This window comes from Micromonospora sp. NPDC005237, assembly GCF_040607775.1.
Taxonomy (GTDB): Bacteria; Actinomycetota; Actinomycetes; order Mycobacteriales; family Micromonosporaceae; genus Micromonospora.
Genome location: NZ_JBEXHJ010000002.1, coordinates 776,382 through 832,252 on the forward strand (window position 1 = coordinate 776,382; position 55,871 = coordinate 832,252).

Annotated in this window: 54 protein-coding genes (1 of these 54 only partly in view); 24 read left to right on the top strand and 30 right to left on the bottom strand. The window is 71.5% G+C overall.

Going from position 1 to position 55,871, the window contains the following annotated elements; translation table 11 throughout:
* The 8 genes from ABZT87_RS08590 to ABZT87_RS08625 all read right to left on the bottom strand — a co-directional run.
* Positions 1–75, bottom strand: partial view of a YbaB/EbfC family nucleoid-associated protein gene (locus ABZT87_RS08590; protein WP_354855557.1) — the 5' end (the start) only. 372 nt of this gene lie to the left of the window's left edge; the window shows 75 of its 447 coding nt (coding positions 1–75); it begins with the start codon at positions 73–75; its stop codon lies off the left edge, out of view.
* Between the two features lie 88 nt (positions 76–163).
* The gene (locus tag ABZT87_RS08595) at positions 164–1,285 is read right to left on the bottom strand and encodes a CaiB/BaiF CoA-transferase family protein (protein WP_355134487.1); all 1,122 of its coding nucleotides are present in this window, start codon (positions 1,283–1,285) and stop codon (positions 164–166) included.
* Positions 1,282–3,423 (bottom strand): 3-hydroxyacyl-CoA dehydrogenase NAD-binding domain-containing protein, encoded by a 2,142-nt coding sequence (locus tag ABZT87_RS08600; protein ID WP_355134489.1) that lies wholly within the window; start codon positions 3,421–3,423, stop codon positions 1,282–1,284. The genes ABZT87_RS08595 and ABZT87_RS08600 overlap by 4 nt, the downstream gene beginning before the upstream one ends.
* Before the next feature lie 17 nt (positions 3,424–3,440).
* Positions 3,441–4,655 carry an acetyl-CoA C-acetyltransferase gene (locus tag ABZT87_RS08605; RefSeq protein ID WP_355066645.1) on the bottom strand — a complete coding sequence of 405 codons (1,215 nt, stop codon included), beginning with the start codon at positions 4,653–4,655 and terminating at the stop codon, positions 3,441–3,443.
* On the bottom strand, positions 4,645–5,805 hold the full coding sequence (locus ABZT87_RS08610) for an acyl-CoA dehydrogenase family protein (RefSeq protein WP_355134491.1): 1,161 nt from the start codon (positions 5,803–5,805) through the stop codon (positions 4,645–4,647). The genes ABZT87_RS08605 and ABZT87_RS08610 overlap by 11 nt, the downstream gene beginning before the upstream one ends.
* Before the next feature lie 32 nt (positions 5,806–5,837).
* Complete coding sequence (locus ABZT87_RS08615; protein ID WP_355134493.1) at positions 5,838–6,710, bottom strand: alpha/beta fold hydrolase; 873 nt, start codon at positions 6,708–6,710, stop codon at positions 5,838–5,840.
* A gap of 169 nt (positions 6,711–6,879) precedes the next feature.
* Positions 6,880–7,098, bottom strand: a complete 219-nt coding sequence (locus ABZT87_RS08620; RefSeq protein ID WP_266248397.1) for a hypothetical protein — start codon at positions 7,096–7,098, stop codon at positions 6,880–6,882.
* Positions 7,099–7,133: 35 nt separating this feature from the next.
* Entirely contained in the window at positions 7,134–7,349 is a 216-nt protein-coding gene (locus ABZT87_RS08625) for a hypothetical protein (protein ID WP_344361525.1), read from the bottom strand.
* A gap of 156 nt (positions 7,350–7,505) precedes the next feature.
* Here ABZT87_RS08625 and ABZT87_RS08630 point away from each other — a divergent pair, with 156 nt between their 5' ends.
* Positions 7,506–7,763 carry a hypothetical protein gene (locus tag ABZT87_RS08630; RefSeq protein ID WP_355134496.1) on the top strand — a complete coding sequence of 86 codons (258 nt, stop codon included), beginning with the start codon at positions 7,506–7,508 and terminating at the stop codon, positions 7,761–7,763.
* A gap of 78 nt (positions 7,764–7,841) precedes the next feature.
* On the opposite strand, the gene ABZT87_RS08635 is transcribed toward ABZT87_RS08630, so the two are convergent.
* Positions 7,842–8,798, bottom strand: coding sequence for a YafY family protein (locus ABZT87_RS08635; RefSeq protein ID WP_355134498.1), 957 nt, complete (start codon positions 8,796–8,798; stop codon positions 7,842–7,844).
* Between the two features lie 120 nt (positions 8,799–8,918).
* Here ABZT87_RS08635 and ABZT87_RS08640 point away from each other — a divergent pair, with 120 nt between their 5' ends.
* Both ABZT87_RS08640 and ABZT87_RS08645 read left to right on the top strand, forming a co-directional pair.
* Entirely contained in the window at positions 8,919–9,317 is a 399-nt protein-coding gene (locus ABZT87_RS08640; protein ID WP_355066640.1) for a VOC family protein, read from the top strand.
* Between the two features lie 95 nt (positions 9,318–9,412).
* A complete protein-coding gene (locus ABZT87_RS08645) occupies positions 9,413–10,045 on the top strand; it encodes a TetR/AcrR family transcriptional regulator (protein WP_355134500.1) in 633 nt (210 codons plus the stop codon).
* Positions 10,046–10,065: 20 nt separating this feature from the next.
* Here ABZT87_RS08645 and ABZT87_RS08650 read toward each other — a convergent pair whose 3' ends face one another.
* On the bottom strand, positions 10,066–10,575 hold the full coding sequence (locus tag ABZT87_RS08650) for a pyridoxamine 5'-phosphate oxidase family protein (protein WP_355134502.1): 510 nt from the start codon (positions 10,573–10,575) through the stop codon (positions 10,066–10,068).
* A gap of 137 nt (positions 10,576–10,712) precedes the next feature.
* Here ABZT87_RS08650 and ABZT87_RS08655 point away from each other — a divergent pair, with 137 nt between their 5' ends.
* Complete coding sequence (locus ABZT87_RS08655) at positions 10,713–12,191, top strand: NAD(P)/FAD-dependent oxidoreductase (RefSeq protein ID WP_355134504.1); 1,479 nt, start codon at positions 10,713–10,715, stop codon at positions 12,189–12,191.
* A 7-nt stretch (positions 12,192–12,198) separates the two neighbouring features.
* Here the strand turns inward: ABZT87_RS08655 and ABZT87_RS08660 are convergent, their stop codons facing one another.
* Positions 12,199–13,023: a zf-HC2 domain-containing protein gene (locus tag ABZT87_RS08660; protein WP_355134626.1), complete on the bottom strand. Its 825-nt coding sequence runs from the start codon at positions 13,021–13,023 to the stop codon at positions 12,199–12,201.
* Between the two features lie 72 nt (positions 13,024–13,095).
* Here ABZT87_RS08660 and ABZT87_RS08665 point away from each other — a divergent pair, with 72 nt between their 5' ends.
* From ABZT87_RS08665 to ABZT87_RS08700, 8 genes are all read left to right on the top strand, one after another.
* Positions 13,096–14,136, top strand: coding sequence for an SAM-dependent methyltransferase (locus ABZT87_RS08665; protein WP_355134506.1), 1,041 nt, complete (start codon positions 13,096–13,098; stop codon positions 14,134–14,136).
* A gap of 383 nt (positions 14,137–14,519) precedes the next feature.
* On the top strand, positions 14,520–14,609 hold the full coding sequence (gene kdpF / locus ABZT87_RS08670) for a K(+)-transporting ATPase subunit F (RefSeq protein WP_036390805.1): 90 nt from the start codon (positions 14,520–14,522) through the stop codon (positions 14,607–14,609).
* A complete protein-coding gene (gene kdpA, locus ABZT87_RS08675) occupies positions 14,609–16,264 on the top strand; it encodes a potassium-transporting ATPase subunit KdpA (protein ID WP_355134508.1) in 1,656 nt (551 codons plus the stop codon). Before kdpF ends, kdpA begins: the two co-directional genes overlap by 1 nt.
* Positions 16,265–16,284: 20 nt before the next feature.
* Positions 16,285–18,480 carry a potassium-transporting ATPase subunit KdpB gene (gene kdpB, locus ABZT87_RS08680; protein WP_355134510.1) on the top strand — a complete coding sequence of 732 codons (2,196 nt, stop codon included), beginning with the start codon at positions 16,285–16,287 and terminating at the stop codon, positions 18,478–18,480.
* On the top strand, positions 18,480–19,361 hold the full coding sequence (locus tag ABZT87_RS08685) for a potassium-transporting ATPase subunit C (protein WP_355134512.1): 882 nt from the start codon (positions 18,480–18,482) through the stop codon (positions 19,359–19,361). Before kdpB ends, ABZT87_RS08685 begins: the two co-directional genes overlap by 1 nt.
* Before the next feature lie 73 nt (positions 19,362–19,434).
* Positions 19,435–21,987: a DUF4118 domain-containing protein gene (locus ABZT87_RS08690; protein WP_355134514.1), complete on the top strand. Its 2,553-nt coding sequence runs from the start codon at positions 19,435–19,437 to the stop codon at positions 21,985–21,987.
* A complete protein-coding gene (locus ABZT87_RS08695; protein WP_354855575.1) occupies positions 21,984–22,664 on the top strand; it encodes a response regulator in 681 nt (226 codons plus the stop codon). Before ABZT87_RS08690 ends, ABZT87_RS08695 begins: the two co-directional genes overlap by 4 nt.
* A 259-nt stretch (positions 22,665–22,923) precedes the next feature.
* The gene (locus ABZT87_RS08700) at positions 22,924–24,069 is read left to right on the top strand and encodes an XRE family transcriptional regulator (RefSeq protein ID WP_355134516.1); all 1,146 of its coding nucleotides are present in this window, start codon (positions 22,924–22,926) and stop codon (positions 24,067–24,069) included.
* Between the two features lie 427 nt (positions 24,070–24,496).
* On the opposite strand, the gene ABZT87_RS08705 is transcribed toward ABZT87_RS08700, so the two are convergent.
* From ABZT87_RS08705 to ABZT87_RS08715, 3 genes are read right to left on the bottom strand one after another with little or no spacing between them, the layout of a single operon-like run.
* On the bottom strand, positions 24,497–24,949 hold the full coding sequence (locus ABZT87_RS08705; protein WP_355134518.1) for an SAV_915 family protein: 453 nt from the start codon (positions 24,947–24,949) through the stop codon (positions 24,497–24,499).
* A complete protein-coding gene (locus ABZT87_RS08710) occupies positions 24,931–25,509 on the bottom strand; it encodes a universal stress protein (RefSeq protein ID WP_355134520.1) in 579 nt (192 codons plus the stop codon). Before ABZT87_RS08710 ends, ABZT87_RS08705 begins: the two co-directional genes overlap by 19 nt.
* The gene (locus ABZT87_RS08715; RefSeq protein WP_355134522.1) at positions 25,506–25,916 is read right to left on the bottom strand and encodes a hypothetical protein; all 411 of its coding nucleotides are present in this window, start codon (positions 25,914–25,916) and stop codon (positions 25,506–25,508) included. Before ABZT87_RS08715 ends, ABZT87_RS08710 begins: the two co-directional genes overlap by 4 nt.
* Before the next feature lie 163 nt (positions 25,917–26,079).
* On the opposite strand from ABZT87_RS08715, the gene ABZT87_RS08720 reads away from it, so the two are divergent.
* Positions 26,080–26,835, top strand: coding sequence for a dienelactone hydrolase family protein (locus tag ABZT87_RS08720; RefSeq protein WP_355134524.1), 756 nt, complete (start codon positions 26,080–26,082; stop codon positions 26,833–26,835).
* A gap of 31 nt (positions 26,836–26,866) precedes the next feature.
* On the opposite strand, the gene ABZT87_RS08725 is transcribed toward ABZT87_RS08720, so the two are convergent.
* A complete protein-coding gene (locus tag ABZT87_RS08725; protein WP_355134526.1) occupies positions 26,867–27,973 on the bottom strand; it encodes an L-dopachrome tautomerase-related protein in 1,107 nt (368 codons plus the stop codon).
* 100 nt (positions 27,974–28,073) lie between these two features.
* Positions 28,074–28,955 (bottom strand): SMP-30/gluconolactonase/LRE family protein, encoded by an 882-nt coding sequence (locus tag ABZT87_RS08730; RefSeq protein ID WP_355134528.1) that lies wholly within the window; start codon positions 28,953–28,955, stop codon positions 28,074–28,076.
* A 141-nt stretch (positions 28,956–29,096) separates the two neighbouring features.
* Between ABZT87_RS08730 and ABZT87_RS08735 the strand changes: the two genes are divergently transcribed.
* Positions 29,097–29,627 (top strand): GNAT family N-acetyltransferase, encoded by a 531-nt coding sequence (locus ABZT87_RS08735; RefSeq protein ID WP_355134530.1) that lies wholly within the window; start codon positions 29,097–29,099, stop codon positions 29,625–29,627.
* 57 nt (positions 29,628–29,684) lie between these two features.
* Here ABZT87_RS08735 and ABZT87_RS08740 read toward each other — a convergent pair whose 3' ends face one another.
* The 3 genes from ABZT87_RS08740 to ABZT87_RS08750 form a co-directional block, all read right to left on the bottom strand.
* The gene (locus ABZT87_RS08740; RefSeq protein WP_355134532.1) at positions 29,685–30,164 is read right to left on the bottom strand and encodes a helix-turn-helix domain-containing protein; all 480 of its coding nucleotides are present in this window, start codon (positions 30,162–30,164) and stop codon (positions 29,685–29,687) included.
* Between the two features lie 150 nt (positions 30,165–30,314).
* A complete protein-coding gene (locus tag ABZT87_RS08745) occupies positions 30,315–30,722 on the bottom strand; it encodes a RidA family protein (protein ID WP_354855585.1) in 408 nt (135 codons plus the stop codon).
* The gene (locus tag ABZT87_RS08750; RefSeq protein WP_355134534.1) at positions 30,719–31,681 is read right to left on the bottom strand and encodes an NAD(P)-dependent oxidoreductase; all 963 of its coding nucleotides are present in this window, start codon (positions 31,679–31,681) and stop codon (positions 30,719–30,721) included. The genes ABZT87_RS08745 and ABZT87_RS08750 overlap by 4 nt, the downstream gene beginning before the upstream one ends.
* Here ABZT87_RS08750 and ABZT87_RS08755 point away from each other — a divergent pair.
* Positions 31,629–32,540, top strand: coding sequence for a LysR substrate-binding domain-containing protein (locus ABZT87_RS08755; RefSeq protein WP_355134536.1), 912 nt, complete (start codon positions 31,629–31,631; stop codon positions 32,538–32,540). The genes ABZT87_RS08750 and ABZT87_RS08755 overlap by 53 nt on opposite strands.
* 33 nt (positions 32,541–32,573) lie before the next feature.
* Here the strand turns inward: ABZT87_RS08755 and ABZT87_RS08760 are convergent, their stop codons facing one another.
* Positions 32,574–33,287, bottom strand: coding sequence for an oxidoreductase (locus tag ABZT87_RS08760; RefSeq protein ID WP_355134538.1), 714 nt, complete (start codon positions 33,285–33,287; stop codon positions 32,574–32,576).
* Positions 33,288–33,370: 83 nt separating this feature from the next.
* Here ABZT87_RS08760 and ABZT87_RS08765 point away from each other — a divergent pair, with 83 nt between their 5' ends.
* The 3 genes from ABZT87_RS08765 (at position 33,371) to ABZT87_RS08775 (ending at position 35,494) form a co-directional block, all read left to right on the top strand.
* Positions 33,371–33,913 (top strand): TetR/AcrR family transcriptional regulator, encoded by a 543-nt coding sequence (locus tag ABZT87_RS08765; protein WP_355134540.1) that lies wholly within the window; start codon positions 33,371–33,373, stop codon positions 33,911–33,913.
* 92 nt (positions 33,914–34,005) lie between these two features.
* Entirely contained in the window at positions 34,006–35,037 is a 1,032-nt protein-coding gene (locus tag ABZT87_RS08770) for a medium chain dehydrogenase/reductase family protein (RefSeq protein WP_354855590.1), read from the top strand.
* Between the two features lie 283 nt (positions 35,038–35,320).
* Complete coding sequence (locus tag ABZT87_RS08775; protein ID WP_354855591.1) at positions 35,321–35,494, top strand: hypothetical protein; 174 nt, start codon at positions 35,321–35,323, stop codon at positions 35,492–35,494.
* Between the two features lie 73 nt (positions 35,495–35,567).
* On the opposite strand, the gene ABZT87_RS08780 is transcribed toward ABZT87_RS08775, so the two are convergent.
* Both ABZT87_RS08780 and ABZT87_RS08785 read right to left on the bottom strand, forming a co-directional pair.
* Entirely contained in the window at positions 35,568–36,368 is an 801-nt protein-coding gene (locus ABZT87_RS08780; RefSeq protein ID WP_354855592.1) for an RNA polymerase sigma factor SigF, read from the bottom strand.
* A 247-nt stretch (positions 36,369–36,615) separates the two neighbouring features.
* Entirely contained in the window at positions 36,616–37,686 is a 1,071-nt protein-coding gene (locus ABZT87_RS08785) for an ice-binding family protein (protein WP_355134542.1), read from the bottom strand.
* Positions 37,687–37,960: 274 nt separating this feature from the next.
* Here ABZT87_RS08785 and ABZT87_RS08790 point away from each other — a divergent pair, with 274 nt between their 5' ends.
* Together ABZT87_RS08790 and ABZT87_RS08795 are read left to right on the top strand one after the other, a co-directional pair.
* Complete coding sequence (locus tag ABZT87_RS08790; protein WP_355134544.1) at positions 37,961–39,175, top strand: PP2C family protein-serine/threonine phosphatase; 1,215 nt, start codon at positions 37,961–37,963, stop codon at positions 39,173–39,175.
* Positions 39,176–39,242: 67 nt separating this feature from the next.
* The gene (locus ABZT87_RS08795) at positions 39,243–40,310 is read left to right on the top strand and encodes a DUF2855 family protein (RefSeq protein ID WP_355134546.1); all 1,068 of its coding nucleotides are present in this window, start codon (positions 39,243–39,245) and stop codon (positions 40,308–40,310) included.
* Between the two features lie 8 nt (positions 40,311–40,318).
* On the opposite strand, the gene ABZT87_RS08800 is transcribed toward ABZT87_RS08795, so the two are convergent.
* The gene (locus tag ABZT87_RS08800; RefSeq protein WP_355134548.1) at positions 40,319–41,119 is read right to left on the bottom strand and encodes an SDR family oxidoreductase; all 801 of its coding nucleotides are present in this window, start codon (positions 41,117–41,119) and stop codon (positions 40,319–40,321) included.
* A 308-nt stretch (positions 41,120–41,427) separates the two neighbouring features.
* Between ABZT87_RS08800 and ABZT87_RS08805 the strand changes: the two genes are divergently transcribed.
* The 3 genes from ABZT87_RS08805 (at position 41,428) to ABZT87_RS08815 (ending at position 44,150) form a co-directional block, all read left to right on the top strand.
* Positions 41,428–41,613, top strand: a complete 186-nt coding sequence (locus tag ABZT87_RS08805; RefSeq protein ID WP_355134628.1) for a hypothetical protein — start codon at positions 41,428–41,430, stop codon at positions 41,611–41,613.
* Positions 41,614–41,694: 81 nt separating this feature from the next.
* Positions 41,695–43,530 (top strand): sigma-70 family RNA polymerase sigma factor, encoded by a 1,836-nt coding sequence (locus ABZT87_RS08810; RefSeq protein WP_355134550.1) that lies wholly within the window; start codon positions 41,695–41,697, stop codon positions 43,528–43,530.
* Positions 43,527–44,150 carry a DUF305 domain-containing protein gene (locus ABZT87_RS08815; RefSeq protein ID WP_354855598.1) on the top strand — a complete coding sequence of 208 codons (624 nt, stop codon included), beginning with the start codon at positions 43,527–43,529 and terminating at the stop codon, positions 44,148–44,150. Before ABZT87_RS08810 ends, ABZT87_RS08815 begins: the two co-directional genes overlap by 4 nt.
* Before the next feature lie 4 nt (positions 44,151–44,154).
* On the opposite strand, the gene ABZT87_RS08820 is transcribed toward ABZT87_RS08815, so the two are convergent.
* Genes ABZT87_RS08820 through ABZT87_RS08830 form a run of 3 tightly spaced genes read right to left on the bottom strand, consistent with a single transcriptional unit; the run spans position 44,155 to position 49,798 of the window.
* Positions 44,155–47,022, bottom strand: a complete 2,868-nt coding sequence (locus tag ABZT87_RS08820) for an FAD-binding and (Fe-S)-binding domain-containing protein (RefSeq protein ID WP_355134552.1) — start codon at positions 47,020–47,022, stop codon at positions 44,155–44,157.
* 26 nt (positions 47,023–47,048) lie between these two features.
* Positions 47,049–48,221 (bottom strand): anhydro-N-acetylmuramic acid kinase, encoded by a 1,173-nt coding sequence (locus tag ABZT87_RS08825; protein ID WP_355134554.1) that lies wholly within the window; start codon positions 48,219–48,221, stop codon positions 47,049–47,051.
* Between the two features lie 11 nt (positions 48,222–48,232).
* Complete coding sequence (locus ABZT87_RS08830) at positions 48,233–49,798, bottom strand: sodium:solute symporter (RefSeq protein WP_354855601.1); 1,566 nt, start codon at positions 49,796–49,798, stop codon at positions 48,233–48,235.
* Between the two features lie 188 nt (positions 49,799–49,986).
* Here ABZT87_RS08830 and murQ point away from each other — a divergent pair, with 188 nt between their 5' ends.
* The gene (murQ, locus tag ABZT87_RS08835; protein WP_355134556.1) at positions 49,987–50,880 is read left to right on the top strand and encodes an N-acetylmuramic acid 6-phosphate etherase; all 894 of its coding nucleotides are present in this window, start codon (positions 49,987–49,989) and stop codon (positions 50,878–50,880) included.
* 40 nt (positions 50,881–50,920) lie between these two features.
* Here the strand turns inward: murQ and ABZT87_RS08840 are convergent, their stop codons facing one another.
* From ABZT87_RS08840 to ABZT87_RS08855, 4 genes are all read right to left on the bottom strand, one after another.
* Positions 50,921–52,171, bottom strand: coding sequence for a GAF domain-containing protein (locus tag ABZT87_RS08840; protein WP_354855603.1), 1,251 nt, complete (start codon positions 52,169–52,171; stop codon positions 50,921–50,923).
* A gap of 182 nt (positions 52,172–52,353) precedes the next feature.
* Positions 52,354–52,560, bottom strand: coding sequence for a hypothetical protein (locus ABZT87_RS08845; RefSeq protein WP_355066612.1), 207 nt, complete (start codon positions 52,558–52,560; stop codon positions 52,354–52,356).
* Positions 52,518–52,919 (bottom strand): YbaB/EbfC family nucleoid-associated protein, encoded by a 402-nt coding sequence (locus tag ABZT87_RS08850; protein ID WP_355134558.1) that lies wholly within the window; start codon positions 52,917–52,919, stop codon positions 52,518–52,520. The genes ABZT87_RS08845 and ABZT87_RS08850 overlap by 43 nt, the downstream gene beginning before the upstream one ends.
* Positions 52,920–53,109: 190 nt before the next feature.
* Positions 53,110–55,566: a ricin-type beta-trefoil lectin domain protein gene (locus tag ABZT87_RS08855; RefSeq protein ID WP_355066610.1), complete on the bottom strand. Its 2,457-nt coding sequence runs from the start codon at positions 55,564–55,566 to the stop codon at positions 53,110–53,112.
* Between the last annotated feature and the right edge of the window lie 305 nt (positions 55,567–55,871).

The following is a 55,871-nucleotide window of genomic DNA, read 5'->3' on the forward strand; positions in this document are numbered from 1 at the left end:
CGTTGCCTGGCTCAGCAGGCGCATCGCCTCTTCGAGCGAGCTGCTCAGGCCGGACGGATCAATCCCGCTCGCCATGCACGTCCCCCCACGTCCGCAGTCCACCGTCGGTGCACGACCGTATCAATGCGGCACCCGCACGGCTGCCCCGGAAGTCGGCTGTGGATCACTCCCAGGTGGACAGAATGTCCTCGACCGGCGCGACGTCGCGCCCCGGATCGGGCGCCGGGGCGGGCGGGCCAGCCGGCGTACGGTCGAAGCGGGGTGCCGGCGCCGGTTGGATCTCGCCGTCGACTTCGACGAACGTCCCCCGGGCCGCGTTGTGCGGGTGCCGGTGCGCCTCATTCGGGGCCAGCACGGGGGCGACGCAGGCGTCCAGGTCGGCGAAGACCGCCGTCCACTCGTCCCGGGTCCGCTCGGCGAACCGTTCGGTGAACCGCCTCCGCAGCTCGTCCCAGCCGCTCGGGTCGTACTGGTCGGGCAGCTCCGCCTCGTCGGCCAGGCCGAGACCTGCCAGCAGTACGGCGTAGAAGGCCGGCTCCAGCGCGCCGACGGCCATGAAGCCGCCATCGGCGGTGGCGTACGTGTCGTAGAAGGGCGCTCCTCCGTCGAGGAGGTTCCGCCCGCGCGGGGCGGCCCACAGGCCGGTGCCGAGCAGCCCGTGCAGGAACGAGGTGAGCAGCGCCGATCCGTCCACCATGGCCGCGTCGACGACCTGGCCGACGCCGGAGCGTTCCCGCTCCAGCAGCGCGGCCAGCACACCCACGGCCAGCAACATGCCGCCGCCGGCGAAGTCACCGATCAGGTTCAGCGGCGCGTGTGGGCGTGCGTCGGCTCGACCCAGTGGCTCCAGCGCCCCGGCGACCGCGATGTAGTCGATGTCGTGGCCGGCCCGAGCTGCCAGCGGGCCGTCCTGGCCCCAGCCGGTCATCCGCGCGTACACCAGCCGGGGGTTGCGGGCCTGGCAGACGTCCGGGCCGAAGCCGAGCCGCTCGGCGACCCCCGGCCGGTACGCCTCGACGAGCACGTCCGCCCGTTCGACGAGGCGCAGCAGGTCGGCCACACCGGTCGGGGACTTCAGGTCCAGCGCGGTGATCCGCCGGCCGCGCTGCAACGGTCCACCGGTCGGCGCGGCGAGGCGCCCGGCTCCCGGGCCGCCCGGCCGGTCGACGCGCACCACGTCCGCCCCGAGGTCGGCGAGCACCATGCAGCCGAACGGGGCCGGCGCGAGGCTGGCCAGCTCGACCACCAGCACCCCGGCCAGCGGCCCGCCGCGCGCCGCCGTCACGCGACGCCAACCGGCTCAGCGAGCCGGTCCGCCAGGTCGGCGGGAGGCGTGAACCGGTCGCCGTACCGTTCGGCCAGCTCGGCGGCGCGGGCCGCGAACCCGGCCGGGCCGCCCGCGTACTGCCGGACGTAGCGGATCACGCCGCCCGTCCAGGCGGGAAAGCCGATGCCGAAGATCGAGCCGATGTTGGCGTCGGTCTCGGTACGCAGCACCCCCTCGTCGAGGCAGCGCAGCGCGTCCAGCGCCTCGGCGAAGAGCATCCGTTCCTGGAGGTCGGTGAACGGCACCGCCTGGCCGGCGTCGGTGACCAGGTCGGCGAGGCCTGTCCACAATCGACCCCGGACGCCGTCGTCGTAGGAGTAGAAGCCGCGTCCGGCGGCGCGGCCCGGCCGGTCGTACGCGTCGACCAGCTCGTCGACGAGCCGGTGCGCGGGCAGCGGCAGGTACTCCTCGCTGGCCGCCTCGAACTGGCGGCGGATCCGCTGGATCAGGGTGAGGCTCACCTCGTCGGCCAGCGCGAGGGGCCCGGTCGGGTAGCCGGCCTGCAACGCGGCCTGCTCCACCGACGCGGCGGGTACGCCGTCGGCGACCATGCCGACCGCCTCGTCGATGAACCGGCCGATGACGCGGCTGGTGAAGAAGCCCCGGCCGTCGTTGACCACGATCGGGGTCTTGCCGATCCGCCGGCCCAGGTCGAACGCGCGGGCCAGGGCCGCGTCACCGGTGCCCTCGCCCACCACGATTTCCAGCAGCGGCATCCGGTCCACCGGCGAGAAGAAGTGCATGCCGATGAAGTCGGCCGGCCGGTCCACGCCGGCGGCCAGCTGAGTGATCGGCAGGGTGGAGGTGTTGGAGGCGAGCAGCGCGCCCGGCGCGAGCACCGGCAGCACCTCGGCGAAGACGGCCTGCTTCAGGGCAGGGTCCTCGAAGACCGCCTCGATGACGGCGTCGCAGCCGGCGAGCGCGTCCACCTGGTCGGTGGTGGTGATCCGGTCCAGCACCGCGCGGGCGTCGGCTTCCGTGGCGCGGCCCTTGCGGACCCGGCGGGCCAGCAGTCGTTCGGCGTGCTCCCGGGCCCGCCCCGCGGCCTCCGGCGACACGTCCCGGACCACCACGTCGAGGCCGGCGCTGGCGCAGGCGTACGCGATGCCCGCGCCCATCATGCCGGCGCCGAGCACCGCCACCCGCCGCACCGGCGGAACGTCCACGGCCGGTCGGGCGGCACCGCCGTTGACGGCCTTCAGGTCGAAGAAGAACGCGCCGATCATGTTCTTGGCGACCTGCCCGGTGAGCAGGCCGATCAGGTGCCGGGTCTCCACGGTGAACGCGGTGTCCACGTCGACCTGCGCGCCCTCGACGGCGGTGGCCAGGATCGCCTCGGGCGCGGGCAGCCGGGCCCCCTTGAGCTGCTTGCGCAGGGTGGCCGGGAAGGCGGGCAGCTGCGCGGCCAGCGAACGGCTGGCCGGGGTGCCACCGGGCATCCGATAGTCCGGCCGGTCCCACGGCTGCTTCGGGTGCGGGTTGGCAGCGATCCAGGCCCGCGCGCGATCCAGCATCTCCGCCTCGGTGGCGACGACCTCGTCGACGATCCCGGCGGCCAGGGCGTCGGCCGGACGCATCCGCCGGCCGGTGAGCAGCACCGTGGTCAGCGCCCCGGCCAGGCCGAGCATCCGCACCGTCCGGGTGACGCCGCCGGCCCCGGGCAGCAGACCCAGGGTCACCTCGGGCAGCCCGAGCCGCGAGTCGGGCGCGTCCAGCGCGATGCGGTGGTGGCAGGCGAGGGCGATCTCCAGGCCGCCGCCGAGCGCGGAGCCGTTGACCGCCGCGACGACCGGTCGGCCCAGCGTCTCCAGTCGGCGCAGGTCCCGCTTGATGGTGCCGAGCAGGTCCGCCAGCGCGGGCGCGTCGGCGCGGGTGGCGCGGATCATCTCGGGCAGGTCGCCGCCGGCGAAGAACGTCGACTTCGCGCTGGTCACGATGACGCCAGCGAGATCGTCCTCGGCCTCCAGCCGGTCCAGCGCGGCGCTCATCGATGCCGCGTACGCCCGGTTCATGGTGTTGGCGGACTGGTCGGGGTCGTCCAGGGTGAGCGTGACGATGCCGTCGGCGCCGCGGTCGTACCGGATGGTGGTGGTCATTGGTCTTGTCCCCCGGGTCAGCAGCGCTCGAGAACGGTGGCGACGCCCATGCCGCCGCCGATGCAGAGGGTCACCACGGCGCGGCGCAGGTCGCGGCGCTCCAACTCGTCCAACGCCGTGCCGAGCAACATGGCTCCGGTGGCGCCCAGCGGGTGGCCGAGAGCGATCGCGCCGCCGTTGACGTTCACGCGGTCCGGGTCGAGGCCCAGGTCGCGGACGTACTTGAGGACCACGGCCGCGAACGCCTCGTTGATCTCGAACAGGTCGATGTCGTCGAGGGTCAGCCCGGCGACGGCGAGCGCCTTGTGGGTGGCCGGGATCGGGCCGGTCAGCATGAGCGTCGGGTCGGCGCCGGTGACGGCCGCGCCGACGATCCGGGCGCGCGGGGTGAGGCCGAGGTCCTGCCCGACCTGCTCCGAACCGATCAGCACCAGCGCCGCGCCGTCCACGATGCCGGACGAGTTGCCGGCGTGGTGGACGTGCTCGATGGCCTCCAGCCAGTGGAACTTCTGCAACGCGACCGCGTCGAAGCCCGCGGCCGCACCCATGGTGGCGAAGGACGGGGTGAGCCGAGCGAGGGCCTCCCGGGTCGTCTCCGGGCGGGGGTGCTCGTCGACCGTCAGGATGTCCAACCCGTTGCCGTCGCGGACCGGCACGACCGAGCGGGCGAAGTGCCCGCCGGCCCACGCCTTGGCGGCCCGCTCCTGTGACCGCAGCGCGTAGCCGTCCACGTCGTCGCGGGTGAAGCCCTCCAGGGTGGCGATCAGGTCGGCGCTGACGCCCTGCGGCACGAACGACGTGGCCAGCGCGGTCTGCGGGTCGGTGGCCCAGGCGGCGCCGTCGGAGCCCATCGGCACCCGGGACATCGACTCGACCCCGCCGGCGAGCAGCAGGTGCTCCCAGCCGGAGCGGATGCGCGCGGCGGCGGAGTTGACCGCCTCCAGCCCGGAGGCGCAGAACCGGTTGAGCTGCACCCCGCCCACCTCGTCGGGCAGCCCGGCCAGCAGCGCGGCGGCCCGAGCCAGGTCGCCGCCCTGCTCGCCGACGGGGGTGACGATGCCGAGCAGCAGGTCCTCCAACCGGCCCACGTCCAGGCCGGGGTTGCGCTCGCGCAGCGCGTCGATCAGGCCGACCACCAGCGAGATCGGCTTGACCCCGTGCAGCGCGCCGGTGTCCCGGCCGCGTCCGCGCGGGGTGCGGACCGCGTCATAGACGTACGCCTCAGAGGGCACGGGCGATCAACTCCTTCATGATCTCGTTGGTGCCGCCGTAGATCTTCTGGACGCGGGCGTCGGCGTACATCCGGGCGATCGGGTACTCCGTCGTGTAGCCGTAACCGCCGAACAGTTGCAGGCACCGGTCGATGACCTCGCACTGCCCGTCGGTGAGCCACGACTTCGCCATCGCGGCCGTGGCGACGTCCAGGTCGCCACGGGTGTGCCGGACGATGCAGTCGTCCAGGAAGACCCGGCTGACCCGGGTGCGGGTGGCGCACTCGGCGAGCACCATCCGGGTGTTCTGGTGCCCCATCAGGGTCTTGCCGAAGGCGGTGCGCTCCTTGGCGTACGCCACGGTCAGCTCGACCGCGCGTTCCATCGCGGCCACCGCGCCGACGCCGATGACCAGCCGTTCCTGCGGAAGCTGCTGCATGAGCTGGATGAAGCCCAGCCCCTCGGCACCGCCGAGCAGGTTGGCCGCCGGCACCCGGAACTCGTCGAAGAACAGCTCGGCGGTGTCGTTGGCGTGCAGCCCGATCTTGGACAGCAGCCGGCCCCGGCGGAAGCCCTCCGGGTCGCCGCCCACCTTGCACACCAGCAGCGAGACGCCGGCCGCCCGCTGCTCGGGGTCGGTCTTCACGGCCACCAGAATCAGGTCGGCCAGGCCGCCGTTGGTTATGAACGTCTTCGCGCCGGTGACCAGGTAGTCGTCGCCGTCGCGGACCGCCCGCGTGCGCATCGCCTGGAGGTCCGAGCCGCCGTCGGGCTCGGTCATCGCGATCGCGCCGACCAGCTCACCGCTGCACAGGCCGGGCAGCCACCGTCGCTTCTGCTCCTCGCTGCCGTACGCGACGAGATAGCCCGTGACGATGCCACTGTGGACGGCCAGCCCGAGACTGCTCTCCCCGGTGTACGCCTGCTCGTGCAGCAGCACCGCCTCGTGGGTGAAGCCGCCGCCTCCGCCGCCGTACTCCTCGGGGACCGACAGGCCGAGCAACCCCAGCTCACCGGCACGCCGGTAGTGCTCGCGGTCCGGGTGCCCCTGGGCCAGCAGGCGGTCCGTGTGCGGCAGCACCTCCTTGGTGAAGAAGGTGCGGGCCAGGTCGGCGAGGTCGTCGTGCTCAGGTTCGCGCCAGGGCGAGGGGGAGCCATCGAGCGTCGGCATGTGCACCACCCTCGCGCGCTGTTGGCGGCATGTCAATAAGTCTGGATCAGCAGCCGGGCACAGGCTTCCGGGTCGTCCGCGAAGGGCAGATGTCCGCAGCCCGCCAGCGGCACGTGCCGGGCCGCCGGCAGCGCCGCGCGGGCCCGCCGGGCCTGACTGGGGTACGGCAACACGAGATCGCGCGTACCCCAGGCGACCGTCACGGGGATTTCGTCGAGCGCGCCGGCCGTCCCTCGACCGAGCTGCCATCCGGCGAACGCGGCGCGGGCCACCGCGAAGCCGGGCGCGTCAGCCAGTGCCGCCGCCGAGTCGACGCACTCGTCGGGGTCGAGGTGACCCGGGTGGCCGTAGAACAGGCCGCAGAACGCCACCCGCCCGGCCCGGCTCGCCAGCAGCCGGGGCAGTGCCGGCCGCAGCCCGCCAGCCGCCGACCGGGCCCCGCCGACCGCCAATTGACACCAGCGTCGCCCGACCGGCCCCCAGAACCCGATGGGCGAGAACGCGGTCACCGAGTGGGCCAGCCCGCGTCGCCCCAACTCCAACGCGATGCCGCCCCCGAGCGAGTTGCCGGCAACGGCGGGCCGGTGCACACCCAGCGCGTCCAGGAACGCGACGACCCGATCGGCCAGGTGCTCCACCGACCCGGGGGCCGCCTGCGCCAGCGGCTCGGGTGGCGTCGGCGGCTTCGGCGGCTTTGATGGCTCCGACGGCTTCGGTGGCTCGGGCCACGGTGGTGAGGCGCCGAAGCCGGGCAGGTCCAGCGCGATCACGTCGCGGTGTCGGGCCACCTCGTCGAGCACCGGTTCCCACACCTGCCACCGACTACCGATGCCGTGGATGAGCACCAGCGGCGGTCCATCACCACGCCGCGAGTGAGCGAGCCAGTCCGGGTCCCCACGGTGCATCCACCCACCCTCACACGTCAGGTGGCCACCCCGACACCCTTGATCCACTCCAGCTCGCCGATATGGGGGTGTCCGCGCGCCAGGATGCCGCCGTTTCGGCGATCCGGACTGGATCATCGCCGGGACGCCACCTGGATGCTGCGCCTCGGGTGATCGAGGAGTGGTGGCGCTACTCGGCCTCGTCACCGTCGGTGGGGCGCGGCGGGCGGTGCTCGGCGATCCACGCCTCCACGTCGGCACGCAGCCAGACCGTGGTGCCGTGCAGCCGTTGAAACGGCGCGGGGAAGGTCGGATAGCGGATGAGCTGACGCATCCGCGTCCGGCTCACGCCGCCGAGCAACTCCTGTAGCTCGTGCGGGCCGACCAGCGGACCCGGGACCTCACCCATCACTCGACGGTAGGGCGACCGAACAAGTGGGGGAGCTACTCGGAGTCGTCCTCGCTGGGGCGCGGTGGGCGGTGCTCCGCGATCCACGCCTCCACGTCGGCGCGCAGCCAGACCTTCATGCCGCGTAGCTCCTGGTAGGGCTTGGGGAAACTCGGCCGCATAGCGATCTGCTGAAACCGGCTCCGGGAAACGTTCAGCCGTTGACCGATCTCGTACGGCCCCATCAGCTCGCCCGGCCCCTCGTCACCCACACCTGGACACTAGGCACGTTCGCGTATCCCCAATCGGGGGTCCCCGAAAAGGGGTCCCCATCTTGACAGGGGGTTGTTTCTCGCTGAGAGTGGTCAGAGCATTCCTCTCGCTGCCGAGTCGAGCAGTGGGGGCGTCGTTCAACGAAGGGCTGGCCAATGGATCAGGCGACAGAGTTGGCGTGGCTTCGGGAGCGGGTCGGGGGATTGGAGACGGCGCTGCACTGCGCACGGAGAGAGTTGTTCGATCTCCGTTGTCGGCTGACGTTGATCGGTCGGGTCGTCCAGGACATCGACCGGGTGCAGCGAGCCCCGGGCGTCGCAGTGGGTGCGATCAACGCGGCCCTGTACTCCGAGACGTCCAACCTGCGGCATCTCGGCCGGCACCTGATCGGGCGTCAGCGCGGAATTCAGTGATCACTTGATGCTCAGCAGCTCAGGAACGGCGCTGATAACTGGTGAGCATCAGTTGATCAAGGTGAGGGTGGCGGCTTGCTAGTTGCGGGCCGACTCACGTCGTGCCGAGGCCGCCAGCCGATCGGCGAGTGCGACGACGCGGTCGCGGAGCTCGTCCGGGCGTTCGATGACGAACGGCAGGTCGAGCGCGGCGAGCACGCCGGGCAACCAGTCGAGGCTCTCTGCCCGGATCTCCACGTCCTGCCAGCCTTCGTCCGCACCCTCTCGCACCTCGGCGATGCTGGCCGGTAGTCGTCTGCGGATCTGCTCGACTGTTCCTTGTATCCGCAGCGACACCGCATGCTGGTACGGCGCTTGTGCCATCGAGGTGAGAAGGCGCCCGGCCGGATCGTTTCCGGCGGGCGGCTCGAACGAGCCCGGCAGCGGTCTCGCGTCCGCGATGCGGTCGAGTCGAAGGGTGCGGTCCTCGCCGATCTCCGGATCGACCCCGGTGACATACCACCGGCCGGCATGGTTGACCAGCCCGAACGGATGCAGCACGCGGACGCTACGCCTGCCGTCGCCCGAGGTGTAGTGCAGCGAGATCGGCCGATGATGGCGGACCGCCTCAGCGACGGCGAGTAGTACCTCGGTCTGCGGTGCAGGGAAGTCACCGGGTTCGGCGGTGAAGGCGAGGGACTGGAGTGCGGCGTCCAGCCGGTCCGCGGTCCGCGACGGTAGGACGCGGCGGATCTTCGCGGCGGCTGTTTCGCCCGCCGCGCCTGTTGCCGTCGCCAACCCGGCACGGCGGCCGGCGATCAGGCCGAGTAGGACGGCCAAGGCTTCGTCGTCGCTGAGCATCAGCGGCGGCAGTCGATAGCCGGCGGCGAGCCGATACCCGCCGTAGCGACCGCGCACCGACTCCACCGGCAGGTCCAGGTCGACCAGATGACTCACGTAGCGCCGCACCGTGCGCGGTTCGACACCAAGGCGCTCGGCAAGCTCGGCCATCGTCCGGACGCCGCCGGACTGCAGGAGCTCCAGCAGTGCGAGCACCTGGGCTGTCGGTCGTGCCACGGTCCGAACTTTATCAAAATACTGGACCAAATCTGTCCAGTATTTGCCCTAGCGTGATCTCCACAGACCGGTACCGACCGTACTGAGCAGGGAGAAGACATGGACTTCGTCTCCATCCGCATCATCACCGACGAGATCAACCGCCTGGTCGGCTTCTACGAGAAGATCACCGGCGTGCAGGCGGCCTGGGGCAACGAGGACTTCGCCGAGTTGCGCACCGCCCACGGCACGCTGGCGATCGGCAGCACCCGCACCGTCCCACTGTTCGCGCCAGGCTCCGCCCGCCCGGCCGACAACCACAGCGTCATCATCGAGTTCCTCGTGGAAGACGTGGACGCGCTCTACGAGAGACTGAAAAGCGTGGTGGAGGACTTCGTGAACGAGCCCACGACCATGCCCTGGGGTAACCGAGCCCTGCTCTTCCGCGACCCCGACGGCAACCTGGTCAACTTCTTCACTCCGGTGACCCCCGAGGCGATCGAGAGGTTCCGCCGTTGATCGGTCGGCGCGGCCTCGAGGCCGGCGGCTCCGACAAGGCATGGGGGACGTCGATGCCGAAGCTGGCGGCGTGAGCTGCCGATAGGGTCGGGCAGATGAGTGTCGAGACGGCTCCGCGCCGCCGCAGGTTGGAGCCGGACGCCCGGCGCGGGCAGATCCTGGCCTGCGCGGTCCGGCTGTTCGGCGAGCGGCCGTACGTGGACGTGTCGACCACCGACGTCGCCCGGGAGGCGGGTGTCGCCCGGGGCCTGGTCAACCACTACTTCGGCACCAAGAAGGACCTTTACCTGGAGGTCGTCCGGGTCATGGTGACCATCCCCGAGGTTGCCCTGGAACGACTGCCCAAGGGTGACCTGCGGACCCGTGTGGATGCCAGCGTCGCGTGGTTCCTCGACGTGGTGTCGCGGCACAGCACCTCCTGGTTGGCCGCCGTCACCGCCCGGGGGATGGGTGGTGACGCCGACGTGGAGCGGGTGCTCGCCGAGGCGGAGGAGGTCGCCGCCGACCGGATGCTCGTCGCCGTCGGGCTGGCCGAGGAGGCGGAGCACCACGAGGAGTTGCGGGGGATGGTCCGGGCGTACTGCGGGCTGGCGACGTCCACCGCCCGGGAGTGGCTCCAGCGTGGGGCGTTGACCCGGCCGCAGGTCCACCTGCTGCTCACCACCACCCTGCTGACCATCGTCGAACAGGTCGTCCCACAGGTCATCGCGGCCAGCGACCCGTCCTGACCGCAGCCGGCGAAGGCTTTTCAGCGACGCCAGAACTGGCGGGGCGCGAACCCGTCCCGTCGCAGCCAGTGCTCGGTATAGACGATCCGTTCCGCCTCGATGACCACGAGGGTGTCCTCGGGCGGCTCGGACAGCGGTCGCCCCCGCTCGGCGTGCTCGTTCTCCCAGCGGAACGCCGACCAGTAGTGCGCACGGTCCGGATCCTCCGGGCCGAGCACCCTGGCCGTTCCGAACAGTTGAGCTCCGCGGCTGCTGGCCAGCCCGACGAGCGGCGCGAAGATGCCGACGGACACGCGCGGGTCGGCAGCGATGTTGCGCATCTTCGGCGAACGCGGCGCGGCGGTGAAGAGCACCGCGAAGTCGAGCGGGTAGTACCGCACCGGCGTGGCCAGCGGCCCGTCCGGACCCGTGGTCGCGAGCACGCACATGTTCTGCGACGACAGCAGGTTGCGGATGCGCTCTTCGAGCCGTTCGCGGTCGAGCCGCTTCGTCGGCGTGGGTCCAGCCAGCCACGGATTCGTCAACGGCATGAAACCCTCGCGACCATGGCGAGCACCCTACCCACGTGGCCCCGCCGGGCGGCTACAGGATCGGCGGGGTGCGCTCGCATCGTTGGCGAGCCGCCAACAAGCTGTTACGGTCGGCCGCACCGCCGAGGGAGCCCGCCATGACCGACAGCGCAGCGACCGCCCGACGTCCCGGTCGGGTGCGGGTGGCGATCATCGGCTCCGGGTTCGGCGGGGTGGCGGTGGCCGCCGCGCTGCGCCGCGCCGGCGACGCGGATGTGGTGCTGCTGGAGCGGGCCGACCGGATCGGCGGCGTCTGGCGCGACAACACCTACCCGGGCTGCGCCTGCGACATCCCGGCGCCGCTCTACTCGTACTCCTTCGCGCTGAACCCGGACTGGTCGCGGCGCTTCCCGCCGCACTCGGAGATCCTGGATTACCTGCACCGCTGCGTGGCCGAGCTGGGGCTGACCGACAGCGTGCGGTTGCGTACCGAGGTCACCGACGCGTCGTGGGACGAGGCCGGCGCGTGCTGGCGGCTGCGTACCGCCGGTGGCGCCGAACTGACGGCGGACGTACTGGTCCCGGCGGTCGGGCAGCTCTCGCGGCCGGTGGTGCCGACGCTCCCGGGCGCGCAGCGGTTCGCCGGGCCGGCGATGCACACGGCCCGGTGGGACCCGACGGTACGACTGGACGGCGCCCGGGTGGGGGTGATCGGCACCGGCGCCAGCGCGGTGCAGTTGGTGCCGGCCATCGCGGACCGGGCGGCCCGGGTCACCGTCTTCCAGCGCACTCCGCCCTGGACGCTGCCCAAGCCGGACCGCCGGCACGGGCGGCTGGGCCGGGCGCTCTACCGGCGGGTGCCGGCGCTGATGCGGGTGCCCCGGGCGGCGTTCTGGTCGGTCACCGTGCTCACCGGGCTGGCCGTGACCGGCAACCGGGTCGCCGCGGCGGTGCTGCGGGGTGTCTCGCGGGCGCAGCGGAGGTGGCAGGTACGCGACCCGGAGCTGCGCGCCCGCGTCACGCCGGTCGAGCCGATGGGCTGCAAGCGGGTGTTGTTCACCAACGACTGGCTGCCCGCCCTCGGTCGGGATGACGTCGAGCTGGTCACCGAGGCGATCGTCGAGGTGACCGAGGACGGTATCCGCACCGCCGACGGCCGGGTCCACCCCTGCGACGTGCTGGTCTACGGCACCGGCTTCGCGGCCACCGACTTCCTGGTGCCGATCCGGGTCACCGGACGCGCCGGCCGTCAGCTCGGCGAGGAGTGGCGCGACGGCGCGTACGCGTACCTCGGGATGGCCGTGCCCGGCTTTCCCAACCTCTTCCTCATGTACGGCCCGAACACGAACACCGGCAACACGTCGGTGATCTACTTCCACGAGGCGCAGGCCCGGCACATCGCGCAGGCGGTGCGCCTGCTCGCCGCCGGTGGCGAACCTCTGGAGGTACGCCCCGAAGTGGCCGCCGACTACGACGCGGAGCTGCAACGCCGGCTCTCCGCGAGCGTGTGGACCGCCTGCCGGAGCTGGTACCGCACGGCCACTGGCCGGATCGTCACCAACTGGCCGGGGATGGCCGCCGAGTACCGCCGCCGTACCGCCCGGCTGGATCCGGCCGACTACGGCCGCGTGACGTGATCGATGCTCAGGCGGCGCGGCGGCCGGTCTGCGCGGCCGGGGCGGCGTAGCGGTCGGCGGCCTGCGCGGGGTACGCCCCGGAGTGCACCACCCGCAGTGGCCGTTCGGTCTCGTCCGCGCCGAACCTCCAGCGCGACGGCGTCGGCTGCCGCTGCGGCGCGGGTCCGCCGGGGCGCAGCCCGGGCCGGGACAGCAGGGCGGTGATCAGGTAGCCGACCACCAGGAACCCGTGGCTGACCAGGCGTTCCCCCTCCACCGAGCCGGTGGCGAGGTCGTTGACCGAGAGCAGCAGGAGCGTGCCGACGAACGCGCTGAGCATCGGCAGGAGACCCGCCGGAGGGCTGCGGCGTACCGCCACGAAGAGGAAGCCGGCCCCGACCGCCACGTTCCAGGCGGCCGACTCGTGCCACAGGTGCTGGCCGGCGGCGTGCACGTGGTCCGCGCTCGCTCCCCGGCCCACCTGGGCCAGGCCGAGCACGAGCTGGACCGCGCCGAGCAGCCCGAGCGCCGCGCGCAGCCCGACGACCAACCCGGCCCGGCCGGGCCGGCGGGGCCGCCAGCGCGACCGGCCAGCCGGCGGCGTGCCACCGGCGTCGGCAACCGCGTCGCCAGCGGCGCTGCCACCGACGGCGGCCAGGATCGCGTCGGTCCGGTCGGGCACCTCGGTGACCAATCGGGTACGAACGCGGCGCGTCACCGCGACGGCCGCCGCGAACCAGGCCCGGCACTGGGCGCACTCGTCCAGGTGCCCCTGCGCCGCCGCCCCTTCGGCGGCGGTCTCCTCCCCGTCCAACTGCGCGGACAGGACCTCCCGCCACTGCTCACACCCCATGTGTGGGTAGTCGGTCCGCAGGCCGCTCCGGTTCCCGGCGACCGTCACGCGTTGTGGAATACTCGCCGGATCATGACGCGCTACGGCCTGCTGATCCTGCCCGCCACCAACCGGGTGTACGCCCGCTCCGCCATCGACCTCACCCGGGCCGAGCTGGAGATCTTCGGCCGGTCGGCGCTCGACGGCCGGATCGGCGAGCTGGACACGGAGGTCGTCGGCGGGGCGACCTACGTCACGTTCAGCGGTGACGGGCTAACCGAACGGGACCTGGCCGTCCTGGGCAACCTCTCCGCCGGGTACGCGCTGTTCGAGATCGTCGGCGACCTGCTGCGCCCGGTCGAGTGGAGCCGGCTGGACCGCTACGACGACGATCTGCTCACCATCCAGAAGTACCCCGGCAAGACCAACGAGCAGTTCACTAAGCTGCTGCTCAACGTCACCCTGCTCGCGTCGGACTGGGCCGGCGAGCTGACCAGCCGCCGGTTCCGGGTGCTCGACCCCCTCTGCGGTCGCGGCACCACCCTCAACCAGGCGCTGATGTACGGCTTCGACGCCGCCGGGATCGAGCGCGACCAGAAGGACGTCGAGGCGTACCGCGCGTTCGTCACGACCTGGCTGAAGCAGAAGCGGGTCAAGCACCGGGTGCTGGAGTCGGGGCCGGTGCGGCGGGAGCGCAAGGTGGTCGGCCGGCGGGTGCGCATCGAGTTGGCGCCGACCCGCGAGGAGCACAAGGCCGGCCAGACGCAGCTGCTCGACGTCGTCAACGCGGACACGACCCGCGCGGCGGAGTTCTTCCGGCCGGAGACCGTCGACCTGGTGGTCGCCGACGCGCCGTACGGCGTGCAGCACGGCAGCCGTACCGCCGATCAGGGTCTGACGCGTGACCCGCTGGCGCTGCTCGCGGACGCCGCGCCGGTCTGGGCCCGGCTGCTGCGCCCCGGCGGGGCGCTGGGCATCTCGTGGAACACCCACGTCGCCAGCCGCGACGACGCGGCGGCGGCACTGGCCGACGCCGGCCTGACCGTTGTCGACGCGGAGCCCTACCGCGCGCTGCGGCACCGGGTGGACCAGTCGATCATGCGCGACGTGCTGGTGGCCCGCCGCCCGGCCTGACCGGCCGCCCATCCCCTTCGGGCCCTTTGCTCTGCTTCAACCGGCGCAACAGTGTCGGTGCCTCGCTGTCGCCTCCGTTGAAGCAGAGCAAAGGGTGGACAGCCACCCCTCGTCTCCCCGGCTGACGCGCCTCTGTGCCGCATTTCACCTGTTCATGGGCAGGTGTGAAAACCGCGTCAAGAAAAGGTTCGCCGCCGTCATGGTCGCGTTATGACCCCTGCCGTCCGGCGGGTGGTGGGGCTTTGATTGCCCGGCGCGACCGGAAGGCGGTCGCGACGAACCTTTCCGGTTAGAGGAGTCAGCGTGTCTGACGTGGTGTTCGTGGTCCTCACGGTGGCGCTGTTCGCAGTGCTCGCCCTGGTGGTCCGGGCGGTGGAGAAGCTGTGAACGCGGTCAACGCCGTCGGTCTGGTGCTCGCGATCGTCCTGGGCGCGTTCCTGGTGTTCGCCCTGCTGTTTCCGGAGCGCTTCTGATGACCATGACAACAGCGGGCGTCATCTTCGTGCTGACGCTGGTGGCGGCCCTGGTCGCCGTCTACAAGCCGTTCGGTGACTACATGTTCCGGGCGGTCTCCGGGACGAAGCAGTCGCGAATCGAGCGGGGGATCTACCGCCTGGTCGGGGTCAACCCGGCCGCCGAGCAGACCTGGGGCGTGTACGCCCGCAGCGTGCTCGCGTTCTCCGCGGTCTCGATCCTGTTCCTGTACCTGTTCCAGCGGGTGCAGAACCACCTGTGGCTGTCGCTGGGCTTCGACCCGGTGGTGCCGCACAACGCGTGGAACACGGCCGTGTCGTTCGTGACCAACACCAACTGGCAGTCGTACTCGGGTGAGTCGACGATGGGCCACCTGGTGCAGATGGCCGGTCTCGCCGTGCAGAACTTCGTCTCGGCGGCGGTCGGCATCGCGGTGGCGGTCGCGCTGGTACGCGGCTTCGCCCGCAGTCGCACCGGGCAACTCGGCAACTTCTGGGTCGACCTGACGCGGATCGTGCTGCGCATCCTGGTGCCGATCGCGGTCCTCGGGGCCATCGTGTTGATGATCGGCGGGGTGGTGCAGAACCTCTCCGGCGGCACCGACGTGAGCACGCTGACCGGCGGCACCCAGACCATCACCGGCGGCCCGGTCGCGAGCCAGGAAGTGATCAAGGAGCTGGGCACCAACGGTGGCGGCTTCTACAACGTCAACAGCGCCCACCCGTTCGAGAACCCCACGACCTGGACGAACTGGTTGCAGATCTTCCTGATCCTGCTGATCCCGTTCAGCCTGCCCCGGGTGTTCGGCCGGATGGTCGGGCAGAACCGGCAGGGTTACGCCATCGCCGCGGTGATGGGCATCCTCGCGTTCCTCAGCGTCGCCATCACCAACATCTTCGAGCTGGCCGGCCACGGCACGGTCCCGCAGGCGGTCGGTGCGGCGATGGAGGGCAAGGAGGTGCGGTTCGACGTGTCGAACTCGGCCACCTTCGCCGCCGCCACCACGCTCACCTCGACCGGCGCGGTCAACTCGTTCCACGACTCGTTCACCTCGCTCGGCGGCATGATGACGATGGTCAACATGATGCTCGGCGAGGTCGCGCCCGGCGGCACCGGTTCGGGCCTCTACGGCCTGCTCATCCTCGCGGTGATCACCGTGTTCATCGCCGGCCTGATGGTCGGCCGCACCCCGGAGTACCTGGGCAAGAAGATCGGGTCGCGGGAGATCAAGTTCGCCTCGCTGTACTTCCTGATCACGCCGATCCTGGTGCTGGTCGGCACGGCGGCGGCGTTCGCCACCGGCAACAACTCGACGGCGCTCAACGTCGGCCCGCACGGCCTCTCCGAGGTGCTGTACGCGTTCACCTCGGCCAGCAACAACAACGGCTCCGCCTTCGCCGGCATCACGGTGAACACCACCTGGTGGGACACCGCGTTGGGGCTGTGCATGCTGCTGGGCCGGTTCCTGCCGCTCATCTTCGTGCTCGCGCTGGCCGGCTCGCTGGCCCGCCAGGCACCCACCCCCGCGTCCGAGGGCACCCTGCCGACCCATCGACCGCTGTTCATCGGCATGGTCGTCGGCGTCACGGTGGTCCTCGTCGCGCTGATCTTCCTGCCCGCGCTCGCGCTCGGCCCGCTGGCAGAAGGGCTCTGACCATCATGAGGAACGAGGACATGTCCGTCACGTCCGCCCCGACAGAGCAACTGCCAGGCACCCCGGCAACGCAGGGCAACCGGGTCGGCGGGGGCCTGCTCGACCCCCAGCAACTCATCCGGTCCCTGCCGGACGCCGTACGCAAGCTCAACCCGACCACCCTGTGGCGCAACCCGGTGATGCTGATCGTGGAGATCGGCGCCGCCTTCACCACCGTCCTGGCGGTGACCGACCCGTCGGTGTTCGCCTGGGCGATCACCATCTGGCTCTGGCTGACCGTGCTCTTCGCCAACCTGGCCGAAGCGGTCGCCGAAGGCCGGGGCAAGGCCCAGGCCGCAGCCCTGCGACAGGCCAAGCGGGACACCATCGCCACCCGGCTGGTGGACTGGAAGCCGGGCGCGCGGGCCAACACCTACCGCGACGAGGCGGTGCCCGCGCCGCAGCTGCGCCAGGGCGACATCGTGCTGGTCGAGGCGGGCGGCATCATTCCCGGCGACGGCGACATCGTGGAGGGCATCGCGAGCGTCGACGAGTCGGCCATCACCGGCGAGTCGGCCCCGGTCATCCGGGAGTCCGGCGGGGACCGCAGCGCGGTCACCGGCGGCACCAAGGTGCTCTCCGACCGGATCATCGTGAAGATCACCCAGAAGCCGGGGGAGAGCTTCATCGACCGGATGATCGCCCTGGTCGAGGGTGCCAACCGGCAGAAGACGCCGAACGAGATCGCGCTGAACATCCTGCTCGCCGCTCTCACGATCATCTTCCTGCTGGCCGTGGTGACCCTTCAGCCGCTGGCGATCTTCTCGAAGGCGTACCAGGCGGCCGCGCCGGACAGCGGGGCGATCACCGGCTCCGGTGTCACCGGTGTCGTGCTGGTCTCGCTGCTGGTCTGCCTGATCCCCACCACCATCGGCGCGCTGCTGTCGGCCATCGGCATCGCCGGCATGGACCGGTTGGTGCAGCGCAACGTGCTGGCCATGAGCGGCCGGGCCGTCGAGGCGGCCGGCGACGTCAACACGCTGCTGCTGGACAAGACCGGCACCATCACGCTGGGCAACCGGCAGGCCGCCGAGTTCGTACCGGTCGAGGGGGTCGACGCGGCGTCCCTGGCCGACGCCGCGCAGCTGTCCAGCCTGGCCGACGAGACCCCGGAGGGGCGCTCGGTCGTCGTCCTGGCGAAGAACGAGTTCGGGCTGCGCGAGCGCGAGCCCGGCGTGATGCCGCACGCCACGTTCGTGCCGTTCACCGCGCAGACCCGGATGAGCGGCGTCGACCTGACCCCGGACGCCAGCGTCGACGGCGGCGCGTCGGGCACGGCCCGCCGGGTCCGCAAGGGCGCTGCCGCCGCGGTCATGAAGTGGGTACGGGAGAACGGCGGCCACCCGACCGAGCAGGTCGGCGAGATCGTGGACGGGATCAGCAGCACCGGCGGTACGCCGCTGGTCGTCGCCGAGCACGTCGACGGTGAGCCGGCCCGCGCCCTGGGCGTCATCCACCTCAAGGACGTCGTCAAGTCCGGCATGCGGGAGCGGTTCGACGAGATGCGCCGGATGGGCATCCGTACCGTGATGATCACCGGCGACAACCCGCGTACCGCGAAGGCCATCGCCGACGAGGCCGGGGTGGACGACTTCCTGGCCGAGGCGACGCCGGAGGACAAGCTCGCGTTGATCAAGCGGGAGCAGGAGGGTGGCCGGCTGGTCGCGATGACCGGTGACGGCACCAACGACGCGCCGGCGCTCGCGCAGGCCGACGTCGGGGTGGCCATGAACACCGGCACGTCGGCCGCCAAGGAGGCCGGCAACATGGTCGACCTCGACTCCGACCCGACCAAGCTGATCGAGATCGTGGAGATCGGCAAGCAGTTGCTGATCACCCGTGGGGCGCTGACCACGTTCAGCATCTCCAACGACATCGCGAAGTACTTCGCGATCATCCCGGCCATGTTCGCCGGCCTCTACCCGAGCCTGGACGCCCTGAACATCATGCGGCTGGCCAGCCCGGAGTCGGCGATCCTGTCCGCGGTCATCTTCAACGCCCTGGTGATCATCGCGCTGATCCCGCTCGCCCTGCGCGGCGTGCGGTACCGGCCGGCCGCCGCGTCGAAGCTGCTCAGCCGCAACCTGCTGGTGTACGGGCTGGGCGGCATCATCGTGCCGTTCATCGGGATCAAGCTCATCGACCTGCTCATCCAGTTCATCCCGGGGATTTCGTGATGCGCCTACCCACCTGGCTCGCCCAACACCTCGCCGCCCTGCGTGCCCTGCTCGTCTTCACGGTGCTGCTCGGGCTGGTCTACCCGCTGGCCCTGGTCGCGCTCGGTCAGCTGCCTGGCCTCAACCACAAGGCCGACGGCTCGCTGATCACCGTGGGCGGCAACACCGTCGGCAGCTCGCTGATCGGCCAGTCCTTCACCGACGCGGACGGCAACCCCGTCCCGCGCTACTTCCAGTCCCGCCCGTCGGCCGCCGGTGACGGCTACGACCCGACCTCCACCTCGGCCAGCAACCTCGGGCCGGAGAGCGTGGTCGACACCGTGGCCACCGACCCGGAGGAGTCCAGCGAGAGCCTGCTCACCCAGGTCTGCGGGCGCAGCAAGGCCGTCGGCGAGCTGAACGGCGTCGACGGCGGCCGTCCCTACTGCACGGACGACGGGGTGGGCGCCGTGCTCGCGGTCTTCCACGCCGACGGTCTGACCGGCCCGGTCACCCGGGTGGTCAGCGTCAACCAGGTCGCCCCGGCCACCCCGTTCGTCACCTCGTACCAGGGGGTGACAGTGGAGCTGGCCCAGCCCGGCGAGGACTACGTCGCGGCCGGTGGGGTGATCACCCCGATCCGGGGCGACGCGCCGGCCGACCCGGCGGTGCCCGCCGACGCGGTCACCGCCAGCGGCAGCGGCCTCGATCCGCAGATCAGCCCCGCGTACGCCGAACTGCAGGTGAACCGGGTCGCGCGGGAGCGCGGCGCGGACCCGGCGGCGGTCCGCAAGCTGGTCGAGGAGCACACCGACGGGCGTGGGCTCGGGTTCATGGGTGAGCCCGGAGTCAACGTGCTGGAGCTCAACATCGCCCTCGACCGGCAGTTCGCCGCGCGCTGAGCACCCCCGCCGGCGGGGCCGTGCCGATCGGGCACGGCTCCGCCCGCGACTTTGACCAGGGAGGATGGTTCTCGTGCCACGCGGAGAACTACGCATCTATCTGGGGGCCGCTCCCGGCGTCGGCAAGACGTACGCCATGTTGGAGGAGGCCCAGCGGCGGGCCGCGCGGGGCTCCGACGTGGTGATCGGTTTCGTGGAGACCCACGGCCGCCCGCACACCGCCGCGATGCTCGGCGACCTGGAGCAGGTGCCCCGCGGCGCGATGACCTACCGGGGCGCCGAGTTCACCGAGATGGACGTGGACGCCGTGCTGGCCCGCCGGCCGGAGATCGCGGTGGTCGACGAGCTGGCGCACACCAACGTGCCCGGTTCCCGGCACGGCAAGCGCTGGCAGGACGTCCAGGAGCTGCTCGACGCGGGGATCGACGTGCTGTCCACGGTGAACGTGCAGCACCTGGAATCGGTGAACGACGTCGTCGCGCAGATCACCGGCACCACCCAGCGGGAGACCGTGCCCGACGAGATCGTCCGCGCCGCCGAGCAGGTCGAACTGGTCGACATGACCCCGGAGGCGCTGCGCCGCCGGATGGCGCACGGCAACATCTACCGCCCCGACAAGATCGACGCGGCGCTCGGCAACTACTTCCGGGTCGGCAACCTCACCGCGCTGCGCGAGCTGGCGCTGCTCTGGCTGGCCGACAAGGTCGACGAGCAGCTCGACCGCTACCGCAGCCAGCAGGGCATCGCCGCCACCTGGGAGGCCCGCGAACGCGTCGTGGTGGCGCTGACCGGCGGCCCGGAGGGCGAGACGCTGATCCGCCGGGCGGCCCGGGTCGCGGCTCGCAGCAAGGGCGCCGACCTGCTCGCCGTGCACGTGGCCCGCAGCGACGGTCTGGCCGGCGCCGATCCGGCCCAGCTGGCCCGCCAGCGGGTGCTCGTCGAGAGCCTCGGCGGCACGTACCACCAGGTGCTCGGCACCGACGTGCCGGCCGCGCTGCTCGACTTCGCCCAGGGCGTGAACGCCACCCAGCTGGTCCTCGGGGCCAGCCGGCGGGGCCGCCTCGCGCAGATCTTCGCCCGGGGCGTCGGGCTGACCACCACCGCGCTCTCCGGCTCGATCGACGTGCACCTGGTCACCCACAAGCAGGCCGGCAAGGGCCGTCGGGCGGCGGCCGTGCCTGCGGCGCTGTCCCGCCGCCGCCGGCTGCTCGGCTTCGGCCTGGCCGTGCTCGGCATGCCGCTGCTCACCCTGCTGCTTGAGGCCCTGCCCGACCTGACGCTGACCAACGACATTCCGCTGTTCCTCGCCGGGGTCGTCGGGGTCGCGCTGGTCGGCGGGGTGTGGCCGGCGCTGATCGCCGCGCTCGGTGGGTCGCTGCTGCTCAACTGGTTCTTCACCCCGCCGTACCGCACGCTGACCATCGCCGAGGCCGACAACCTGCTCGCCCTGGCCGTCTTCGTCGGTGTGGCGCTTGCCGTGAGCTGGATCGTCGACGTGGCCGCCCGGCGTACGCGGGAGGCCGCGCGGGCTGCCGCCGACGCGCAGACCCTCGCCGCCGTCGCCGGTGGCGTGCTGCGCGGCGAGCGCCCCCTGCCCGCCCTGCTGGACCAGCTCCGGGAGACCTTCGGGCTGCGCGCGGTGAGCGTGCTGGAGCTGGCCGAGGAGGCGAGCGGCCGCCCCGACCGGTCCCGCGAGGAGCTCGCCTGGTGCGTCGTCGCCAGCGTCGGCGACCAGCCCGCCTGCACGCCCGACGCCGGCGAGACGGCAGTACCCGTCGACGACCGGATCACCGTCGTGCTCAGCGGCCGGCGCCTGGAGGCCGCCGACCGGCGGATCGTCGAGGCGTTCGCCGCCCAGGCCGCCGTCGCGCTGCGCCAGGAACGGCTCGCAGAGGAGGCCGCCACCGCCCGGCCGCTCGCCGCCGCCGACCGGATGCGCACCGCGCTGCTCGCCGCGGTCAGCCACGACCTGCGTACGCCGCTGGCCTCGGCGAAGGCGGCCGTGACCAGCCTGCGCAGCCACGACATCGAGTTCGACGAGGCCGACCGCGAGGAGCTGCTGGAGACTGCGGAGGAGTCGCTGGACCGGCTCGCCCGGCTGGTCGGCAACCTGCTGGACATGAGCCGCCTCCAGGCCGGCGTGCTGGGCATCTCCGCCACCGCGATCGGCCTGGAGGACGCCGTACCCCTCGCGTTGGACGAACTTGGCCCGGCGGCCGCGACTGTCGCCACGGACATCCCGGCCGACCTGCCCGCGGCCACCGCCGACCCGGGCCTGCTGGAACGGGTGCTCGTCAACGTCATCGCCAACGCGCTGCGCTACAGCCCGCCCGACCAGCCGCCCACCGTCACCGCGAGCGCGCACGCCGGCCAGGTGGAGCTGCGGGTCATCGACCGGGGGCCGGGCATCCCGGAGGACCAGTGGGAGCACGTCTTCCTGCCGTTCCAACGCCTCGGCGACCGGGACAACCAGACCGGCGTCGGCCTCGGGCTCGCCCTGTCCCGGGGCCTGGCCGAGGCGATGGGTGGCAGCATCACCCCCGAGACCACGCCCGGCGGTGGGCTCACCATGGTGCTGCGGCTGCCCGCCGCCGCGCAAAGCAGCTCGGAGGAGCCGCCGGAATGACGCGCATCCTGGTCGTCGACGACGAACCGCAGATCCTGCGGGCCCTGCGGATCAACCTGCGTGCCCGCCGGTACGACGTGGACGTCGCCGCGACCGGGGCCGCCGCGTTGAAGGCCGCCGCCAGCCACCCACCCGACCTCGTGGTCCTCGACCTCGGCCTGCCCGACATCGACGGCGTCGAGGTGATCCGCGGCCTGCGCGGCTGGACCGCCGTGCCGATCATCGTGCTCTCCGGCCGGGCCGGCAGCGAGGACAAGGTCGCCGCGCTCGACGCGGGCGCGGACGACTACGTCACCAAGCCCTTCGGGGTGGAGGAGCTGCTGGCCCGCATCCGCGCGGTGACCCGGCGGCTCGGCGCGCCCAGCGAGGCCGTGCCGGCGCTGCGGATCGGCCGGCACACCGTCGACCTGGCCGACCACCGCGTGTGGCGCGACGACGACACCGAGGTCAAGCTGACCCCGACGCAGTGGAGCGTGCTGGAGAAGCTGCTGCGCCACCCCGGCAAACTGGTCAGCCAGCGCCAGCTCCTCCAGGACGTGTGGGGGCCGGAATACCAGAACGAGACCAACTACCTGCGGCAGTACCTGGCCCAGCTGCGACGCAAGCTGGAGGACGACCCCGCTCGGCCCCGCCACCTCATCACCGAGCCGGGGATGGGCTACCGCTACCGGCCGTGACCACCAGCGCTGTCGCGCCCTGTTCTGCCAAGGCTTTGCTTACCTAGGTGCGGCATTACTCGGAGACATCAGCACTGGCGAAGCTACGGAACTCAAGGGGCCGCGCCACCCCTCGATGCGCCTGAGCTGTCTGTACCGCGCTAGCGATGATTTTATGATCTCGGACACCACTGCAACGGTCTCGGAAGCCCGCCCCTTGTGTCCGCAATGCCTGGCCTGTATCCTTGCGATTTTCGCAAGATCTCATTAGGCTGTTGGCATGCCAGCCAGCCGTGAGACCCTTGCCACCCGCATTCGAGCTGGGATGCAGCGGGCCGGACTCAGTCAGCAGAAGCTTGCTGAGTCCGTCGGCCTAGATCCCTCGGCGTTATCACGCGCCCTCACATGTCAGCGCAACTTCAAGTCTTTGGAAGTGGCGCTAATAGCCGAAAAGCTGGGCGTTACCGTCCAGTCGCTGCTCGCGGAGGAAGAGGAGCAACGAGCTCCCGAGCTGCTGGCCGCGAGGGCGCAACCGGCAACGAGTCCGGCTCTCCAGTCGGCCCTCGAGCGCACGGACGAAATTCTTGAATTGGACCGCCTGTTATCGGATGTCGGCTTCCCGTCCGCTGTTGCGCTGCCCTCATTCGGCGACTTAGCTGGAAGTCCTCACCAGCAGGGCGAGGAACTTGCGATTAGAGTCCGCCGCGAAATGGGGTGCGACGACGACCATCTTCCGTATGACCTTGCAAAATTCGCTGATCTGCTTGAGCGAACGCTTGGAATTGATGTAGCCTTCGAGCCCTTGCCTGCTGGTCTTGACGGTCTAAGCGTCTCCACTGATGGGTTTTGCCTGGCTCTCGTGAGCAGTGGCATCTCTGGCACTCGCCAGCGATTTACATTGGCGCATGAGGTGGGTCACTTGATCGCTGGCGATTCGCAGGATCTGCGAATCGATGAAAGCGTGCTCGGAAGAAGGCTTCCTGATGAGGAGCGTGCCAATTCTTTCGCTGCTTCGTTCTTAATGCCTGCTCGGGCTCTTCGGGCGGAGGTTCCGCGGGCTCTAATAGATGAAGGTGCCGTGGCGGAGCTGCTCGGCACTTACGGGGTTAGCTTAGACGCCCTGGCATTTCGCCTGCACAACATCGGCATCGTTAACGCCGAGGGTCGTGACAGGATGAGGCGTATGTCTTCCGGGCGCATTGCCCTACGAAGTGGCCGAACTAGCGATCTTCAGGCGCGAGGGGACCGGAGGGCACCGGGAAATCTATTGTATCGGGCGATTCAAGGGTACGTGCAGGGCAAGATTAGTGTCCGGCCGCTAGCTAGTCTCCTCCGCGTCTCTCCCCATCAGTTGCTAGAAGAGCTCATGCCCCCTAGCAATGTCAGGCGGGCGGAGAGTTTAGATTCGATGGAGCCGGCCCTGTGAGCGTTTAGCTTGGCCGAGCCTGGTTCGATGCATGTTCATTATCAAACTTCGCTGCCGTTGACCGCCTCGACCTACTCGAGGAAAGGTACGGCTATCGGGCCAGTTGGACCGAAACCGTTAAATTCGAGATTCAGCGCGGCGTGTCGGGAAGCCCCTATCTGCAGCGCGTCCTAGATGCGAGCTGGCTCGGTGAACCTGTAGAAATTGGCGGGTCGGTCAGTTCCTTAAGGGAGATTGACAACATAAGGAGAGGTTTGGGTGGGCAGCCCGGCGAACCGATGCAACATCTCGGCGAAGCCGAGCTGATATACCAATTAGGCTATGCCGACGTTTCGGGGATTCTGATAACTGACGACCAGTTTGCATTCGACTTCGCAATCCGTCGCGGCATAACGGCAATCGACACCCGAAGGGTCTTGGAGGAGTGTCACTCGCAGGGTGAGATCGGGTGTCCGGCGGCATTTGAGTTGATTAAGCAAATGCGTTCGGCAGGGCGAGGCGTTCGAGTCCCTGAGAGCCACATGTCGGTGTGCCCAAGCTGATCGGTCCGGATCGGCCGGGGATACAGATTCGACACCGCGCGGGCCGGCACGGTCGGCGCGGCCCGGTCGCCGCTGCTCGGGTCGTGCGGCGGCGCCACCAGCAGCGGGTCGACCTGGATCCGGTCGATGCCGAGCGGGCGCAGCATGCCGCGCAGTGCGGGTTCGCACAGCTCTTCCCATGGCTGATCCGCACCCATCGCGGCGACCAGCAGCTCCGGCCGGGTGAAGGCGATGCCCACCCGTTGCCCCTGCGGCGAACGGCCGGTCCGCACCGTCCGCACCAGCCGTCCCGGCAGGTCGTGCACCGGAACGGCGAAGATTATCGGGGCCTCGTCCATGGTCGGGTCGGTCCTTTCACATGTGTCGCGGAAGCGGCGGTCACCGGCGGTGCCGCCACGGCATCGGTCATCGACTGAATCGTTCGAGGTCGCGGGCGAAGCGGCGGATCGTCGCGGCCCGCGCCCAGCTCGGGGCGGGCACCGCGACGACCGGCACGGCCGCACGCGTCACGCAGTACCGGGTGACGTGGCCACGGGACCGGCCGAACCGGGCTGCCGCCGACCAGCAGATCGGACTCCCGGTGCGCGTGGTCGACAAGCACCTGCCCGGCGTACCCCTGGGTCGCCACCAGTCGCACGGTCACATCCCGGGGCATGCCACCGAGTGCCGCGTCGAAGACGCCGCGCAGGTAGACCAGCGCCGCCCGGTCGCACTCGTCCTGCCAGCGCCAGGTCAGGGTGCCGGGCCGCCACGTCGGCGCGAAGACCCACGCGCGGACGGCGTCCAGCTGCGCGCCGTCGCGGCGGGCCAGCTGCGTCGCCCGGCGCAGCGCCTGCATCCCGGCGAACGAGCGGTCGACTCCCACCACGATCCGGTGGGCACCGGTGGGGCGGCTCATGCGGCGGACACCACCCAGGCCGGGGAGTCCGTCGCGGTACGCGGGTCGGCCGGCGTGGTCAGGTCGAGCGCGCGGAGGATGTAGTTGGCTTCGGCCACCTCCACTCCGGCACGCAGGCGCAGATCGGCCACGGCGCGGTGCAGCACGGTGATGCTGTCGGCGGAGAGGCGGACCACGGCGTCGACGTCGGCGGCGATCCACCACGCCGCGACGGCGCACGGCTCGTGCCGCAGGTACTCCACCAGGTGACTGCCGGGCGCCGACGGGCCGAGCCGGACGCTGACCAGCGCCTCGTGCCGCCGCTCCGGCTCGTCCCTTCTGTTCGCGGGCTCGCCGGATTCGCTGGCTGTGTCGGTGCCGGGTGGCAGGTCGCCGCGCTTCCAGCGTGTCATCCGCCAAGGACTCATGGACCCATCGTCACCACCACGGGACGGCGGGGCCCCCGTCGATACGCCGTTTCGACGGGCCACAGCCATTTCTTGACGCCACGTTCACGCGGCTGCCGGCCGGGCACGCCGGCGCGGCGAGTAACGTGCCAGACGGACCAAGATCGGCGTACGAGGAGGCTCGGTGCAGACGACGACGGTGGACATCCCGACCGGCGATGGGATCGCGGACGCAAGCCTCACCCGCCCGGACGGGGACGGCCCGTTCCCGGCGGTGCTGCTGTTCATGGACGCCTTCGGGCCTCGGCCCCGCCTCGTGGAGATGGCGGAGCGGATCGCCGAACGCGGCTACCTGGTGCTGACGCCGCACCTGTTCTACCGGGCCGGCCGGGCGCCGCTGTTCGACCTGTCCCGACTCGGTGAGGCCGACCAGCGCGGCGCGCTCTTCGAGAAGATCATGCCGCTGGTCGGCGCGTTGACCCCCGACGTGATCAGCCGGGACAGCGCCGCGTACCTCGACTACCTGGCCGCCCGCGACGACGTCCGGCCGGGCCCGGTCGCCATCACCGGCTACTGCATGGGCGGCACCAACGCGCTCCGGGCCATCGAGGCGCACCCGGACCGGATCGCCGCGATGGCGAGCTTCCACGGCGGGCGGATCGTCACCGACGCGCCGGACAGCCCACACCTGGGCGTCGGCTCGATCATCGGCGAGGTGTACTTCGGCCACGCCGACGCCGACCAGTCCATGACGCCCGAGCAGATCGCCACGCTGGAGAAGGCGCTCGACGCCGCCGGGGTGCGCTACCGCTCCGAGGTGTACGCGGGCGCGCACCACGGCTACACCATGGCCGACACCCCGGCGTACGACGAGCAGGCCACCGAGCGGCACTGGGCAGCCCTGTTCGACCTGCTGGACCGCACCCTCCCGGCGAGCTGACGCGGCCTACCCGCCGCCCGGGTGGGCATGCCTACCCGCGGCGCAGCAGCACCGGGCCGGCGTCGATGCGGGTACGGAACAGCGCGTACGGCTTTCGTCGCAGGTCCTGGCCCCGCTGGTACCGCGGCTGCCGGTGCAGTTGGTTGGCGGTCACGTAGAGGTGCCCGTCGGCGGCCACCGACATGGTGTCCGGCCAGAGCAGCCGCGGGTCGTGCACCAGCGTCTCGTACTCGCCGTCCGGCAGTCGACGCAGCACCGCGTTGTGCTCGTACGCGGTGAGGTAGAGCCGCCCGGCGTCGTCGCTCTCCAACCCGTCCGACGCGGTGCCCTTGTCGCCCTCGTCGACCACGGTCGCGGCGACCGCCTCCTGGGTGGCCGACGGGTCGGCCAGCGCCTCGGTTGAGACGCTGTGCAGGCGTCGGGACGCCAGCGGGCAGTAGTAGAGCCGGGTGCCGTCGGCGGAGATGGCGATGCCGTCGGAGCCCATGCCCACCGGCTTCGGCGGCCCGTCGGCCGGCCGTTCCAGGAACGGCCGGCCCTCGACCACCGGACGGAACGACGTCAGTGGCTCCGCCTTGGTGGACGGGTGGTCGTGCAGCCGCCGCCAGGAGGCCCCACTGGCCAGGTCCACCACGATGATCCCGTTCGGCCCGGCGAACGCGGAGTCGGTGATGTAGGCGACCCCCGACTCGCCCCGCCGCAGGTCGAAACGGATGTCGTTGAGGTACGTCGTCGGCAGCGCCACGTCCGCCGGAAAGGTGATCACCTGGGCGACCGTGTCGGTGTCCAGGTCGACCCGGACCAGCTTCGGGCCGCCCGGCTTCGTGGGCTGGAACATCGGGCTGCCGGTGTCCAGCACCCAGAGCCGGTCGACCGGGTCCACCACGATGCTCTGCACCGACACGAACGCGCCCGCGTCGTCGTCGCCGGACGGGTCGTTCCACGCCTGGTCGGGGTAGGGCACCTCCCGACCGTCGCGCACCTCGACGACGGTGGCGGGCACCTCGTCACCCCACTTGGGGAAGTTGACGAAGATCCGGCCCCGGTGCGAGACGCTCACCCCGGTCGGCATCGGCCCGGTGAACGTGTGTACCAGCTCCAGCTCGCCAAGCGGCTCGTCGCCGACCGGCCCGTTCATGACGTCCACCCCACGGTGCTCATCGGCTCGCTCCCCACCGGTCGGCTGTCACCGCACTCGGGTGCGGTTGTTCCCGCCCGGGCGTCCGACATGCCTCCGATCAGCTCACTGGTGCGCCGGCCCTCGCGGCGGGCAGACCGGGCACCGGGACGTCCACCGCGAGCAGCGCGCCGTCCTGCGGGCCCGCCGCGTCCAGCCCCACCCGGGCGGTGCCGATGAAGAGTCGCCGCAGGTCGGGGCCGCCCAGGCAGATGCCGGCCGGCTGCCTGGCCGGCAGTCGGATCTCCCGGTCGAGGGTGCCGTCGGGCCGGTAGCGGCGTACCGCGGAGCCGCCCCACAGCGCGATCCAGAGGTGGCCGGCCGCGTCGAGCGTCATGCCGTCCGGGCCGCCGTCGGCGGGGGACAGCCGCAGGAACGGCTCCCGCCCGCGCAGGGCGCCGGTGGCGGGGTCGACGGTGAACCGGTCGATCTCGCCGCGGGGCGTGTCGGCCAGGTACATGGTGGTGCCGGTCGCGTCGAACGCCGGCCCGTTCGGGATGGTCAGCCCGGTCACCGCGGGGACCGGCTCGGCGCCCGGGGCGAGGCGGAACAACGTGCCGCCGCCCGGCGCCATCGCGTACGTCATGCTGCCGGCCCAGAAGCGGCCGTGCGGGTCGGCGACCGCGTCGTTCATCCGGGTCGGCTCGGGCGCGTCGTCGACCAGCTCGGCGACCGGTCGGGGATCGCCGGTGACGGGGAGCAGGGTGACGCCGGTCCCGGCGGCGGCCAGCCATTCGCCCGGTCGGTCGACCACCGGGGCGACCGCGCCGAGCGGCACGTCCAGGCGGCGCAGCTCCCGCAGCGGGGTCGGGGCGTCGCCGTCGGTCTCCAACAGTCGCCCGGCGAGCAGGTCGACCAGGACCAGCCGGTCGTCGACCCAGCGCAGGCCCTCACCCAACTCCAGCCGGTCGGTGCTCCAGACGGTCGGCTCGGTCAGCTCCATGGTGCTCCTTAAAAGGATCGTCAGCGGACCGTACCGCCGGGGCCGTGGTCGAGCAGCGCCAACTCGGCCCGGTCGGGCAGACCCTCCCAGTCGCCCCGGGCGGCGACCGCCGGCGGCCACCGCCACGATTACAGTTCCGCCATGGACGACACCACTCGCGGCATACGGATCAGACGCGGTGGCCCGGCTGACGCAGCCGCCGTACTGACCATGCTCGACTCCGCGGTGACCTGGATGAACGCGCGGGGCAACACCGAGCAGTGGGGCACGACACCGTTCTCGGAGAAGCGCGGCGGGGTCGAGCTGGTCGATCGGTACCTGACCGAGAACCTTCCGTACATCGCGGAACTGGACGGAACGCCAGCCGGCGCTCTGGTGTTGGATTCCGGGCCTCATCCGCAGACACCGGTCAGTCCCGCGGAAGTGCCCGAGCGGTACGTCCGGCTCCTGGTCTCCGACCGACGATTCGTCGGTCGACACCTCGGGTCGGCCCTGCTGGCGCACGCCGTGCAGGAAACCCGGCGAGCCGGCGTGCGGTTGCTCCGGGTCGACTGCTGGGCGGGCGGTGGCGGCGAGTTGGTGGCCTTCTACGAACGCCACGGGTTCACCCGCACCGAGACCTTCCGCGCGGGAGCCTGGCCGGGGCAGGTGCTGGCCCAGCGGGTCGACTGACCGGCACGTGGCCGGCCCCCGACGCGCCCCCAGGTGTCGGTCGCCTGGCCGGGGGCGTCAGTCGCGGCGGATCAGCCCTGGCCCGGCGGTGATGTCGATGTCGCCGCTCTCGATGTCGTGCCCGGCTGCGCAGCGGAGCACCACACGGACGGGTTCGCCGCAGTCGTGGTGGGTGGCGAGGATGCCAGGGCCGGCTTCGTCGGCGCTCCAGGTGTCGCCCCAGCTGCGCAGCGCGGTGATGACCGGCAGCAGTTCGTGACCCTTGCGGGTGAGGTGGTACTCGTGGCGGGTGCGCTGTCCCGGCTCCCGGTACGGGATCCGTTCGAGCAGCCCGGCGGCGACCATCTCCTTGAGGCGGGCCGCCATGGCGGGCTCGCCGATTCCGACCCGGCGGACGAAGTCGTCGAAACGGCGCGTGCCGAGCAGTGCCTCGCGCATGATCAGGATCGTCGAACGGCTGCCCACGATGTCCATCGCCCGTGCGACGGAGCAGTTCTCCATCGACCAGGATTCGCGGTTGTCCCGTAGGTCCTCCATGCCGCCCAGTCTACCTGGCTTGCGCCGAAGCTAGCCAGGTGATTCACTGGGGACTGCTGACTTCTGCAAATGCAAGCCAGCGCCGCCCCCACCAGCACTGAGGCCGGAGCGCCGACTGCGCCGACCACCACTGAAATCAGCCGATCGCGGTCAACCCGTGGTCACGGCCGCGGTGACCTCGACCTCCAGCACCGCGCCGTCGAGAAAGAGCCGGCTCACTTCGACTGTGGTGCTGGCGGGCCTGGTCTGCCCGAAGTGGCGGTTGCGGACGTCGGCATAGCCGGCCAGGTCGCCGAGGTCGGTCAGGAACGTCCGGACGTGCAGCACGTCGGCGAAGGTGGCGCCGTGCGCCGCGAGCAGCGCTCCGATCAACTCGAAGATCCGTTCTGACTGCGTTCGCACGTCGCCGGGTGCGACCACCGCGCCGGCGTCGTCCACACCAACCTGACCGGAGAGCATCAGCAACGCGCCCCCTGGCAGGTCGAGGCGGGCGACGTGCGCGAACCGGTCGCCGAACGGCGCGGCGACGGTCGTCGGATTGTCCAGGGTCAGGTTCACCTCTGCTCCTCGGGTTCGGCGCTGTCAGCGAGACGGGCGATGTCGCCCTCGGGATGGGGCGCGGCCGCCAACGCCGACGCGGCGGCGCGCAGCAGGGGCGCCGGCGCGTCGCCGAGCACGTCGAGGGCGAGCCGGGCGTCCTTGGCGGCCAGGGCGGCGGCGAACGCGGCGTCCGTGGTGGTCGCCCGGGCGACCGCGCCGCCGAGCGGCCCGGTGCCAAGTGCATCGATCGCGGTACGTCGGTCGACGCCGACGGCGTCCGCGACGGCGAGGGCGTCCGCGACCGCGGTGACCGCGGTGATCAGCGCGGTGTTGAGCACCAGCTTCAACGCGGCGCCCCGACCGGAGTCGCCGCAGCGGCGGACCGTACCCAGCGTCTCCAGCAGCGGGGCGACCCGGTCGACGATCGTCTTCTCCCCGCCGGCCAACACCACGAGCTGGCCCGTCTCGGCAGCGCCGGCACTGCCGGCGACCGGGGCGTCGACCAGTGGTACTCCCGCCGGCAGCAGCGTGGCCAGTTCGGCCACGGCCCGGGGACCGATGGTGGACATCTCGATCACGGGGGTGCCCGGCCGCAGCGCCAGTGCCGCACCCGAGTCGACCAACGTGTGCCGAACGGCGACCGCGTCGGTCAGCATGGTGATCACCACGTCGGCGTCGCGGACCGCCTCGGCTGGGCTGCCGGCGGCTCGCGCTCCGGCATCGACGAGCGGCACCGTGCGTTTGGACGTGCGATTCCAGACGGTGAGCCGATGCCCGGTGGCCAGCAGTCGACGGCCGATCGCGGTGCCCATCGTGCCCGTACCCAACAGAGCGATCTCGAACATGTCGGCAAGGCTAGGGGACGGGAAGCCATGCCACCAACGACTCTTATGCATCGCTGCCATGCTGCGGGAGCATGTCACGATGCAGCTGAACGCGCTCCAGGTCTTTCGTGCCGTCGCCGAGCACGGCTCCATCACGGCTGCGGCCCGCAGCCTGCGCTACACCCAGTCGGCGGTGTCCCGACAGATCGCCGCGCTGGAAGCCGAGACCGGGTCGCCGTTGCTGGACCGGCTGCCGCGCGGTGTCGCCCTGACCGAGCAGGGCCGTTGCCTGCTCGGCCACGCCGAGGCGGTGCTCGACCGGCTGGACACCGCCCGGCGGGACCTGGCGGCGCTGCGCGACCTGTCCGCCGGGCGGTTGCGGGTCGGCGCGTTCCCCACGGCGGTCGCCGCGCTTGTGCCACGTGCTCTGGCCAGCTTCAAGTCCGACCATCCCGAGGTGGCCCTGTCGCTTGTCGAAGGGCTCACACCGAAGCTGCTGGAGCGCCTGGTCGACGGTGAAGCCGACGTCGCCGTGGTGAGCGCCGCGTCGGACCAGCCGCTCGACCGCGACCAGCTCGACCTGCACCACCTCGTCGACGAGACGCTTCTGGTGGCCGTACCGCGGGCGCATCGGCTCGCCCACCGGCGGACCATCCGCCTGCGCGACCTGGCCGACGAGTCGTTCATCGCCGGCTCAGCGACCGCCGAGGAGACTCTGCTGCGAGCGACCCTGCCGGCGGGTTTTCGCCCGCGGATCGACATTGTCGCGGCCGAGTGGACCGGCAAGCTGGGCTGTGTCGCGGCCGGTCTCGGCGTCGCGCTGGTGCCGGCCCTGGCCGTACGCGCCGCTCCATCCGACCTGACCCTGCTCCGCCTGCACCCCGACGACGCCTCCGTCCGGCGGATCTTCGCCGCGACAGTCGCTGGGCGGAGCCGACCACCGGTGGTGCGGCGATTCCTCACTCATCTGGACCGGGCGGCGGGGGCGGGCCTGAGCGAGGCGGGCGGGTGACGCGGACCGCCGCACGACGGTCCGCGTCCGACGTCACCCGCCGATGGTGTCGAGTTCCGCGATCGCGTCGGCCGGCAGCTTCAGGTCGGCCGCGGCGAGGTTCTCCCGCAGGTGTGCCAGCGTCGACGTGCCCGGAATCAGCACGGTGGTGGGGGAGCGCTGCAGCAGCCAGGCCAGGGCGACCTGCTGTGGCGAGGCGCCCACCCGGTTGGCCACGTCGTTGAGGATGTCGGACTGCAACGGCGTGAACCCGCCGAGCGGGAAGAACGCCGCGAACGCGATGTTCTCCGCCGCGCACCGGTCCACCAGGGCGTCGTCCTGCCGGTTGGCGAGGTTGTAGAGGTTCTGCACCGTGACCACCGGGGCGATGGCCTGGGCCTCGGTGAGCTGGTCGAGCGTGACGTTGCTGAGCCCGAGGTGTCGGATCAGCCCCTCCTGCCGCAACTCGGCGAGGGCGCCGAACTGCTCGGACAGGGGATCGTCGCCGGTGCCCTCCGCCACACCGACCTGCAGGTTGACCACGTCGAGGACGTCCAGACCGAGGTGTTGGAGGTTGTCCCGGACCTGGGCCTTCAGCTCGTCCGGCTCCAGCGCCGGGATCCAGGAACGGTCGGCGCCGCGTCGCGCGCCGACCTTGGTGACCAGGTGCAGATCCTCGGGGTACGGGTGCAGCGCCTCGCGGATCAGCTCGTTCACCACCACCGGGCCGTAGAAGTAGGTGTTCCTGGTAGTGACACAGCCAGTCACCGGACAGCCAGATCCGGGCCCTGCGCATCGCGCCGTGATCGGCGGGCTTGACGAGAGTTGTTTGTGAGTGCACACTTACAAACATGCGATCCACCGCTGAGGCCCGCCGGGCCACCGTTCTGAACGCCGCCGTGTCGGCGTTCGCGCGCACCGGCTTCCACGCCACCCCGGTCACCGCCGTGGCGGCCGCCGCCGGCATCTCCGAGGCGTACGTCTTCCGGCTCTTCGCCGGAAAGCTCGGGCTGTTCGTGGCGGCCGCCGGGGCGTGCTTCGAGCGGATCGTCGTGGCGCTGGAGGCCGGGGCGGAGCGTGCCGGAGACGCCGGGCCGCAGGAGGTGTTGGAGGCGATGGGCGACGCCTACGCCGAGCTGATCGCCGACCGTGATCTCCTGCTGTTTCAGGTGCAGGCGCAGGCCGTCACGGACGTCCCCGAGATCGCCGAGGCGGTGCGCGCCGGCTACCGGCGGGTCGCCACCTTCGTGGGGAGTCGGTCCGGCGCCAGCGACGCGCAGGTCCAGCAGTTCTTCGCGTACGGCCAGCTCTGCCACCTGATCGTGACCGCCGGCCTGGAGCAGGTGCCCGAGCCGTGGGCTCGTGCGCTGACCGCAGGCATCCGCCACCCCTGATCCCGACGACCGCACCACCGGGCCGCTTCCTGGCGGCCCACTTTTCCACCCAACATGTGTGTGAGTGCACACTTACAAACAGGGAGAACGCGATGACAACCGACGAGATGATCACCGAAGTGGTGCTGCCCGGCGTGGTGGAGCCGGACGGGCTCCAGGTCAACCGACGCGCCATGCCCGTTCCCGCCGCGGGCCAGGCGCTCGTCGAGGTCGAGGCCACCGGCATCTCGTACGCCGAGCAGAGCATGCGCCGCGACCTCTACCCCGGCCAGCCGGCCTTCCCGTTCGTGCCCGGCTACGATCTCGTCGGCACCGTCCGGGCGGTGGGACCGGGAGGCGACGGCTCGCTGGTCGGCACCCGGGTCGCAGCGGTCACCAAGACCGGCGCCTGGACCACGCACGCAGTGGTGAGCGTCGACGACCTCACCCCGGTCCCGCCGGGCCTGGACCCGGCCGCGGCCGAGACCGTAGTCGTCAACGGGGTGACCGCCTGGCAGATGCTGCACGGCGCCCGCCTGCGGGCCGGTCAGACGATCCTCGTGCACGGCGCGAACGGCGGCGTCGGGACCGTGCTCGTTCAACTCGGACGCCACCTCGGGCTGCGGGTCATCGGCACCGCCGCCCCGCGACACCACACGGCGCTGCGGGAACTCGGCGTCGAACCGCTGGACTACCGCGACCCCGACCTGGCCGCGCGGGTCCGCGCGCTTTCTCCCGGCGGCGTCGACGCCGTCTTCGACCCGGTCGCCGGCCCGGGCGTACGCACGTCGTACCGGCTGCTCGCCCCCGGCGGCAAGCTGGTCGTCTACGGCAACGCCTCCGCCCTGGGCTCCGCACGCTCGATCGTCTGGGTCTTCGTGAAGCTGCTGGCCCGCCTCTACACCTGGAACGCCCTGCCGAACGGTCACCGGGTCGGGTTCTACAACTTCTGGTCCGGCCGCCGCACCCGCGCCGCCGCGTTCCGGCGTCGGCTGCGTACCGACCTCGGCATCGTGCTCGACCTGCTCCGCCAGGGCGTGATCGTGCCGCAGATCGCCGCCCGTTACCCGCTCACCGAGGTCTCCGCCGCGCTGGTCTTCGCCGAGGCCCGCAGCCGGCCGGGCAAGGTCGTGCTGGAGCCCTGACCAGCCAGCGTGCCGGGGGCCCGGATGCCGTGCGCGTGCAGCCGCACTGGCCGGGGCGTAGGCTGGGCATGTCGCCCGGGGCCCCCGGTGGCCGCAGGATGTCGCCGCCACCAGCCCGCCAGGGCATTACCGATCGCCCTCACCCGTCGCCGCGGCGTGCTGGCCGTTGTCGCCAGCCACGTCCCCGCCGTTCGGATTTCACCGCACAGCGCTCGGCATCCCACCCGCGCTTTCGCACCGCCGTCCACCCGTAATTCGGGCGGCTCAACCAGGGGAGCACCAGATGAGGATCGCCAGGCACCGGATCGTCAGCGCGCTACGCGATCGGGGTCAGCAGGCCAGGGCCGACTGGGTCGAGCGTGAGCTGCCGGAGCGGGTCGACCCGGCCAAGCACTCCGGGCTGCTCGCCACCCTGAATCTCGACCCCGCCGACCTGGCCGACGCGCCGGCCTCGTAGGGGCGGTGCCGCTCGGGCCGGTCGCCCCTGGCCCGGGCGGGTCGAGGTGGTCCGCCCCGGCGGTCGGGTGGAATCAGGCGAAGTCCTCGGAGAGGTGCCCGCGCAGCGTGGCCAACGATCGCGTGATCAGCCGGGAGACGTGCATCTGGGAGACGCCGATCTGCTCGGCGATCTGGGCCTGGGTCAGGTTGCCGTGGAACCGCAGGCTGAGGATCCGGCGTTCGCGTTCGGGCAGCGTGGCGAGCGCCGGGCCGAGGGCGACGCGGAGGTCGACGAGGTCGAACTCGTGGTCCCGCTCCCCGAGGGTGTCGCCGAGTTCCATGCTTCCGTCGATGCCGGTGGGTGTGGACAGTGAGGTCGCCCGGTACGCCCGGGCTCCCTCCAGCCCTTCCAGCACGGTCTCCTCGGAGACGTCGAGGTAGCTCGCGATGTCGGCAACCGTCGGCGAGCGGCCCAGGGTGTGCGTCAGCGTGCTGTTGGCGGCGCTGATCGAGAGCCGGAGTTCCTGAAGGCGGCGCGGCACCCGCACCGACCAGGTGCGATCCCGGAAGTATCGCTTGATCTCGCCGACGATGGTCGGGATGGCGTACCCGCTGAAGTCGACGCCCCGGGTCGCGTCGAAGTGGTCGACGGCCTTGATGAGGCCGACCATCGCGGTCTGCGTCAGGTCCTCGTCGGGGGCGCCGCGACCCGAGTAGCGCCGGGCCAGATGACGGGCGAGCGGCAACCACGCCTCGATGGCGCGGTCCCGCAGGGCCGGTCGGCGCGGGTCGTCGGCCGCGGTGGTGGCCAGCTCGACGATCAGTTCGTCCGTGCCGGCGGCGTTCCGTCGGCTGACAGCGGTGCCGACCGTGGGTTCGACAGTCGTGAGCATGGGCTGGTCCTCTCCGTGTATGCCCGTCGACCAGGACGACCGGAGAGAATCCGATGCGCTGTCGACAGGACCACAACCACGGGCCTCGCCGCCGCGTCATGTCGTTTCAGGTGCGGTGTGCACGTTACCTGAAAGTGCGAGCAATGACTAGCCGAAAGTATGAGATTGGGCAGCTAGACGCGCTGCAATGGTGCGCCTGGGGGGGGGTGGCCCCGGCGGCCGGTCAACCGGCCGCCGGGGCACCTGTTCAGGACTCGAGCTGTCGGCGTCGGCGCAGAAGGAGCAGCAGGGCTGCGCCGCTGGCGACGGCGATGCTGCCGACCGCGGTCAGGGCGGGCAGCAGGCCGCCGCCGCCCCTACCGCCGGTGACGGGCAACTCGGTGCGGGTGGGGACCAGCGTTGGCTGGCCGGTCGGGGTGCCCGTGGGCTGCCCGGTCGGTGTCCCGGTGGGCTGCCCGGTCGGGGTGCCGGTCGGCGTGCCGGTCGGGGTCCCGGTTGGCGTGCCGGTTGGCGTCCCGGTCGGGGTGCTGGTGGGCGTGCCGGTCGGTGTCCCGGTCGGGGTCGACGTGGGGGTTCCCGTCGGCTGAAGGCAGACGGGCGCGTTGATGGTGTTGGTGTCGAGGGTGACCGCCCCGGTCTGTGCCAGGGCGCGGCCCTGGAGGGTGGCGCCGGTGTTCATGGTGATCGAGGTCTGGGCCAGGATGTTGCCCATGAAGCGGGTGCCGGTGCCGATCGTGGCCGAGCTGCCCACCTGCCAGTAGACGTTGCAGGGCGAGGCGCCGTTGATGAACACCACGCTGCTGTTCGAGGCGGTGATGAGGGTGGAGTCGATCTGGAAGATGAACACCGCCGCCGGGTCGTTCTGACTGTTGAGCGTCAACGTCCCGGTCAGCTGTGCGGCGCCGATCCGGTAGACGCCCGGAGTCAGTGTGGTGCCGCCCAGCTCGGCGGGCAGGTTGGTGAACGGCGTCCGGCCGGCGGCGTCGTTGTACGCGGTGGTCAGATCGTTCTTGGCCTGCAGTGCCACGGCGTCGCCGAGGTGGATCTCCCCGCCGACGATGCCGGGCGGAAAGCCGGGTGCGGTGTTGCCGGGGCTGACGCCGAGGCTCTGCGCCAGGAAGCTCGGCCCGGTGTTGGTGGCCGTCGAGCCCGCCAGCACGGAGAAGTTCGCCGCCGTTCCGAGGTTGACCGGCGCCTCGGCCGCGCTCGCGCCGGTGCCGCTGAAGATGAGGACGGCGACTGCCGCTCCGCCGGCGGCGACGGCCGTCAACGCGGACATGACCGCGCGTCGAGGTCGGCGCAATAGTGTGGTTGTCACGATATGCCCTTTCATGAATGCGTCTCACCGGACGCCGGCCGAGTCGGCGGTTGACAGCCGCACTCCGAACCGCAGATGGGACGCATTGGACTTTTGCACATCTAATGCCTCAAAGTTTCCTTAACGCTCAATATGGCCGCAGCTGACCGGCATTCGCCTCTCGGTCGCGCACCGAGGCCGGGCGGCTGCAGGGAGTCCCTCGTCTCGTGCGGGCTCCGTACGTTGGCAGTTCGCCGCCGGGCTTCTACGGTGGTCAGGACACGGGAGGTGGAGCTTGGTCGACGCCGGCGACGCGGCGCGTTGGTTGCAGCTCAACGCACCCCGGGGCGGGCCGGACGAGTTGGCGCTTCTGGTCACCCGGGCCGCGCCGGCAATCGGTGCCACCGAGATCGTGATCTATCTGGCCGACTACAACCAGTCCTGTCTCGTGCCCCTGCTGGGCGCCGGCCTCGCCCGGGACGAGCTGACGATCGACACGACCCTGGCCGGTCGGGCGTTCACCACCCTCGAGGTGCAGCGTGCCGCCGACAACCCGGATCGGCTCTGGGTGCCGCTGCTGCTCGGCTGCGAGCGGCTGGGTGTGCTGGAGGTCGTGTCGCCGGCCGCCGCCGACACGGCGCTGGACGGGCCGGCCTGGGAGTTGGCGGTCAACGTCGCCCAGGTCCTGGTGAACCGCCGGCTCTACGGCGATGTCGTCGAGCGGATGCGGCGACGCCTGCCGATGCAGGTCGCCGCCGAGATCGTGTGGGGGCTGCTGCCGCCGCTGACCTTCGCGACCGACGACCTGGTGGTCACCGCGATCCTCGAACCGTGCTACGACGTCGGCGGCGACATCTTCGACTACGCGCTGAACGGCGACGTGCTCAGCCTCGGGCTCTTCGACACCTGCGGGCACGGCATCAAGGCGAGCACCCTGGCCTCGCTGGCGGTCAGCGCGTACCGCAACGCCCGCCGGTCCGGCCTCGACCTCGTCGACACGGCCATCAGCATCGACCGGTGGGTGCGCTCCGAACACCCCAGCTACTTCGCGACCGCGCTGCTCGCCGAACTGGACCGGCGCACCGGTCGGCTCCGGATCATCAACGCGGGGCACCCCGGCGCCCTGCTGCTGCGCGACGGCAAGGCCATCCGGGAGCTGCCGGGGCCGACCGCGCTGCCGCTCGGCCTGGGCCACCTGTCAGAGGCGCGGCCCCAGGTGTACGAGGAGGAGCTGCACCCCGGCGACCGCATCCTCGCCTACACCGATGGCATCACCGACGCGAAGAGCATCGACGGGGAGCGGTTCGGGCTGGACCGGCTCGTCGACTTCGTCAACCGTGCCCTCAACGACGGGCTGCCCAGCCCGGAGACGATGCGCCGCCTGGTGCGCGCCGTCCTCGCGTACCAGGACGAGCAGCTCGACGACGACGCCACGGCCCTGTTCCTGGAGTGGCAGCCCCCGCACCTGCCGTTGGGCCACCTGCGGCACGTCACCGCGCCCCAGCCCTGACCGCCGAGTGGGATTTTGCACTCCCAGTGCACTTGTTTCCGATTTCGGGGCTGTCTAGCGTCACACCATGGCTGACTCGTGGACCTTCGCCGTGGCCCGTGCCGACCTGCGCCAGACCACGCTCGCCGACGCCGAGGCGCCCGCGCTGCCCGACGGCGCGGCGCTGCTGCGCGTCGACCGCGTCGGCCTCACCGCCAACAACGTGACCTACGCGGTGCTCGGCGACGCGATGCGCTACTGGGAGTTCTTTCCGCCCGGCCCCCAAGGGCTCGGGCCGCAGTGGGGGCTTCCGCCGCTGTGGGGCTTCGCCGACGTGCTCGCCTCGGCGGTTGCCGGGGTCGAGGTCGGCCAACGGGTCTACGGTTACCTGCCGCCCGCCGGCCACCTGGTGGTCCGGCCGGACCGGGTGGACGCGTCCGGGTTCCGCGACGCGAGCCCGCACCGGGCCGAGCTGCCCTCGCCGTACAACGCGTACCGGTCGACCACTTCAGACCCGGTCTACCAGGCCGGGCAGGAGGACCTGCTGATCCTCTTCCGGCCGCTGTTCTTCACCTCGTTCATGTTGGCCGACCAGGTCGTCGACAACGACTTCTACGGCGCGCGGTCGATCGTTCTGTCATCGGCGTCGAGCAAGACCGCGTACGCTGCCGCGTCCGAACTGCACGGTCGCGGCCCGCGACTGGTCGGGCTCACCTCGCCCGGCAACGTCGCGTTCACACGGTCACTCGGCTGCTATGACGACGTCGTCGCGTACGACGACATCGACGCCCTCGACGCGGTCGCCACCGTGTACCTCGACCTGTCCGGAGCCCCCGCGACCCGGACCGCGCTGCGCGCTCACCTCGGCGACCGGCTCGTCCGGGACATCGCGGTCGGGCTCACCAACCAGACGCCGAACGCGGACGCCGCCGGGGAGGTCTTCTTCGCGCCGGTGCAGATGCGCAAGCGCAGCCGGGACTGGGGCCGCGACGGGCTCGACAGGCGGTTCACCGACGCCTGGCAGCGGTTCGTCCCGGCGGTGAGCGGGTGGCTCGACGTGCGGGTCGGCAACGGTCCCGAGGCGCTGCGACACGCGTGGCTCGACGTCCTCGCCGGTCGTACGCCGCCTCGGGTCGGCCACGTCGTCCAGCTCTGAGCCGGCCGTTACGGGACGATCGCGTCCACGTAGCCGCCGTCGACCCGGACCGCCGCGCCCGTCGTCGCGGAGGCGAGCGGAGAGGCGAGGTAGACGACCATGTTGGCGATCTCCTCGGGCTCGATGAGCCGCTGGAGCAGCGACTGCGGCCGGTGCAGCCGCATGAACTCCCGCTGCGCCTCGTCCCACGGCAGGCTGTCGCCGACGAGTTCGGCCACGAAGTCCTCCACGCCCCCGGTGTGGGTCGGCCCGGCCAGCACCGAGTTGACGGTCACGCCGGTGCCGGCGGCGGCCTTCGCGAACCCGCGCGAGACGCCGAGCAGAGCCGTCTTCGACACGCCATAGTGGATCATCTCGGCGGGGATGGCGACCGCCGAGTCACTGGCGATGTACTGCACCCGCCCCCAGTCGCGTTCCATCATCCCGGGCAGGTAGGCGCGGGTCAGCCGGACGCCGGCCAGCACGTTCACCTCGAAGTAGCGACGCCACTCGTCGTCCGAGATCTCCAGCGCCGGAGTGGGGCCGAAGACGCCGAGATTGTTGACCAGGATGTCGACGCTGGGCAGGAGGTCGAGCGCGCGGGCCGTACCGTCGTCGGTCGACACGTCGGCGTCCACCTCGACGACCTCGGCGCCGAGGACCTCGCCGCGCAGCGCCGTGGCCGCGCGCTCGACCGAGGCGGCGGTACGGCCGTTCACGGCCACCCGGGCCCCCGCGCGGGCGAGCCCGACCGTGATGGCGGCGCCGATTCCCTGGGTCGAGCCCGTCACCAGCGCGGTCCTGCCGGCGAGATCGATCTGAACCGTCATGGCTGTCCTGTCCGTTCGCACCACACCGAACCCTGGTCGGGGGACGGCTTCCGCAATCTCGACCGTAGCCGTGCCGGCCCGACCCGGCAGGGGGAGTCGGACAGTTCACGGCCCCGCCTCGGCTGGGGCGGAAACCGCTGGTCATCCGCCGGTGGCGTTGGTCCAGCACCCGCCGGTCGTCCCCTGCCGCTAGGCTGTGGGTGCGGGCACCGATGGCCCATCGCCGGGCCCGCCCCTCCGCCTCCCACGGCTTCGAAGCTGCCGATGACTGAGTCGAGCGCTGCCGTGCACATCTTTTGGAGCACCTCGTGCCCGATATGACCTCCGCCCGCAACCCCTTCACCATCGAGGGGGGCAGGGTCGTCGACGACGAGCGCAGTCCGGCCGCGGACGTCAGTGCCGCGTCCATGACCCGCCTGCGTACCCCCTTCGAGGCCGAGTCCGGCGCGCCGGCCGACCGGCCCGGCCGACCGGAGGAGAAAACCGTAATCTGACCCGCCGCCGCTCGTCTCCGATCACGAGGCGGTCAGCGCGCACGCGCGCTGACCGGACCGAGCGCGGGAGGAGTGGGATCCATGTCGTCAGCCGGTCGGGCAGCACCCGATCCCGGGCTGGTCGTCGCGGCTCGACAGGGCGACCGGCGCGCTCTCGACGACGTCGTGGCGGCCTCGCTTCCGCTGGTCTACAACATCGTCGGGCGTGCGCTCCGCGGCCACGCCGACGTCGACGACGTGGTCCAGGAGACGTTGGTACGGGTGATCCGGCACCTGCCCGCGCTCAACGACCCGGCGGCGTACCGGTCCTGGCTCGTGGCGATCACCATCCGTCAGGTGCGCGACTGGGACCAGCGTCGCCGCATCGCCCTCAACCGGGACGCCGGGCTCGACGCGATCCACAACGTGCCCGACCCCGCCTCCGACTTCGCCGGGATGACGATCCTCCGGCTCGGCCTCACCGACCAACGACGTGAGGTCGCCGAAGCGACCCGCTGGCTCGACCCGGACGACCAGGAACTGCTCTCGCTCTGGTGGCTGGAGGAGACCGGCGAGCTGACGCGTGCCGAGATCGCCGAGGCCGCGAGTCTGTCGCCGGGACACGTCGCGGTGCGCATCCACCGGATGAAGGAGCAGATCCAGAGCGCCCGGGGCGTCGTCCGCGCCCTGCGTGCCCGCCCTGGCTGCCCGGACCTGCGCGCGGTGGCGGCCGAGTGGGACGGCACTCCCAGCCCGCTGTGGCGCAAGCGGCTGGTCCGACACATCCGTGACTGCGCGTTCTGCGGGCACCTGGGCACCACGTTCCTGCCGATCGACAGGCTGCTCGCCGGGATGCCGATGCTGCCACTGCCGGCCGGCATCAGCGCCCACGTCCCGAGCGCGACCGTGCCCCCGGCCGCCGCGCCGGCCGTCGGACCGCATCCCCCGGGCGTCGCCGAGCTTGCGGTGCACGCGCCCCGTGGTGTGGTTCCTTACCTGGCCGCCGGAGTGGTTGCCGCGGTCCTCGCGATCACCACGGTGGTGGTGGTGCTGCCGGACGATCCGGCCGCCGGGCCCTCCTGGGCCGTCCCGCCGCCCGCGGCGCCCACCACCGTCGCTCCCGCGTCCGCCTCCCCGAGCAGCGCGCCGTCACCGAGCGCGCGCCCCACGTCGAAGGCCCCGGTTGCACCGGCGGCGGTCAGCTCCGCGCGCAAGGGCGTCGGGGTGTGGAACTTCGCCGGAGCGAGCCAGGCGTTGGCCAGCTCGAAGGCCGGCTGGTACTACACCTGGGGCACCCAGCACCCGGGGATCAGCACTCCGCGCGGCGCGACGTTCGTACCCATGATCCGCAGCGCGGAGAACGTCACCGCCGCGGAGCTGGCCCGGGCCAGAGCCGCCGGGCCGTACCTGCTCACCTTCAACGAGCCGGACCTGCCCGAACAGGCGAACATGACAGTCGAGCAGGCCCTGGACCTGTGGCCGCAACTGATGGCGACGGGCAGCAGGCTGGGCAGCCCGGCGGTCGCCTGGGGCGGCCCGGACCCGCAGGGTTGGCTGGACCGGTTCATGACCGGCGCCGAGGCCCGAGGTCACCGGGTGGACTTCATCACCCTGCACTGGTACGGCGCCGACTTCACGACCGCGGCGGCGTTGAACCAGCTTCGGCAGTACCTGCAGGCCGTCCACCAGCGGTACCGGAAGCCGATCTGGCTGACCGAGTTCGCTCTGATCCGCTACGGCGGCGGGCGTCAACAGTTTCCGAGCCAGGAGCAGCAGGCGGCCTTCCTCACCGCGGCTGCCGGCATGCTCGGCCAACTCTCCTACGTGCAGCGATACGCCTGGTTCGGCCTCCCCGCCACCGACAAGGACCGGTCCGGGTTGTTCAGCGACGGCACCACGCCGACAGTGATCGGCCGCGCGTTCCAGGCCGCGCGTTGAACGGGCGGGCCGGGCTGTCCGGGCGGGCTGGGCGGATCGTCGGCGTCGTCGCGACGCTGGCCGCGACGGCGCTGGCCGTCGGTCTGACCCGGGATGCGGGCCGCACCGACCGGACCGCCGCGCCCGCGTCAGCCGCTCCCGCGCCGACTCCGCCGGTACTGCTCAACGGCACCGATGACGCCTTCATCCAGCTGCTGCTCCCGATGAACGAGGGTGCGCTCGCGTTGATCGACGCCCTCGACGATCGTCCGTCGGCCGCCGACCCTGCGCTGCGCGCCGTCCTCGGCGACATCCGGGCGGCGCACCGGGCCGAGTCGGTGGAACTGCGCAGGCTGCTGGCCGCCGGCAACATGCCGGAACAGAACATCCATGCGGGGCATCAGATGCCCGGCATGGTCACCGAGGCCGCTCTCGCCGAGCTGCGCGCCGCTCCCGAGGCCGAGGTGCGGTCCCGGGCCGTCGGTCTGATCCGGGCGCACCTCGCGCAGACCGTCGTGCTGTGCCGGGGCGAACAGACCGCCGGAGGCAGCCCGGAGGTGAAGACCCTCGCCGGCCGGATCCAAAAGGCGCGGGCTGCCGAACTGAACGCTCTGGGACGGCAGAGGGCTGAGCAGCAGTGACGGGCTAGGCCGGCGGCTCGATCGCCTCGACGAGCACCTGGAGCACGTGCCGGTACGACTGCCCGGTGGCCCGGCTCATGCCCATCTCGCAGGTGCGGTTGCAGGAGGCGTACGCGTCGTGGTCGCGTTGGTTGACCTCGGCGGCCTGCGCGGCGGTGGCGCCGCTGGTGACCTCCGGATGCAGCAGCCCCCGGTCTCCGGCGAACGCGCAGCATCCCCAGCTGTCCGGCACGGTCACGGTGTCGGCGACCGCCCGGGCCACGGTGTGCAGGTCGTCGATGCCGCCGAGGTGCACGGTGGAGCACGTGGGGTGCAGGGCCAGCGAGCCCAGACGCCGGGGTTCGGGCAGCGCCGGCAGGAGGTGTTCGGCGGTGAAGGTGACGCTGTCGACGAAGCGCAGAGCGGCGTACCGTGCCCGGTCTTTTTCGGCCAGCGCGGCGGTCAGCTGGGTCAGCCCGTGGGTGCAGGACGACGCGTCGCACACGATGGGCAGGCGGCCCTGGTCGCTGGCCGTCCACAGCGCGGCCAGGGTCCGCTCGGCCATCTCGCGGTGGCCGGCGGGGTAGCCCTTGGACTGCCAGGGCGTCCCGCAGCACAGGCCCGCCGTCTCGGCCGGCACGACCACCGGCACCCGCGCCAGCTCGCACAGGCGCAAGAACGCCGCCGCCGAGCCGCCGGACGGGCCGTCCTCCGGTGCGAAGACGCTGCCGATGCACGCCGCGAAGAACACCGCCCGTGCGTCCGGCGCGCTGCGTGGCTCGGGGCGGGGCCCGCCGGCGCGCGGCATGTCGGCGCTCCACTGTGGTACGAGTTCGGTGGCGCCGAGTGCACGGATCACCCCGGTGGCGGCGCGGGTCAGCGGTGTCGGCACGGCGTGTGCGGCGTTCAGCCCGACCCGGACGCCGGCCACGGCGCCCTTCCAGTGCCGGGCGACACCGCGGGCGGTGCGCTGGGCGAGTGGGCTGTGCCGCTCCGCGCGCAGCCGCTTCATCGCCGCGCCGGTGTCGATGCCGACCGGGCAGGCGGTGACGCAGAGGCTGTCGGCGGCGCAGCTGTCCACCGCGGCGTAGTCGTAGTCGGCGGTCAGCTCCCGGCGGCGTTCCTCGTCCCCGGCGGCCGTGGCGAGGGCGATCTGCCGTTGCAGGACGATGCGCTGTCGGGGCGTGGTGGTGACGTCGGCGGTGGGGCAGACCGGTTCGCAGTAGCCACACTCCACGCAGGCGTCCAGCTCCGCATCGACTGTCGGGACGGCCTTGAGCTGCCGCAGGTGCACCGTCGGGTCGTCGTTGAGCAGCACGCCGGGGTTGAGCAGGCCGCTCGGGTCGCACAACCGCTTCAGCTCGCGCATCACGTCGTACAGCTCGTCGCCGTACTGTCGCCGGACGAAGGGCGCCATGGCGCGACCGGTGCCGTGCTCGGCCTTGAGTGTTCCCCCCTCGGCGAGCACGAGGTCGACCATGTCGTCGGTGAACCGGGCGTAGCGGTCGATCTCGGCCGGTGTGTCGAAGGACTGGGTCAGCATGAAGTGCAGGTTGCCGTCGCGGGCGTGTCCGAAGATCACCGCGTCGGGGTAGCCGTGCCGCTCGAACAGGCGGATCAGCCCGTCGCAGGTGCCGGTGAGGCGCGGCATCGGCACGGCGACGTCCTCCAGCAGGGCCGTGGTGCCGGGCGGGCGGGCGCCGGCGACCGCCGTGTAGAGGCCCTTGCGCAGGTGCCAGAGCTTGGCCCGCTCGCGCGGGTCGTGGGTCAGCTCGGTGCCGGTGACGGCGGGCAGCCGGTCGAGCACGGGCTGGGCGTCGGCCAGCGTCGCGGCCAGCCGCTCCGCGGTGTCCTCGGCGAACTCCACCAGCAGCGCGGCGTGCCCGACGACCGTCAGCCCGCGCAGGGCCGGGCTCGCGTCGGGGTCGCGCTGGCTGACCCGCAGCGCGGCGGCGTCGAGCAGTTCGGCGGTACGCGCGCCGGCGGCGAGCAGCGCGGGCAGCGCGTCGGTGGCGGCGCTGAGACCGGGCAGGATCAGCAGGCCGGTGGCGGCATGTCGGTGGATCTCGACGGTCCGGAAGACGGCCTCGGCCACGAAGCCGAGCGTGCCCTCGCTGCCGATCATCAGGTGGGCCAGCATCTCGACCGGGCTGTCGTGGTCGAGCAGCGAGTTCAGTCCGTACCCCATGGTGTTCTTCATGGCGAACAGCCGCTCGATCGTGGCCCGCGACCCCGGCGTCGCGCGCACCCGGTCGCGCAGGCGCAGCAGCCCGGCGTGCAGCTCGGGCTCGGCGGCGCGCAGCCGGTCGTCGGCGTCGCGCGCGGCGGAGTCGACGACGGTGCCGGACGGGAGGACGAAGCGCAGCGACTCCATGGTGCGGTACGCGTTGTCGGTGGTGCCGCAGGTCATCCCGCTGGAGTTGTTGGCCACCATGCCGCCCACCGTGCAGGCGGACTCGCTGGCCGGGTCCGGTCCGAGCCGGCGGCCGTAGCGGGCCAGCCGGGCGTTGGCCTGCCGGATCGTCAGGCCCGGCTGGAGCCGGATGCGGAGGCCGTCGTCGAGCACCTCGGCGTGCCGCCAGTCGGTGCGCACGTCGACCAGCACGCCCGCGCCGCCGGCCTGCCCGGCGAGGCTGGTGCCGCCACCGCGCAGGGTCAGCGGCACGCCGGCCTCCCGGGCGCCGACCATCAGCGCGCCCACCTCGGCCGCCGAGGCCGCGCGGACCACGGCCTGCGGCTCGAACAGGTACGGCGAGGCGTCGTGCGCCGCCGCCAGCCTCCGGGGCAGCTCGGCGCTGGCCCGGGTCGGATCGTCGAGGCGCGAGCGCAGCAACTCGGCGACCTCGCGGGCGCGGACGCCGGCGGCGCTCGGCACGGGAACGACGGTGCTCATGGGCGAATCCTCCCGGGAAGGGGTGGTCAGTCGGCGACGATCAGCATCCGCTCGGGGGCGGTGTCGACCGGCGCCGGCAGCTGCAGCGGTTGGCGGCCGGGGGTGATGCTGCCGAGCACCGAGGCGTGCCGTGCGCCGGTGCCCGAGGGCAGGGTGCCCGGCAGCCCGTGCACGGTCAGGTAGCCCAGCAGCGCGAAGGCCAGTGCCTCCTTGGCGTCGGACGCGACACCCACCTCGTCGCTGGACGTCAGGTGGACGTCCGGCAGCTCGTCGCTGATCATCCGCAGCAGCGTCGGGTTGTGCGCGCCGCCGCCGGAGACGACGAGGCGGGTGACGCCGTGCTCGCGGCAGGCGTCGGCCACCGTGACCGCCGTCAGCCGGGTGAGCGTGGCCAGCACGTCGTTCGGCTCCGGCGTGGGGGCGTCGGCGAGGGCGGCGAGCAGGTACGGCAGGTGGAACAGCTCCTTGCCGGTGCTCTTCGGGCCGGGCTGCCGGTAGTACGGCTCGTCGAGCAGCCGCCGCAGCAGGACCGGGTTGATCTGCCCGGCCGCCGCGCCGCGCCCGTCCCGGTCGTACTCCTCGACGCCGCCGCTGAAGTGGCGGACGGCGACGTCGAGGAGCGCGTTGGCCGGCCCGGTGTCGAACGCGAGGGGATCCGCGTCCCGCGCGACGACGGTGATGTTGGCGATGCCGCCCAGGTTCAGCGCGGCGGGGACGCCGGGCAGGCCGCGCAGCAGCAGCGCGTCGAACAGGGCGACCAGGGGTGCGCCCTGGCCACCGGCGGCGACGTCGCGGCTGCGCAGGTCGGCCACGACCGGAAGGCCGGTGGCCTCCGCGATCCAGGCCGGCTGACCGAGCTGGAGGGTGCCGCGGACCGTTCCCGCCTCGACCCAGTGGTGCATGGTCTGCCCGTGCGAGACGACCAGGTCGGCGCGGCCGCCGCAGAGTTCCGCGACCGCCCGCACGCCCGCCTCGGCGAAGGTCTGGCCGATGCCGGTGTCCAGCACGCAGATCGCCTCGGTGGTGGTCGTCGCGGGTGGCAGGGCCGCGGCGATCCGGGCGCGCAGCTGGTCGGGGTACGGGTGGCTGAGCCGGCCCAGCGGTCGCATCCGCAGGGTGTCGCCGCTCAGGTCGAACTCGGCTGCGGCGGCTTCGATGCCGTCGTAGGAGGTTCCGGACATCAGGCCGATCACGCGCATCGCGTCCTCCTTCACGCCCGGCCGGCGGGTGCCGTCGCGGCGTCGTCGTCGACCTCGTCGCGTCGTCCATGGTCGTACGGCGTCTCCGGGGCCGGGTGGAACCGGCTCGACACCGCGCCGACGACCAGGGTGATCAGGACGCCGATCGGCACCAGCCACTGCGCGGCGATGGCGGTCGCGGTGGTGGTACCCGCCGTCGTCACATCGATCTTGACGAAGCGGACGATGTAGGTCATCACCGCCACGGTGACGAGGAAGGCGATGAAGGCGTCGACCTGGTTGGCCCGCTTGACCAGACGGCCGAGCAGGAAGGCCCCGAGCAGCGCCCCGTAGGTGTAGCCCGCGATGGTCAGACCGGTCAGGTAGACGTTTCCGGTGCTGGAGCTGAACGCGCAGGCGAAGATCGCCATCAGCACCGCCCAGACCAGGGTCATCACCCGGGCGAGCCGGAGCATCGCGTCGTCGGACGGGACCTTGCGCGAGAAGCTGTGGATGAAGTCGGCGACGGTGGAGTTCGACATCGAGTTCAACGCCGACGACAGCGAACCCATCGCGGCGCCGAGGATGCCGGCCACCAGCAGACCTGAGATGCCGACCGGCAGGGCGTGCAGGATGAAGCTCGGGTAGAGGTTGTCGCTGCTGGCCAGGCCGAGTTCCTTGAAGGTCTGACCCTTGTTGTACGACCACAGCAGCGCGCCGACCAGGGAGAACGCGGCGAACTGGATGACCACGAAGACGCCCGAGGAGATCATCGCCTTCTGCCCGTCGCGCAGCGTGCGGGTGGACAGGATGCGCTGGACGATCAGCTGGTCCGACCCGTGGCTGGCCATCGCGAAGATGGCACCACCGATGATCGCGGTCGGCAGGGCGAACGGGCTGGTGAGCACGTGCGCGAGGGTGAAGTTGGTGTCGAAGAGCTGGAACTTGCCGGCGTCCAGCGCCTGCGAGTAGCCGTCGAAGCCGACGGCGTGGCTGAGCACCGCGATGGCCAGGATCGCCCCGCCCAGGTACAGCCCCATCTGGATGGCGTCGGTCCAGATGACCGCCTTGATGCCACCGAGGTAGGTGTAGACCACCGTGATGAGCGTGAGGACCACGATGATGGCCTGGTAGCCGACGTGCAGGCCGAACTCGTCGAGGAGCAGCTTGATGGGGATGGCCGAGGCGAACAGGCGGACACCCTCGGCGAGCAGGCGGGTGAAGACGAACGTGACCGACGCCAGACCCTGAAGTTTCAGGCCAAACCGCTCACCGAGGTACTGGTAGGCGCTGACGAACCCACCCCGTTTGTAGAGCGGGATGAGCACCGTGGCCACGACGACGCGACCGATGACGTAGCCCAGGGCCAGCTCGACGTTGCCGAACCCCTGACCGCTGTAGGCGCCACCCGGCACGCTGATCACGGTCAGGACGCTGGTCTCGGTGGCGACCACGGAGAACGAGACGGTCCACCACGGCAGCCGGCCCTCGCCCACGAAGTAGTCCTTGGCGGATTTCTGCTTGCCGGACAGGCGCAGTCCGACGAAGGCGATCACCACGAGGTACAGCACGATCACGACAAGGTCGAGTTGGCGCACGGTTCACTCCCCACCCAGCGGGTTGTCAATAAGTGACGTTGGCCCACACTAACGCGAAACTTTTTGCCAGCGCCCGTCCGGGCTGGTTACGCTGTGGTTTCAGCCTGCTGATAGAGGGTGCGTTGGCCCAGCAGGACGCGCCCGGTGGCACTCGGCGGCTGAACATCAGCGAGAGGAACGAACACCGGATGGACCTCAGCACCCTCGGCACCGAGACCCGCAACGACAAGACCAGCGACCTCGACCGGATGTCTCCCACCGAGTTGCTTCTCGCGATGAACGACGAGGACCGCTCGGTCGCCGACGCCGTCCGTCGGGCCGTGCCGGACATCGCCGCCGCCGTCGACGTCATCGTGGCGTCGCTACGCCAGGGCGGACGGCTGATCTACCTCGGCGCGGGCACCAGCGGCCGGATCGGCATGCTCGACGCCGTCGAGATCCCACCCACCTTCGGTACGACGCCCGACCGGGTCATCGGTCTGCTCGCCGGCGGGGCACGAGCGTTCGGCGTCGCCGTCGAGGGCGCCGAGGACGACCCGACCCGCGCCGTCGCCGACCTCGACGCGGTCGGCCTGACCGCCCGCGACACGGTGGTCGGGCTCGCCGCCAGCGGCCGTACCCCGTACGTGGTCGGCGGGTTGGATCACGCCCGCGCGCGCGGCGCGGCGACCGTCTCCGTGGCCTGCAACACCGACGCCGTGATCAGCCGGCACGCCGACGTCGCCATCGAGGTGCCCACCGGCCCCGAGGTGCTCACCGGCTCCACCCGGCTCAAGGCCGGCACCGCCGAGAAGCTCGTCTGCAACATGCTCTCGACCGCCACGATGGCCCGGCTCGGCAAGGTCTACGGCAACCTCATGGTGGACATGAACGCCACCAACGCCAAGCTCGTCGACCGGGCACGCCGGATCGTCGCCGAGGCCGCCGACACCGACCTCGACACGGCCGCGCGGGCGCTCGCGGCGGCGCACGGGCACGCCAAGACGGCCATCGTGCTGCTGCTCGCCCACTGCACGGCCGAGGAGGCCGCTGTACGGCTGCGCGCCGCCGACGATGACGTCCGGGCGGCCGTCGCGGCCTGACCGCAACGCGTCGCGCGTGGTCGCTGGCGTGCCCCGGTGGTCAGCGGTTCAGGTAGGCGGCCAGGCCGCCGAGCTCCTCGCTCGCGATGAACACCGACCGCACGTTGAGGATGGCCTCCTCGACGTGGGCCTCGCAGCCCCACGCCGCATCACCCCACGAATCGGCGATCTTGATCTTCGCTGGTGCGGCGCACCCCTGGTCGCCGCCGAGCTGGCAGTGCTCGGGGTGCGGTCGGGCGGCCTGTGCGGCCGCGGCGGCGCGCATCCGGTCGGCGAGTTCCGCGGCGGCGGTGGCGCGCTGCTCGGCCTCGGCGCGCAGCTGCCGCTCCGCGCGTACCGCCTTGGCCAGCTCCTCATGCGCGGCCTTGGCGCGTGCTTCGGCGGCCGTCTTCGCCTGCTCGACGTGGTGGCGTTCGATGGCCAGGGCCGCGGTGTCGGCGAAGACCCGGGCCAGAGCGAGATCGGCGTCCTGCGGGACACGCGGGGTGCGGTGGTACATGGCGAAGGTGCCCAACAGGCTGCCGTCGCGGGCCAGGATCGGCATCGACCAGCAGGCGGCGAGGCCGGCCCGCTCGGCCAGGTCGCGGAAGTCGTCCCAGAACGGGTCGTTGGCGATGTCGGTGACGATGACTGGTTCCCGCCGGTGCGCGGCGGTGCCGCACGAGCCGACGCCCTCGCCGGTGGCGATCCCGTCGATGGCCTGGTTGTAGAACTCGGGCAGGCTCGGTGCGGCGCCGTGGCGCAGATGCCGGCCGTCCGGATCGGCGAGCAGCACGGAGACGAGCACCTGCTCCGGCGCCAGGTTTTCGATGCAGCGGGCCATTCCGTCGAGCACCTCGGCCAGGGGCGCCTGGCGGGCGATCTGCTCCAGCATGGCGCGGTGTTCGGCCATCAACCGCTGGGCGTGCTTGACCTGCGTGGTCTCCACACCGATCACGCGGATCCCGGTCACGGTGCCGCTGGCGTCGCGGCGTGGCTCGTAGGTGAAGTCGAAGAACGCCTCCCGCGCGTGCGGACCGGTCCCCAGCACGACCCGGGCGTCCCGACCGGTGTAGGGCTCACCCGTGCGGTAGACCTCGTCCAGCAGAGCGACGAAGCCCTGACCGGCCAACTCGGGCATCAGCTCGGCGATCGGGACCCCGGTGCGCGCCCGTTCCTCACCGATGGTGGCGAAGAACGCCGGGTTCGCCGTCTCCACCACATGCGTCGGCCCCACGAGCGACGCGAAAACGGCGATGGACTGCCCGAACAGCGCCCGCAGATCCTCCTCGGCCGTCTCCCCGGCACTCACCGCAGTCGACCGCTGGCCCGATACCGCCGTCATGCCGTGGTCGCCCCTCTCCTGTACGACTTCGTCGGATGGCTCATGGTCCGCCGCCCGCTGACGGTCGCCAGAGTACGGGGAAGACCGCGAAGCCGCCGTGCAGCGTACCGATGCTCAGGCAGCGGCTGTCGTACCGGTGCGGCGGCGGCTCAGCCGCTCTCGTCCACGAACTTGTAGTAGCTCATCCGGAAGCGTTGCAGCAGGGCGCGCATGAAGTCCGGACCGGCCTCCGGCGGCACCCGCTCCGCGCCGACCGGCACACCGTTGTCGTAGAAGTCCTGTGCGAGCGCGCCCCACTCGGGGTCGACGATGGTCAGCGACACCGCCTGGCCCGGCTGCCAACGGAACTCGGCCACCCGCCGGTTGGTGTGCTGGGCGAACGTGCGGAATCGGCGCCGACGGTCTCCGCCGCGGCCTCCGCCACCTGCGGTGCCAGGCGCCCCTGCGCCCGGCGCATCACCGCCAGCACCTCGGCGGCGATCTCGTCCGCCCGCCACCGCAACACCCGGTCGTCGAGTCGAAGGTCGGTCATGGCACCGGACGCGGCGACGGTCACCTGGACCGCGCCGTCCGCACCGTCGGCGGTCGCCGACAGCGCCGCCACCCGCTCGGACAATTCCTGCGCCCGGGCGGCCCGCTCGGAGATGCCCGCCGACCAGGAGGCGACGAACCGCTCGGTCGCCGCGCCGAAGTCGCCGCTGGGAAACTGCGCCATCAGACCTCCCCGTGTGACGGCTGCCGGCCGCCTCGGGGGTGACACCGGGGGCGCGGCCACCACACGATACGTCCTGACCCTCCGACGTGGAGTCCGCGCGGCGGCTGTCCGCACGGACGGCGGCCGGCCGCTCAGTTGAGCGGCCGGCCGTCGCGAATCGGGTACGGGTCCTCGTGCGGACTCCTACCGCTCAGCCGCGAATCCACTGCTGATTGCTGCCACCGGTGCAGGTCCAGATCTGGACGGCGGTGCCGTTGGCGGTGCCCGCGCCGTTGACGTCCAGGCAGAGCCCCGATCCGACCCCGGTGATCGTGCCGTCGGCGTTGACCCGCCACTGTTGGCCGCTACCGCCGTTGCAGGTCAAGATCCGCGCACGGGTCCCCGCGGCGGTGCCCGGTACGTCGAGGCACTTGTTGCCGTAGACGGTCAGTTGGTTGCTCGTGGTGAGCGTCCACTGCTGGTTGGCGCCGCCGTTGCAGTCCCAGATCTGCACCACCGAACCGTCGGCCTGGCTGGCCCCGTTGACGTCCAGGCACCGGTTGGAGCCAGCGCCGCGGATCGCTCCGGTCGCGCCCGGCTCACCGGAGTTGCCGACCGGCGTGATGGAGAGGTTGTCGAACTGGGCGGTGACTCCCTGACCCGTGCCGTACCCGATCTGGCCGGCGACCCAGGTCGAGTCGGAGACCGTTCCGACGGTGGTGCCGTCGATGGCCGCGGTGAGGGTGCTCCCGTTGAGCGTCAGCGACAGGGTGTGCCAGCGCCCGGTGCCCAGCGCGGAGGTGTTTCCGCTGGCCAGCGTGCGCCAGTTGCCGCTGGTGTTGTTGCTCCGGATGGACCACGCGCCACCGTCGGTCACCCGGAAGTAGTACCCGTTGAGGTTCTGCGGCCCCTGGTGGTTGTACGTGTTGGCGCGTCCGATGAGCTGCGCGTAGCCGGACTTCTCCAGCATGACGTCCGAGGAGACCGTGTAGTTGCGCCACGACAGGTCACCCAGCAGCGTGTACGGCTCGGCCTGGCCGGACGTCCAGAAGATTGGCGTCTGCTCCGACATCTGGCGTACGCACTGGCCTGCGCGACCACCCCCGCAGCCGGCGATCTCGAACGAGCCCTGCTGGTCCATCAGGTACTTCGCCTCGCGCCCGACGGCGTAGCTGTCGAAGGTGTCGTTGTACGGCAGCTTCAGGTTGCCCGCCGCCGGGCTGGCCGCCGTGCTCTTACCCTGCCCGGTGGTGGTGGTGATGCTGTAGACGTAGCCGGGCTGGACGGTGAGCGAGAAACGCCCGCCGCTCGGCGTGATGTCGCTGCCCCTGACGAAGTGGTCGGCGGTGTTGTTCGACCGGACGTTCGTCGACCAGACGTGCACGGCGCCGGTGGACAGCCCGCCGGTGACGGTGAAGTCGAGGGTCTGCGCTGAGCCGGCGTCCATCGTCTCGATGATGGTGCTGTAGTCGCTGTTGTTGGTGGACTTCAGCGACACGTAGCTGCCGTTGTTGCGGTTGCCGCCGAGGTAGCCGGTCGATCCGTCGAGGTAGCGCCAGCCCGGGGCGGTGAACTGCGTGGTCTGCGCCATCACCCACGTGCTCTTGCCGATGGAGTAGGCACCGGACCAGGGCTGCTGCGCCACCGCCACACCCGTGGTCGCCCAGGGGATGTTGGGCGTGATGGCGGCGATGGCGGGCCAGTTGATGTAACCGGTCATCTTGCCGTCGATGTAGCCGCGGTTGATGCCGCGGGCGAGGGCCTGCGCGCCGGCGTTGTAGTCGTCGGAGCCGTTCTCGCTGGCCCAGAGCGACTTGCCGGTGGACACCGCGTTGCTGGAGCTGGGGCAGCTGGACTGGGCGCTGCGGTATCCGCAGACGTAGTGGCTGCCGAAGACCTGTACGGCGTTGGCGAACGCTGGATCCCGCAGCGATTCGTCGGCGGCGGCCCAGCCGAAGTCGTCCGAGGCGACGATCTTCACGCTGCTGTAGCCGCGGGAGTTGAGAGCCGAGCGCAGGTTCTTGTACCAGGTGGCGTTGTAGCCCTTCTCGTTCCACCCGCCGAGGTAGTTGATGGTCAGCCCGTGGGTGGCCGCGCAGTCCAGCCAGGCCACCAGGTAGTCGATCGAGTCGTTGGACCAGAAGTTGCCGTTCCCGATCCAGCCCGGCGCTCCCCAGGCCAGGCCCGCCAGGGCGATGTTGGCGTTGCGCGCCCGCGCCTGCTCCATCAGCCACCACTCGTAGCCCCGGTTGCAGTTGATGGCGCCCCGGGTGTGCTCGTGGCTGGGCTCCGCCCCGGAGGTCGAGTTCGTGTCCCCGCCGATCTCCGTCTTCAGTAGCTGCATGGCGGCGCCGCGGCCCGGCTTGAACAGGTAGTCCAGGATGTCACTGCGCTGGGGCTCCGGGTAGTCGATCAGCAACCTGCTGTTGCCGCCACCGCCACTGACCGCGCCGATCCCGTCGAGCGCCCGTCCACCGGATCCGCCGTTGATCGTGATGGCGGTTGCCGCCTGGGCGGGGGAGGCGAACCCGGTCAGCACGGCCGCCGCCAGGACCACCCCTCCCAGCGCCGAAGCGGTCAGCCGACGCGGACGTCGCGTGCTTCGCCATGACCAGCGGCGCGGCCCGCCCTCGCCAGTGCTGCGCCGATGACTCCCTCTACCGAACATCTGACTCGCCTCCCCAACCGCTTTCGACCCCGAAGCCGTACGGCAGGTGTCGAGCTGTCGTACCGCGGAGGCCGCTTATCGAAGATCGTTAATAAGCAGACGTCGTATGTTAGGCACCGCATCGATCGGCGGTCAACGGCAGCGGCCAACCACAAATGCCGCGATCTTGGGCGGCGGGATCGTCGGAGCCTCACAAAAGGTTCGATGAATGCTGCGTCGAGCGTTCACCGGCAGGGCGGGCCGGCGCGGCGGCGGAACCGGATGGTTCCGTCGCCGCGCCGGCCCCGTGGTGGGCGCAGCGATTT

Bases quoted from the DNA above. Each gene is read 5' to 3' on its own strand.
- ABZT87_RS08600 (WP_355134489.1), bottom strand. From the start codon at position 3,423: ATGACCACCACCATCCGGTACGACCGCGGCGCCGACGGCATCGTCACG.
- ABZT87_RS08610 (WP_355134491.1), bottom strand. From the start codon at position 5,805: ATGCCGACGCTCGATGGCTCCCCCTCGCCCTGGCGCGAACCTGAGCAC.
- ABZT87_RS08615 (WP_355134493.1), bottom strand. From the start codon at position 6,710: ATGCACCGTGGGGACCCGGACTGGCTCGCTCACTCGCGGCGTGGTGAT.
- ABZT87_RS08620 (WP_266248397.1), bottom strand. From the start codon at position 7,098: ATGGGTGAGGTCCCGGGTCCGCTGGTCGGCCCGCACGAGCTACAGGAG.
- ABZT87_RS08630 (WP_355134496.1), top strand. From the start codon at position 7,506: ATGGATCAGGCGACAGAGTTGGCGTGGCTTCGGGAGCGGGTCGGGGGA.
- ABZT87_RS08640 (WP_355066640.1), top strand. From the start codon at position 8,919: ATGGACTTCGTCTCCATCCGCATCATCACCGACGAGATCAACCGCCTG.
- ABZT87_RS08645 (WP_355134500.1), top strand. From the start codon at position 9,413: ATGAGTGTCGAGACGGCTCCGCGCCGCCGCAGGTTGGAGCCGGACGCC.
- ABZT87_RS08650 (WP_355134502.1), bottom strand. From the start codon at position 10,575: ATGCCGTTGACGAATCCGTGGCTGGCTGGACCCACGCCGACGAAGCGG.
- ABZT87_RS08655 (WP_355134504.1), top strand. From the start codon at position 10,713: ATGACCGACAGCGCAGCGACCGCCCGACGTCCCGGTCGGGTGCGGGTG.
- ABZT87_RS08660 (WP_355134626.1), bottom strand. From the start codon at position 13,023: ATGGGGTGTGAGCAGTGGCGGGAGGTCCTGTCCGCGCAGTTGGACGGG.
- ABZT87_RS08665 (WP_355134506.1), top strand. From the start codon at position 13,096: ATGACGCGCTACGGCCTGCTGATCCTGCCCGCCACCAACCGGGTGTAC.
- kdpA (WP_355134508.1), top strand. From the start codon at position 14,609: ATGACCATGACAACAGCGGGCGTCATCTTCGTGCTGACGCTGGTGGCG.
- kdpB (WP_355134510.1), top strand. From the start codon at position 16,285: ATGTCCGTCACGTCCGCCCCGACAGAGCAACTGCCAGGCACCCCGGCA.
- ABZT87_RS08685 (WP_355134512.1), top strand. From the start codon at position 18,480: ATGCGCCTACCCACCTGGCTCGCCCAACACCTCGCCGCCCTGCGTGCC.
- ABZT87_RS08695 (WP_354855575.1), top strand. From the start codon at position 21,984: ATGACGCGCATCCTGGTCGTCGACGACGAACCGCAGATCCTGCGGGCC.
- ABZT87_RS08700 (WP_355134516.1), top strand. From the start codon at position 22,924: ATGCCAGCCAGCCGTGAGACCCTTGCCACCCGCATTCGAGCTGGGATG.
- ABZT87_RS08705 (WP_355134518.1), bottom strand. From the start codon at position 24,949: ATGGACGAGGCCCCGATAATCTTCGCCGTTCCGGTGCACGACCTGCCG.
- ABZT87_RS08710 (WP_355134520.1), bottom strand. From the start codon at position 25,509: ATGAGCCGCCCCACCGGTGCCCACCGGATCGTGGTGGGAGTCGACCGC.
- ABZT87_RS08715 (WP_355134522.1), bottom strand. From the start codon at position 25,916: ATGAGTCCTTGGCGGATGACACGCTGGAAGCGCGGCGACCTGCCACCC.
- ABZT87_RS08725 (WP_355134526.1), bottom strand. From the start codon at position 27,973: ATGAACGGGCCGGTCGGCGACGAGCCGCTTGGCGAGCTGGAGCTGGTA.
- ABZT87_RS08730 (WP_355134528.1), bottom strand. From the start codon at position 28,955: ATGGAGCTGACCGAGCCGACCGTCTGGAGCACCGACCGGCTGGAGTTG.
- ABZT87_RS08735 (WP_355134530.1), top strand. From the start codon at position 29,097: ATGGACGACACCACTCGCGGCATACGGATCAGACGCGGTGGCCCGGCT.
- ABZT87_RS08740 (WP_355134532.1), bottom strand. From the start codon at position 30,164: ATGGAGGACCTACGGGACAACCGCGAATCCTGGTCGATGGAGAACTGC.
- ABZT87_RS08755 (WP_355134536.1), top strand. From the start codon at position 31,629: ATGCAGCTGAACGCGCTCCAGGTCTTTCGTGCCGTCGCCGAGCACGGC.
- ABZT87_RS08750 (WP_355134534.1), bottom strand. From the start codon at position 31,681: ATGGAGCCGTGCTCGGCGACGGCACGAAAGACCTGGAGCGCGTTCAGC.
- ABZT87_RS08765 (WP_355134540.1), top strand. From the start codon at position 33,371: ATGCGATCCACCGCTGAGGCCCGCCGGGCCACCGTTCTGAACGCCGCC.
- ABZT87_RS08770 (WP_354855590.1), top strand. From the start codon at position 34,006: ATGACAACCGACGAGATGATCACCGAAGTGGTGCTGCCCGGCGTGGTG.
- ABZT87_RS08775 (WP_354855591.1), top strand. From the start codon at position 35,321: ATGAGGATCGCCAGGCACCGGATCGTCAGCGCGCTACGCGATCGGGGT.
- ABZT87_RS08780 (WP_354855592.1), bottom strand. From the start codon at position 36,368: ATGCTCACGACTGTCGAACCCACGGTCGGCACCGCTGTCAGCCGACGG.
- ABZT87_RS08795 (WP_355134546.1), top strand. From the start codon at position 39,243: ATGGCTGACTCGTGGACCTTCGCCGTGGCCCGTGCCGACCTGCGCCAG.
- ABZT87_RS08800 (WP_355134548.1), bottom strand. From the start codon at position 41,119: ATGACGGTTCAGATCGATCTCGCCGGCAGGACCGCGCTGGTGACGGGC.
- ABZT87_RS08810 (WP_355134550.1), top strand. From the start codon at position 41,695: ATGTCGTCAGCCGGTCGGGCAGCACCCGATCCCGGGCTGGTCGTCGCG.
- ABZT87_RS08820 (WP_355134552.1), bottom strand. From the start codon at position 47,022: ATGAGCACCGTCGTTCCCGTGCCGAGCGCCGCCGGCGTCCGCGCCCGC.
- ABZT87_RS08825 (WP_355134554.1), bottom strand. From the start codon at position 48,221: ATGCGCGTGATCGGCCTGATGTCCGGAACCTCCTACGACGGCATCGAA.
- murQ (WP_355134556.1), top strand. From the start codon at position 49,987: ATGGACCTCAGCACCCTCGGCACCGAGACCCGCAACGACAAGACCAGC.
- ABZT87_RS08850 (WP_355134558.1), bottom strand. From the start codon at position 52,919: ATGGCGCAGTTTCCCAGCGGCGACTTCGGCGCGGCGACCGAGCGGTTC.
- ABZT87_RS08855 (WP_355066610.1), bottom strand. From the start codon at position 55,566: ATGTTCGGTAGAGGGAGTCATCGGCGCAGCACTGGCGAGGGCGGGCCG.